Raw genomic sequence first — 50718 nt, 5'->3', positions numbered from 1 at the left:
GCATCAGCACCCGCCGGGGTGGCGCCGCCCCGCGCCTTCGGCGCGGGGATTGCCCCCACCCACACACCACCCGTTACGGGTTGCCCTGCCTGACGCCGGCGCCTGGGCCCACGCGGGGCGGGCCCCGGCCGCGAGCGGAATCCGGTCGTCCCGCACGCCACGGTGCCTGCAGCAGCCCGAGGCTTCCCCCGGCCCCGGTCGTCCCGCACGCCACGGTGCGTGCGGCAGCCCGGGCGCCCGGGTGTCGCCTGCTGGGTGCGCGGGCAGCAGGTCCTGGGGCGCCGTCCCCGGACCCCCGTGGGAGCTGCGTCGTCGGGTGCGGATCGGACCGGGCTTCGCCGGGGCGGCCAGGTCTCCCGCCGTCACACGCGGCAGGCTTCTCCGCTCGCCGCTCGCCGCTCGCCGCCCGCCCGGGCCGGGTAGAGGGCCGAGGCGCCACACCCGTGCCCCGCCCCGGCCGCAGGCCGCCCCGCGGCGCCCGAGGCCGGCCGCAGGCCGCACCGCGGCGCCGGGGGGAGCGCCCCCGGACCCCGTACGCCGCCGCGCGCAGCGGACCGCATGACCACGCGCGAGGCCCCGCCCCTCGCGGGCGAGGCGGGCGGTCACACCGTCGGGGGCTTGCCCTCGATCGGGCGGCCCGGGAGGCCGGGGCGCTGCTGCCAGGGGTGGGGGCCGGAGGTCGGGCGGTACTCGACGCCTAGGGCGTCGAGGCGGGCGTAGTGCGCCGTCATCCGGTGCTCGAAGTCCGCGTAGTCGCGCTGGTCGGGGGCCGGCAGCGTGGACCAGGCGACCTCGGCGAACGCCGCGAGGCGGGGGAACGTCTGGTAGTCGACGCGGCGGCGGTCCTCCATCACCTCGGTCCAGACGTTCGCCTGGGTGCCGAGCACATGCCGCGACTCCGCCTCGCTGAGCTGCGGCGGCACGGGCTCGAAGCGGTAGACGTCCTCCAGCGTGCGCACCCACCCGATCGGCGAGGGCTCGTCCGCACCCGCCGCCTGCCGGTGGTCGAGGTACACCTGCTGCTCGGGGCACATCACCACGTCGTGCCCGGACTGCGCGGCCGCGATCCCGCCGGCGTAACCCCGCCACGAGGACACCGCGGCACCCTCCGCCAGTCCGCCCTCGAGGATCTCGTCCCAGCCGATCAGCCGCCGCCCGCGCCCCGCGAGCCAGCGGTCGAAGTGCCGGATGAACCACGACTGCAGCTCGTCCTCGTCCTTCAGCCCCAGCTGCCGGATCCGCGCCTGCGCGGCGGGCGAGCGCTTCCACTGGTCCTTCACGCACTCGTCGCCGCCGACGTGCACGAACTCCGAGGGGAAGATCTCCAGCAGCTCCTCGAAGACGCCCTCGTAGAAGCGCAGCACCTCCTCGGTCGGCGCGAGGATGTTCTCCGAGACGCCCCAGTCGGTCCACACGCCGAGCGAGTCCGTCTCGACCACGTCCGTGTTCCCCAGCCAGGGGTACGCCGTGATGGCCGCCTGCGAGTGCCCGGGGATGTCGACCTCCGGGACGACGGTGATGTGCCGCTCGGCGGCGTACGCGACGATCTCGCGCAGGTCGTCCTGCGTGTAGTAGCCGCCGTGGCGGCGCTCGTCCCAGTGCGGGGACGCCCGGTGCCCCATCCGGCTGCGCGGGCGCCAGGCGCCGTCCTCGGTGAGCTTCGGGTAGCGCTTGATCTCGACCCGCCAGCCCTGGTCGTCGGTCAGGTGCAGGTGCAGCACATTGAGCTTGTGCGCGGCGAGGAGGTCCAGATAGCGCAGCACGCCGTCCTTGGGCATGAAGTGCCGCGAGACGTCGAGCATCAGCCCGCGCCAGCCGAAGCGGGGGGCGTCCTCGATCTGTACGGCGGGAATCCGCCAGGTGCGCCCGGGCAGCGGGGCGCGGCGGTAGATCTCAGGGCCGAAGAGCTGGCGCAGCGTCTGCGCGGCCCAGAAGAGACCGGCGGGGCCGCCGCCGGTCAGCTGTACGCCGCCCGGGGTGACGTCGACCCGGTAGCCCTCCTCACCCAGCTCACGGCCGAGCGAGGTGTCCAGGGCGAGCCGGATGACGCCCTCGCCGCGGGGTGTCCCCTGCTCGGAGCGGAGCGACGAGCCCGGGGAAGCGTCACCGGCCGGCGGCAGCGGCAGCCCGGTCGCGGCGCCGAACTCCGCGCGCAGCCAGCGCTCGGTGCTCTCCGTTCCCGGGCCGGCGGCGATCGCGGTGCCGCGCCCCAGCGTGAAGTGGGCGGTGTCGCTGAACTCGGCGAGCTGCCGCGGGGCGGGGATGAGGGGTGACGCAGTCATGCACCACAGCCTCAGGGATGACCCCCGCCTCGCGCAATAGGTCTGTACCAATCCGCATGACGGAGGACGAACCCCGAGGTCGGCGGGGGTGCGACCCCGCCACCTCCCGACACCGGACACCGAACACGGCCCGGCAGGCGGCCCTCCGGAGGCGCGTCAGCCGACGCAAGGCGACTCAGCCCGTCCGGCGTTTGAGGACTGAGGCGCGAAGCGCCGAATCGCGTCAGCCGACGCCACGGGACCACCCGGACACGCCCCGGCGCAGGCCCGACGCGACCGCCGCCCCGGCCCGGGACGACTACTTCTTGCCGCCCTTGTCCTTGTCCTTGCCGCCACCGCCGGGACCCATGGACTCGTAGATCTCCTTGCACATGGGGCACACGGGGTACTTCTTCGGATCGCGGCTGGGGACCCAGACCTTGCCGCAGAGCGCCACGACGGGCGTACCGTCCAGCGCGCTGCCCATGATCTTGTCCTTCTGGACATAGTGGGCAAAGCGCTCGTGGTCGCCGTCACCGTGGGAGATCTGCGGCGTCGGCTCGACCAGCGTGCCGGTGCTGCTGCCGCGCTCGGGCTCGGAGAGAGGGGTGCTCATGTGGGCCAGGGTACCGCCGGGCGCCCCCCGGGCGTCGGGCCGCGGGCAGACCTCCGGGATCCCGACCGAGTCCGGCTCGTCCGGATACGTCAGTTCAGGGTCGGATCATCCGGGTACGTCGCGAACATCGCCAGCTTGCTGCGCTGCCGCCGCAGCACCGCCCGCCACAGCCCCTCCGGCGCCGGCGACGACACGTCCCCGGGCTCGGACTCCACGACGTACCACGCACCGTCCGCCAGCTCGTCCTCGAGCTGGCCCGCGGCCCAGCCGGCGTACCCGGCGAAGATCCGCAGCGTGCCCAGCTCGGCCGCCAGCAGCTCCGGCGGCGCGTCCAGGTCGACCAGCCCGATCGCCCCGTGGATCCGCCGCCAGCCCATCGGCCCGTCCGCGGCGTCCCCGCAGCCCGCGCCGCCCGGCACCACGGCCAGCCCCAGCGCCGCGTCCAGCGACACCGGGCCGCCCTGGAAGACGACGTCGGGGCTGCCGGTCAGCTCGGCCCACGCCTCCAGCACGTCGGCGACGCCCACCGGGGTGGGCCGGTTCAGCACGACGCCGAGCGCCCCGTCCCCGTCGTGCTCCAGCAGCAGCACCACCGCGCGCTCGAAGTTCGGGTCGACCAGTGAGGGAGTGGCCACCAGCAGCCGGCCTGTGAGCGATGACACCTCCGTCATGCCGACATGATCCCGCAGATCGGTTTCGCGCGGGAGTCAACGACCGTACGGATACGGCAAAGGACATATCCCGTACGGCGAAGTCCCTGCGGACGGCCGCTTTGCCGCCGGTTCACGGAAGGCGACGCGTTCCCCGTGGGCCGCAGAAGCGCCCTCACGCACCGCGACCGGCCGTCCACCCAGTGTTCTGTAGCGAATTCATGACGCTCTCGGGGACCCCTTGGGCCTACGGAGGGGGGTACCGGACGGATTAGCATTTCTCACTGTCCCCCGCCAGTCCACAGTGATCGCGAGCCTCATGACTTCAGTCCCCGACGACGTACTGATTGTCCACGGCGGCACCCCGCTGGAGGGCGAGATCCACGTCCGCGGCGCGAAGAACCTCGTGCCCAAGGCGATGGTCGCCGCGCTCCTCGGCAGCGAGCCGAGCCGACTGCGCAATGTGCCGGACATCCGCGATGTCCGGGTCGTACGCGGTCTGCTGCAGCTGCACGGCGTGACCGTGCGCCCCGGTGACGAGTCCGGCGAGCTGGTGCTCGACCCCTCGCACGTGGAGAGCGCCAACGTCGCCGACATCGACGCGCACGCGGGCTCCTCGCGGATCCCGATCCTCTTCTGCGGCCCGCTGCTGCACCGGCTCGGCCACGCGTTCATCCCGGGCCTGGGCGGCTGCGACATCGGCGGCCGGCCGATCGACTTCCACTTCGACGTGCTGCGGCAGTTCGGCGCGAAGATCGAGAAGCGGGCCGACGGCCAGTATCTGGAGGCCCCGCAGCGGCTGCGCGGCACGAAGATCGCGCTGCCGTACCCGTCGGTCGGCGCCACCGAGCAGGTGCTGCTGACGGCCGTCCTGGCCGAGGGCGTCACGGAGCTGTCCAACGCCGCGGTCGAGCCGGAGATCGAGGACCTCATCTGCGTACTGCAGAAGATGGGCGCGATCATCGCCATGGACACCGACCGGACCATCCGGATCACCGGTGTCGACAAGCTCGGCGGCTACAACCACCGCGCGCTCCCGGACCGCCTGGAGTCGGCGTCCTGGGCGTCGGCGGCGCTGGCGACCGAGGGCAACATCTACGTGCGCGGCGCCCAGCAGCGCTCGATGATGACCTTCCTCAACACCTACCGCAAGGTCGGCGGCGCCTTCGAGATCGACGACGAGGGCATCCGCTTCTGGCACCCCGGCGGCCCGCTCAACGCCATCGCGCTGGAGACGGACGTGCACCCCGGCTTCCAGACGGACTGGCAGCAGCCGCTGGTCGTCGCGCTCACCCAGGCCTCGGGCCTGTCGATCGTCCACGAGACGGTCTACGAGTCGCGCCTCGGCTTCACCTCCGCGCTGAACCAGATGGGCGCGCACATCCAGCTCTACCGCGAGTGCCTCGGCGGTACGCCGTGCCGCTTCGGCCAGCGCAACTTCCTGCACTCGGCGGTCGTCTCCGGCCCGACGAAGCTGCAGGGCGCGGATCTGGTCATCCCGGACCTGCGCGGCGGTTTCTCGTACCTGATCGCGGCGCTGGCGGCGCAGGGCACGTCCCGCGTGCACGGCATCGACCTGATCAACCGCGGCTACGAGAACTTCATGTCGAAGCTGGCGGACCTGGGCGCCCAGGTGTCGCTGCCGTCGGCGGACTAGCCCGCCCTCGTCGCCAGGCCCGAGCGGCCCCCTGAACGCCCGAGGGCGCCCCTCCCGGACTTCCGGGGAGGGGCGCCCTCGTTGCCGTACTCAGGGACCCTCACAGGTCCAGGAGCACGGCACGGCTCAGGCTCGGATGCCTTACTTGCCCTTCGCGGCTTCCTTGAGCTTGGAGCCCGCGGAGACCTTCACGCTGTAACCGGCCGGAATGTCGATCGGCTCACCGGTCTGCGGGTTGCGCGCCGTACGAGCGGCACGGTGGGTGCGCTCGAAGGTCAGGAAGCCAGGGATGGTGATCTTCTCGTCGCCCTTGGCGACGACCTCCCCGGCAACCTCGGCGAGGGCGGCCAGAACGGCGTCGGCGTCCTTGCGGGTCACCTCGGCGCGCTCGGACAGAGCGGCCACCAGCTCACTGCGGTTCATATCTAACTCCCGTGTTCTTCTTGCCAATGAGGCGTGCCATACGGCGATGCCGCATGTCCGGCACGGCGAAGCCGATGCTGCCAGGGCCCTCTGACACTTCCCGGACCGGGTCGGACGTTCCTTGACCCACGCTCCCGAGACGCATCCTGCACCCACCTGCGGTAGGAAAGCCAATCCGGTACCCCACGTTTGTACGCCGGACACCTTATGGGGCCTTCCGGGACGGTTGGCCAGGCGACGCGCCGGTGCGGCCCCGGACGGGGCCCGCCTAGCCCCCGCACAGGCCACGCGGGGCCTGCGGCGGGGTCCCAGGACGCCCGTACGGGCCCTGCGGGGCGTCAGGCGGGGATCGTGGGCGTCTCGGTGACGCCGGCCGCCTTCGCGGCCTCGCGGACCGCGCCGGCGACCGCGGGGGCGACCTTGTCGTTGAAGACGCTCGGGATGATGTAGTTCGCGTTCAGCTCGTCGTCGACCACGACATTCGCGATCGCGTGCGCGGCGGCGATCATCATCTCCGAGTTGACGGTCCGCGAGTGCGCGTCCAGCAGACCGCGGAACACGCCCGGGAAGACCAGCACGTTGTTGATCTGGTTGGGGAAGTCGCTGCGCCCGGTGGCCACGACCGCGGCCGTCTGGCGGGCCACCCCGGGGTCGACCTCCGGGTCGGGGTTGGCGAGCGCGAACACGATCGCGCCGTCCGCCATCGCGGCGACGTCGTCCCCGTCGAGGACGTTCGGGGCGGAGACGCCGATGAAGACGTCCGCGTCGCGCACGGCCTCCTTCAGGGTGCCCGTCATGCCCTCGGGGTTGGTGTTGTCGGCGATCCAGCGCAGCGCGGAGGACTCGTCGGCGTTCACCAGGTCCTCGCGCGCGGCGTGCACCACGCCGTGGATGTCGGCCACGACGGCGTGCTTGACACCGGCCTCGATCAGCAGTTTCAGGATCGCGGTGCCCGCGGCGCCGGCCCCGGACATCACCACCCGGACCGCCCCGATGTCCTTGCCGACGACACGCAGCGCGTTGGTCAGCGCGGCGAGTACGACGATGGCCGTGCCGTGCTGGTCGTCGTGGAAGACGGGGATGTCCAGCGCCTCGCGCAGCCGCGCCTCGATCTCGAAGCAGCGCGGGGCGGAGATGTCCTCGAGGTTGATCCCGGCGAAGCCCGGGGCGATCGCCTTCACGATGGCAACGATCTCGTCGGTGTCCTGGGTGTCCAGGCACAGCGGCCAGGCGTCGATGCCGGCGAAGCGCTTGAACAGGGCGGCCTTGCCCTCCATCACCGGCAGCGCGGCCTTCGGGCCGATGTTGCCCAGGCCCAGCACGGCGGAGCCGTCGGTCACCACGGCGACGCTGTTGCGCTTGATGGTCAGCCGGCGGGCGTCCTCGGGGTTCTCGGCGATCTGCATGCACACCCGGGCGACGCCCGGGGTGTAGATCATCGAGAGGTCGTCGCGGTTGCGGATGGGGTGCTTGCTCTGCATCTCGATCTTGCCGCCGAGGTGCATCAGGAAGGTCCGGTCGGAGACCTTGCCGATCTGGACGCCCTCGACGCCGCGCAGCTTCTCCACGATCTGCTGGGCGTGGTCGGTGCTGGTGGCGGCGATCGTGACGTCGATACGGAGCTTCTCGTGGCCGGAGGCCGTGACGTCGAGGCCGGTGACCGACCCGCCGGAGGACTCGACGGCCGAGGTGAGCTGGCTCACCGCGCTCCCGCCGGCCGGGACCTCCAGTCGGACCGTGATCGAGTACGAGACGCTCGGCGCCGTTGCCATGACCGTTTTACCTTCTTCGCTTCTGCGTGTGGGTCGTGCTCACCGATGGTCGCACCTACCGGTGGGTATCCGGTAACGAGAGCATGGGAGCGGAATGAATTTTCCACATCGCGGTATCGAAAGCAATGTCCGGCCCGGGCGGGGCGCATGTTCTTCCACGGGACGGGAATGGTCTAACGGGTCGGCTTTGTTAGGCTGATTACGGCACCGGCTCGATCCATGCCCCCGGGCCCAACCTTTGCCGCTACGAGCGGCCTTTTGCCGCGAGGCGAGCTGGCGGGTCGGTGCCGTGAACGTCCGAAGGGCGCCCCATGTCGTACGACATGGGGCGCCCTTCGCCGTCCGGCGGCGCGTTCCCGCGCGCGGTCAGGGCCGCAGCAGGTCGGGTACGCCCGTCTCGTCGGGCAGGTCGCGGGTGCCCGCGAGCACCGTCAGCCGCTGGGTCGCGCGGGTCAGCGCGACGTACAACACCCGCAGCCCCGCCGGGGATTCGTCCGCGATCTCGGCGGGCGAGACGACGACCGTCGCGTCGTACTCCAGGCCCTTCGCCTCCAGCGAGCCGAGCGCCACCACCCGGTCGCCCAGGTCCGCGAGCCAGCGGGCCGCCTCCTCGCGGCGGTTCATCGCCACCACGACGCCGATCGTGCCGTCGACCTCCCCGAGCAGCCGCTGCGCCTCCGCGCGCACCGAGGCGCCGAGGTCGTCCCCGGCCACGGTGAAGCGCGGCGACAGGCCCGTCGACCGCACCGCCTTCGGCGGCTTCTGCCCGGGCATGGCGAGTGCCAGCACGCGCGAGGCGATCTCGGCGACCTCCGCCGGGTTGCGGTAGTTGACGGTCAGCTCGAAGCGGCGGCGCGGGCGCGTGCCCAGGGCCTCCGCGCGGGCCTCGGCGGCCTCCTCCGGGTCCGACCACGACGACTGCGCCGCGTCGCCGACGACGGTCCACGTCGCGTGGCGGCCGCGGCGGCCGACCATCCGCCACTGCATCGGCGTGAGGTCCTGGGCCTCGTCCACGATCACGTGCGCGTACTCCCGGCGCTCCTCCGCCAGCCGCTCCGCGCGCTCCCGGCGCGTCTCGGCGGCCATGCCGGGCATCAGCTCCTCCAGGCCCGTGAGCTGCTCCAGCGGGTCCAGCTCGCGCGGCTGCTTGGGCCGGGCGGGCGCGCCGAGGACCGCCTGCAGCTCGTCCAGCATCGCCACGTCGTGCACCGAGTACGCCGGCGTGCGCCCCGCCGCGGCCGCGGCCGCGTGCCGGCCCAGCGAGCGCCGCAGCCGCCTGACCTCGTCGGGGCGCAGGATGCGCCGGGCCCACCGGTGCAGGGACCGGTCGTCGGCCATCGCGGTGAGCACGGCCTGCGGGGTGAGCTCGGGCCACCAGGCCGCCAGGAAGTCGGTGAAGGAGTCCTCGCCCGCCACGTCCTCGTCGAACGCCTGCCGCGCCTCCGCCGCCAGCTCCGGGTCGAGGTGCCGGCGCGGTCCGCCGGACTTCGACCAGAGGGCGTCCAGCAGCAGCCGACGGGCGCGCGGGCGCAGCAGGTTGACGGGGGCGGTGCCGCCGAGGGCGGCCTGTTTGACGCGGTCCAGCTCCTCCGGTTCGAGTTCGAGCCGGGTGCCGAAGGCCACCACGCGCAGGCCCCGGCCGCGCCCCGGGCGGGCGCCCTCGATCGCACCGCGCGCGGCACGCCGCAGCAGCCGCGCCATCCGGGCAGAGCCCTTGATCCGGGCCACCGGCGGCTCGTCGTACACGGTCGCCTCCGCACCGTCGACGAGGGAGCCGATCGCCCGGATCGCCACCTGCCCCTCCTCGCCCAGCGAGGGCAGCACGCCCTCCGTGTAGGCGACGAGCAGCGGCGTGGGGCTGACGATGAGGATGCCGCCGGCGTAGCGCCGCCGGTCCTGGTAGAGCAGGTACGCGGCGCGGTGCAGGGCGACGGCCGTCTTGCCGGTGCCGGGCCCGCCCTCGACCTCCGTGACGGACGCGGCGGGGGCGCGGATGACCATGTCCTGCTCGGCCTGGATGGACGAGACGATGTCCCGCATGGTGTGCGTACGGGCCTGCCCGAGGGCCGCCATCAGCGCGCCGTCGCCGATGACGGGCAGCTCGCGCCCGTCCAGGGTGACGGTCAGCTCGGGGCGCAGCAGATCGTCCTCGACGCCCAGCACCCGGCGGCCCTTGGAGCGGATCACCCGGCGGCGTACGACCCGGCCCGGGGCGACCGGCGTGGCGCGGTAGAAGGGCGCCGCGGCCGGCGCGCGCCAGTCGATGACCAGCGGCGAGAACTCGGCGTCCAATACGCCGAGACGGCCGATGTGCAGCGTCTCCTCGATCTGCGCGCCGCCGTCGGCGACGGCGTCGTCCGCCGGCTCGACGGAGGTCATGGCGCCGTCGGGGCCGCGTACGCCGTCCTTGCCGCGCAGCAGGTCGATCCGGCCGAAGAGGAAGTCCTCGAACTCGTTGTTGAGCCGGCTGAGGTGCAGGCCGGCCCGGAAGACCTGGGCGTCGCGCTCGGCGAGCGCGCCGGGCGTGCCGACATGACCGCGCCGGCTCGCGTCGTCCATCAGGAACTCCGCCTCGTGGATCTTCTCCTCGAGGCGGACGTAGACGCGGTCCAGGTGGTCTTGTTCGGCGACGATCTCGCGATCGCGGACGGAATCGGCAGCGGACGATTCGAACGTGGCACGGTGCGCGGCCAACGCGTCCCCCTTCGTGCAGGTAAGGCAGCCGTCCACCGTACGCGAAGAGGCACCCGGGGGCCAACGTTTCGGGGCGTCGTACGCGAACCGGACGCCGCTTCGTTACCGGTCGCCCGTCGCCACGGACACCAGCTGCTCGCCGTCCCACGTCCGTACGACGAACCGGGCGATCTGCTCGGGCGTCATCGCCGCGCCGCCGTCGATGTACAGGGCGGGGGTCGCGGTCTTCGGCCCGCCCCCGCCGGCTCCGCCGTCGCCGTAGCCGTCGCTGGGCACGGACCAGGTGGAGAGCGTCTCCTCGGAGCCGTCCTTGCCGACGGCTACCAGGCTGCACTTGCGCGGACCGGTGACGTTCTTCAGCTCCAGCACCGCGTGCGTGCCCCACGCCTTGGCCTCGGTGGCCACCGTGGCCGTGACGCGGGTGTCGGGGTCGGTGGCGCCGACCTTCCGCAGATCGCCCTTCTCGAAGAACTCCTGCGTGGAGCTGCCGGTGGCCGCCACCGGCGGCGGGTCGTCGCGGTCGGAGAGGACCGCGGCGGTCGCCACCGGGCCGCCGATGATCAGCGCGGCGGCCGCGCCCACGACGTACAGCCGGCGGCGCCGTACGGTACGGCGGCGGGCGGCCACCTCGGCCAGGGCGCGCTCCAGCAGGCCCGGTGGCGGCGGCTCGGCCTCCGGGGCGCCGGGGCCCAGGTCGGAGAGCACCTCCGCCACGCCGAGCAGCGACTCCAGCTCGTCCGCGCAGCGGTCGCAGCCGGCCAGGTGCTCCTCGAAGCGGGTCGCCTCGGCTTCGGTGAGGAGGCCGAGGGCGTACGCACCGACATCCGTGTGCTGTACGTCGGTCATGCCGTGACACCCCTCTCCTCCAGAGAGAGCTTCAGTGAACGCAGGGCGTAGAAGACCCGCGACCGGACGGTACCGGGGGGCACGCGCAGGACCTCCGCCGCCTCCTGCACGGTACGTCCTTTGAAGTACGTCTCGACGAGCGCCTGCCGGTGCGCCTCGCTGAGGTCGCCGAGCGCGTCGGCGATCGTCATCCGGTGCAGGGCCCGGTCGATCTCGTCGGCGGCGGGCAGGGAGTCCAGCGGGGCGGGGTCCACCTCCTGCGGGCGCGAACTCCGGCTGCGGTGGCCGTCGATCACTATCCGGCGGGCGACGGTGACCAGCCACGGCCGTACGGAGCCGGTGGCCCGGCGCAGCTGGTCGGCGTTCTTCCACGCCCGCAGCAGGGTCTCCTGGACGACGTCCTCCGCGCGGTGGCGGTCGCCGGCGACGAGCCGCAGGACGAACGCGAAGAGCGGGCCGGCGTGCTCGGCGTACAGCCCGCGCATCAGCTCCTCGTCCGGCAGCTCGCCGGACGCACTCTGCGCGGCCCGTGAGGTCTGTCCGTACGGCCGCTCGTCCACCACGACGGCATCCTGTACCACGGCTCACCTCCCGGTCGAGACCCCACCGCTGACCGATACGCACCCGAGGCCGATCCGGCTCAATCCCGGTCCCCCGCACGGGCCTCCCGGCGCGGAATCGCCCCCCGCCCGCGTCGCGGCCGGCGCCGCCCGCGCCTCCGGCGCGGGATTGCCCCCGCCCACACGCCACCCGTTACGGGCTCGCTTGCCTGACGTCGGCGCCTCCGGCGGAGTGCCGCAGGGACTCACCCCCGGACCCCAGGCGCCGGGCGGTACCGCGTGGACCGGCGCTCGGGTGGTCTGCGGGTGGGTGTCGACCCCCGCGCCGAAGGCGCGGCGAGCCCGGCGCCGGCACCGGTCGCGACGCGGCGCGCATACCGGCTACGCCTGTGCGTACTTCGTCTCCGACGAAGGGTCGTGGGCCAGGCGGTAGCCCCGTTTCACCACCGTCTGGATCAGCCGCGGGCGCCCGAGCGCCGTCCGCAGCCGCGTCATCGCCGTCTCCACCGCGTGCTCGTCCCGCCCCGCGCCGGGGAGCGCGCGCAGCAGGTCCGCGCGGGAGACGACCCAGCCGGGGCGGCGCGACAGGGAGCGCAGCAGGGCCATCCCCGCGGGCGGTACGGGCCGGAGTTCGCCGTCCACGACGGCCGCGTGGCCGCGGACCTCCAGACGGTGACCGGCGACGTGAAGCGGGCGCACCCGGCCGGGGAGTTCGACGGCGAGCAGCTGGACGAGCGGGCCGAGGCGGAAGCGCTCCGGCTGCACCGTGGGCACCTCGTGCCGCTCCAGCGGCAGCGCCGTCACCGGCCCGACACACGCCGCGAGGACGTCGGTGCGCAGGGCGTCGAGGACCTCCCCCGTGAGCCCGCGATCGGACGCCCGCGTCAGCAGGCTCGCCGCGGCGGGCGCGGAGGTGAAGGTGACCGCGTCGAGGGAGCGCGCGACGACCGCGTCGAGCAGCCGGTCGACGGGCGCGATGTCCTCCGGCGGCATCCACCGGTACACCGGCACGCCCACCACCTGCGCCCCGGCCGCCCGCAGCGCCTCCGTGAAGCCGGGCAGCGGCTCCCCGTGCAGCTGCAGGGCGAGCCGGCAGCCGTCGACGCCCTCCTCCAGGAGCCGGTCGAGCACCTCGGCCATCGACTCGGAGGCCGGCGACCACTCCTCCGTCAGCCCCGCCGCGCGGATCGCCCCGCGCACCTTGGGCCCGCGGGCCAGCAGCCGCACCCCCGACAGCCGCCGCAGCAGCGCGTCCCCGAGGCCCCAGCCGTCGGCGGCCTCCACCCAGCCGCGGAAGCCGATGGCGGTCGTGGCGACGACGATCTGCGGCGGCTGGTCGATGAGCTGCTTGGTCATCGCCAGCAGCTCCGTGTCGTCGGGCAGCGGGACGATCCGGATGGCGGGCGCGTGCTGCACGACCGCCCCGCGCCGCTGCAGCAGCGTGCCGAGCTCCTCGGCCCGCCGGGCGGCGGTCACTCCTACGGTGAACCCGGCGAGCGGTTTCACGCCGCCGGTGTCGTGCTCTGTGTGCATGGCTGTCGTCCCCGGCTCCGTGGTGCCCTTGAGCGCCGCATCCTCCCGGGGACGGGTGACGTCCGCGGATCACGGGCATTTCCTGGCTGTTACGACGGTGGCGCGGGGCGTGACCCGCGCCACCGTCCGTCACACGTGCGCGTAGGCGGGCTGCTGGGCCGCGGGGTCCGCGGCGGGCGCCGGCACCAGCGGCCGGCGCAGGTATACGGCCCAGGTGACGCCGAAGCACACGGCGTAGAAGGCGAGGAAGCTCACGCAGGCCATGGTGCCGTTGCCGTACGACAGGAAGGACTGCCGGAAGGCGAGGTTGATGCCGAGCCCGCCGAGCGCCCCGACCGCGCCGATCAGCCCCATCGAGGCGCCGGACAGCCGCCGTCCGTACGCGGCCGCCTCCTCGCCCGTGAGCCCCTTCGCGACGGCCTTCGCCTGGTAGATGCCGGGGATCATCTTGTACGTCGAGCCGTTGCCGAGCCCCGTCAGCAGGAACAGCGGGATGAAGCCGGCCAGGTACAGGGGCAGCGACTTCTGAACGGACGCGGTGACGACCAGGCCCGTGAAGGCCGCCATGCCGAGGAAGTTCCACAGCGTGATGCGGGCGCCGCCGTACAGGTCGGCGAGCCGGCCGCCCACCGGGCGGACCAGGGAGCCGAGCAGCGGCCCGACGAAGGTGAGCGAGGCCGCCTCCAGGGGCGTACGGCCGAACTGGTTCTGCAGGACCAGGCCGAAGGCGAAGCTGTAGCCGATGAAGGAGCCGAACGTGCCGATGTACAGGAAGGACATGATCCACGTGTGCGGATCCCGGGCGGCCTCGACGGCGGCGCCGGTGTCGTTCCGTACCGGGGCGAGGTTGTCCATCCGCAGTGCGGCGAGGGTCGCGGCGATCACGATGAGCGGGAGGTAGACCGCGAGCAGCACCCGCGGCTGCCCGTCGCCGGCGGTGCCGATGACCAGCAGGCCGACCAGCTGGACGACGGGTACGCCGATGTTGCCGCCGCCGGCGTTGAGGCCGAGGGCCCAGCCCTTCCTGCGCAGCGGGAAGAAGGAGTTGATGTTCGTCATCGACGAGGCGAAGTTGCCGCCGCCGAGCCCGACCAGCGCCGCGACGGCCAGGAACGTGCCGTAGGAGGTGCCCGGTTCCATCACCACCAGCAGCGTGCCGGCGGGGATCAGCAGCAGCGAGGCGCTGATGACCGTCCAGTTGCGTCCCCCGAAGCGCGCCACGGCGAAGGTGTACGGGACGCGCACGACGGCGCCGACGAGGGTGGCCATGGCCACGAGGAAGAACTTGTCGGCGGGGGTGAGCCCGTACTCCGGGCCCATGAACAGGGCCAGCACCGAGAACATCGTCCACACGGAGAAGCCGATGTGCTCGGCGAGGACCGAGTACAGGAGGTTGCGGCGGGCGGTCCGCTCGCCCTGCTCCGCCCAGAAGACCTCGTCCTCGGGGTCCCAGTGCTCGATCCACCGCTTGCCGCCGCGCCTGGGGGGCGCCGTGCTGGTCGCCGTCATAGCCCGTCCTCCGTGCCCTGGATGCGTCTGATGGGCCCGAAGGTAGGGACGGCGGATTTCCTCGCTGTGGCAGCACGTGACGCGCGGGCAACCTTGCGCTCACTTTCGGTGGTCTGAAGGGGTGAGGCGGCGAATGCGGCCGGAGGCCGGCAGGGAGGGAGCGATTCCGGCATACCCTTCGATTACCGGGAGACCTGGGGGGAAACGTGATCAAACAGCGGTTGGGCGCCGTCCTCTTCTCGCTGGCCGTGCTCGCCGGGGCGACGGCCTCACTCGCCCCGCCGGCGGCCGCCGCCGTGGTGACGTACGCCCCGGTGGCCGACGCGTACATCGACAGCGCGGCGCCCGCGGTGAACTTCGGCACGGCGCCGGGGCTGCAGGCGGACGCGAGCCCCGTGCAGCGGCTGTATCTGAAGTTCACCGTGGCCGGGCTGACCGCGCAGGTCACGGGGGCGAAGCTGCGGCTGCACGTGAACGGCGCCGCGGACGCGGGCAGTGGCTTCGGCGGCACGTTCAAGTCGCTGACGAACACGGCGTGGACGGAGAGCGGGCTCGTCTGGAACAACCGCCCCGGCATCGACGGCCCGGTGCTCGGCACCCTCAACACCGTCTCCCCCGGCGGCTGGTACGAGTTCGACGTGTCGTCCCTGGTGAAGGGCAACGGCACGTACGCGATGGCCGCCACCTCCACCAGCGCCGACGGCGTGCGCTACGACTCCCGCGAGACCGGCGCCGCGACGGCGCCGCAGCTGGTGCTCACCACGGCCGGTGAACCGCCCGGCGACGAGGCGGTGCTGGTCGGCGCGGGTGACATCGCCTCCTGCACGTCCTCCGGCGACGAGGCGACGGCGGCGCTGCTCGACGGCATACCGGGCACGGCCTTCACCGCGGGCGACAACGCGTACCCGTACGCCACGGCGGAGGACTTCGCCGGCTGCTACGGGCCGTCGTGGGGCCGCCACCGCGACCGTACGGCCCCGACGGCGGGCAACCACGAGTACCACAACGCCGGGGCGCCCGGCTATTACGGCTACTTCGGCGCCGCTGCCGGCTCCCCGGGCCAGGGCTGGTACTCGTACGACCTGGGCCCCTGGCATGTGGTGGCGCTGAACTCCAACTGCGCGGCGGTCGGCGGCTGCGGCGCGGGCTCCCCGCAGGAGCAGTGGCTGCGCGCCGACCTGGCGGCCTCCGCCGAGCAGTGCACGGTGGCGGTCTGGCACCACGCGACGTTCACCTCGGGCGCCGGGCACGGACCGGCGACGGAGACGCTCCCCCTCTTCCAGGCCCTGTACGACGCGGACGCGGACCTGCTGGTCACGGCCCACAACCACAACTACGAGCGCTTCGCCCCGCAGAACCCGGCGGGCGCCGCGGACCCGGCGCGCGGCATCCGCGCGTTCGTCGTCGGCACGGGCGGCGCGTCCCACTACGGCTTCGGGACGGTGCGGCCGAACAGCGAGGCGCGCAACGGCGACACGTACGGCGTGCTGAAGCTGACGCTGCGGGACGGTTCGTACGACTGGCGGTTCATACCGGAGGCGGGCAGCACGTACGCGGACTCGGGCAGCGGTCAGTGCCATTGAGCGCACGCGCGGGCCGGAGCTGCCACGATGGCCCGCGTGCGTCCGATCCTCTTCCTCGACGTCGACGGCCCGCTGATCCCCTTCGGGGCGGACGGCGGCTATCCGGTGTATCCGCCCGAGCCGGCGGGCAACCCGCTGCTCGCCCGCCTCGACCCGGCGCTGGGGCCGCGGCTGCTGGCCCTCGGCTGCTCCCTGGTGTGGGCCACGACCTGGCAGCACGACGCCAACGTCTGGATCTCCCCGCGCCTGGGGCTGCCGTCGCTGCCGGTGGTGGACTGGCCGGACCTGGCCGAGCCGCCGCACGGGCTGCACTGGAAGACGCCCGCGCTGGTGGACTGGGCGGCGGGCCGCCCCTTCGCCTGGGTGGACGACGAGATCGGCGCCCGTGACCGCTCGTGGGTGGCGGCCGTCCATCCCGGGCGGGCGCTGCTGCGGCACGTCGATCATCGGCGGGGGCTGACGGACGGGGACTTCGCGGCGGTGGAGGAGTGGGTACGCGGGTAGCGCCCGGTCAGTACGCGGATAGCGCCCTGTCAGAGCGCCCCGTCCGCCGGCGACAGCCACGCCCCCGCCGGACGCCGCAGCCACGCGCCCCGCGAGGCGAGGTCCGCCGCCGCCGACTGCAGGGCCGCGAGGCCCGCGTGCCGCAGGCCGCGCCGCCACACCAGGGACACCGGGGCGAGGGGGCGCGGATCGCACAGCGGGCGCAGGACCATGCCGGGCATCCCGATGAACTGCCGCGTCGCCAGCACCGACCACCCCTGCTTGCGCACGACGCGCACGAACTCCTCCTCCCCCGCTATCTCCGGGAAGGGCGCCGCCATCCGGATGCCGTGCGCGGCGAACAGCTCGGCCGCCAGCTCGGTCCACTCCACGGTGGCCGCGTTGCCCGCCGCCGCGTACAGCGTCTCGCCGCGCAGGGACGGCAGCGGCACCTCGGACAGCCCCGCCAGCCGGTGCGTGTCCGGCAACAGCACCGCCATCTCCTCGTACCGCACCAGCCGGTGCTCCAGCCGCGACCGCACGTCGGCCGGCAGCCCCGCCACCCGCCCGAACGACACGTCCAGCCGCCCGGCGAGGATCTCCGCCGCCGCCCCGGTCAGCCCGCTGTGGAAGCGCGCCGCGAACTCCGTACCGGGCGCCGCCTGCCGCGCCGCCCGCAGCACCTCGTACCCCGTGGACACCCGCGCGCTCACGTCCACCAGCAGCGGCCGGTCCTGCGCGGTCCACGCCGCGGCCAGCTCGTCGTACGCGCCGAGCACCCGGCGGGCGTGCGGCAGCAGCCGCTCGCCGTCCGGGGTGAGCGCGACCTGCCGGGTCGTACGGACGAACAGCTCCGTGCCCAGCTCCCGTTCCAGCCGCCGGATGTCACGGCTGAGCGCCTGCTGCGCGACGTAGAGCCGGGCGGCGGCGCGGGTGAAGTGCAGTTCCTCGGCGACGGCGGCGAAGGAGCGCAGCAGCCGGGGGTCAGGATCGTGGCCGGGCATCCGGCCATTATTCACAACACGTGCGCGTGAATGCACGCTGAACAGGTGTTGGACCCGCGGTCGCCGCGCCCGCGAGGCTTGATCACATGCCGACAGCCCGCGCCTACGCCCAGATCTTCGCCGTCCCCGGCACCCGCGCCTTCACCCGGTGGAACCTCCTCGCCCGCCTCCCCATTGGCATGTTCGGTGTCAGCACGGTGATGATGATCGCCTCGGGCTACGACTCGTACGCCCTCGCCGGCGCCGTCGCCGCCACCGGCCTGGTCGGTGGGGCCGTCGCCGGCCCGCTCATCGGCCGGGCCGTCGACCGGCGCGGCCAGGCCCGTACCGCCGTCCCGGTCACGGCGACGGCAACGGCCGGCGCGCTGCTGCAGGCGCTGTGCGTACATCTGCACGCCCCGGTGTGGACCCTGTTCGCCGCGCAGGCGCTGATGGCCGCGGTCCCCAACGCCGGCGGCATGTCCCGTGCCCGCTGGGCGCACCTCTTCCGCGACGACCCGGCGAAGCTGCACACCGCCAACTCCTTCGAGCAGGCGGCCGACGAGGTCTGCTACATGCTCGGCCCTGTGCTGGCAGCACTGCTGTGCACGTCGCTGTTCCCCGAGGCGGGCATGCTGACCGCCGCGGCGCTGATGTTCACCGGCATCGTGCTCTTCACCGCGCAGCGCTCCACCGAGCCGCCCGTCGCCGCCGCCGCGACCCGCGGCCGGGCGCCGCTGACCGCGCCCGGCATGCCGGCGCTGCTGGCCGTCTTCGCCGGTACGGGCGTCATCTTCGGGTCCCTGGAGGTCGTCACGATCGCCTACGCGGACGCCGAGGGCCACACCTCCGTCGCGGGCGCCGTCCTCGCGCTCCAGGCCGCCGGATCCTGCGCCGCGGGGCTGCTGTACGGACTGCTGCCGCCCGCCGTCTCCCCCGCCGCCCGCTTCCGGCTCTGCCTGGCGGCGATGACCGCCCTGATGGCGGCCCCGCTGCTGGCGACGTCCGCCGGCGGGTTCGCCGCGCTCGCCCCGGCACTGCTGGTCGCGGGGATGGCGACGGCCCCGACGATGGTCACCGGGATGAGCCTCGTACAGCGCCTCACCCCGCCGGACCGCCTCAACGAGGGCATGACGCTCGCCGTCACCGCGATCCTCGGCGGAATCGCCGCCGGATCGGCCGCCGGAGGCTGGACCGTGGAGCACACGGCGGACCCTGCCAGTGGCTACTGGCTGCCTCTCACCGCGGCTCTCCTCGCCTTTACCACAGCTGCCCTGCAGAGCTTGCACAACGCGACGCCCCGGTTGCAGAGTTGACCCTCCGGCCCCGCTCCTGTCCTTGGGCCGCCCCCGGCTCACGCATCACGGGGGGAGACGTGCCAACGGGGAAGGGACAGCCGAGCGATGCAGAGCCTGGAGGCGGGGGATCCACACACGATCGGCGAGTACCGGTTGATAGGCCGGCTCGGCTCGGGCGGCATGGGCCGGGTCTATCTGGCCCGCTCGGACCGGGGCCGTACGGTCGCGGTCAAGCTCATCCACGAACGCCTCGCCCAGGAGCCCGCGTTCCGGGCCCGCTTCCGCCAGGAGGTGACGGCGGCGCGCCGGGTCGGCGGCGAGTGGACCGCGCCCGTGCTGGACGCCGACACGGAGGCCGCGGTGCCGTGGGTCGCCACCGGCTATATCGCGGGGCCCGCACTGCAGGACATCGTCGAGCACGACCACGGCCCGCTGCCGGAGACGTCGTTACGGGTCCTGGCCGACGGGCTCGGCCGCGCCCTGCAGGCCGTCCACGCGGCCGGCCTCATCCACCGCGACCTCAAACCGTCCAACGTCCTGCTCACCCTGGACGGCCCGCGCGTCATCGACTTCGGCATCGCCCGCGCACTGCACGGCACCGGCGAGGAGTCCGTGACCCGGACGGGGGTGGCGGTGGGCTCGCCCGCGTTCATGTCGCCGGAGCAGGTGCGCGGGGCGCATCTGACGGCGGCGAGCGACGTGTTCAGCCTCGGCTCGGTCCTGGTGTACGCCGCGTCGGGGCGGATGCCGTTCGGTACGCCGGACGGCGGGGTGCTGGGGCTGATGTTCCGCATCGCCCAGGAGGAGCCCGACCTGGCGGGCGTACCGCAGGGGCTGCTGCCGCTGATCGGCCGGTGTCTGGAGAAGGACCCGGCGCTGCGCCCGGACCCGGCGGAGGTCGTCGCCCTCGCGCGGGCCCCGCGGGTCGGGTCGGGCGGGGAGCCATGGCTGCCGGGCGGGGTGCTGGCGCGGCTGGGGCGGCACGCGGTGCGGCTGCTGGAGGTGGAGGATCCGGAGGCGGGGGGCGCGGCCGGGGAGGACATGGAGGCCGCGGCGGTCGGCGAGGCCGTCTCCGGGGAGGCCGGGCCCGATCCCGCCGAGCCGGTCGTGCACGGCGGCCGCCGCGGCCGGCGCGCGAAGCCCTCGCGTGCCCGCCGCTCGTCGCGCGTCCTGGCCGTCGTCGCGGCCGTCGTGGCCACCGCGCTCGCCGGCGGCGGCGCCCTCCTCCTCAGCGGCGGGGAGGGCGGGGCCGACACCCGCAGCGGCGCGAACGCCGCCTCCCCGGACCAGGCCCTCTCCGGCAACACCGGCGCCCCCAGCTCCCTCCCGCCCGGCTCCACCGGCTCGGCGCGGCCGGGCGCCACGCCCCGCGCCGGCACGGCCTCCCCCAGGGGCAGCGCCTCCGCCGGCCCGGGCACCAAGCCGTCCCGCTCGGCCGGCGCGACCGCCCCCGGTGCCACGCCCGGCGGGGAACCCGGGGACGAGGGCGACGTTCCCGAGGCGTTCCTCGGCTCGTGGACCGCCGAGTACTCGGCGACGCTCGCGACGCACAAGCGCGAACTCACCATCGTCCAGGGCAGCATCGGCACCCCGGTGATCACGGTGACGGGCACCGGGAAGAGCGCCCTGGGCGCCACGTACACCTGCGTCTGGACGGCGTCCCTCACCGACACGGGCGAGCCCGGCGCCCCGCTGCGCGTCGGCTCCGCGGCGCTGACCGAGGCGGACCCCGCCAGTGCGTGCTCGGTGGACCCGGCGAGCACGCTCACCCTCACCGACGGAACGCACCTGCGCCGGGACTGGCCGGACGGTTCGAGGGACGCGCTGACGTTCACGAAGGTGTAGGCGCCCGGGCACCGACGGCCCGCACCACCGCCACGATCACCGCGACGCCCACCGTCGCCGCGCCCGACCCGGCCAGCACGGCGCGCGGTCCGAGCGCCGCCACCAGGGGGCCGCCCAGCGCCACCCCGACGGGCGTGGACGTGAGCAGCATGGCGCTGCGCGCGGCGAGGACGGTGGTCAGCAGGGGTTCGGGGGTGCGGTTCTGGAAGAGGGTGAAGGAGAGCGCGGAGTACGGCCCGTAGATCGCCCCGCCGAGCGCGAAGCAGACGATCGTCACGGGCGCCCCCGCACCCGTACCGAAGGGCAGCAGTACGAGCCCCCAGCCGGCCACGATGCCCAGGGTGACCGGCCACAGCGGAAGCCGGCGCAGCGCCCCCGCGGTGAGCCCGCCGGCCACGGCTCCGACGCCGAACAGCGTCCAGTACAGGCCGAGCAGCGCCGAGTCGGCGTGCAGGTCCTCGGTGATGTGCAGCGGGAGGGCGACCTCGACGGGCCCGTACAGGAAGAAGAACAGCCACGTCAGCGCGAGGATGCCGAGCAGCTCCGGCTGCCCGCGCAGCAGCCGCAGCCCGGCGGCGGACCGCCCGGCGTCGACGGGCGCCGCGGCCGGGGCGTCCGCACGCGGTGCGGTGCGCGCGGCCTGCACGCCGAGGACGGCGAAGGACAGGGCGTCCACGCCGATGATCCAGGCGGGGCTGACGACGGTGGCGAGGAAGCCCGCGGCCGCCGGCCCGACGATGATGCTGGCCGACCCCATGGAGCTGAGCAGCGCGTTGCCGGCCAGCCGCCGCTCCGCGGGCAGCAGCTGGGCGAGCAGGGCGAACTTCCCGGCCCCGCCCCACGCCATGAGCAGCGACGAAGCGCCGAGCAGCCCGACGTACAGGAGGGGGTGCAGCCACCCCGCCGCCCAGGCGAGGGGGATCGCGCCGAGCATGACGGCCCGCAGCGAACTGTTGAGCACGAGCAGCCGCCGCGGCGGCATCCCGCGCAGCCACCGCCCGAGCACCAGCGCCCCGACGGCCCCCGGCAGCGCGTACGCCGCCACCGCCGCCCCCAGCAACAGCTCCCGCTGCCCTTCGGGCGCCACCACCACAGCCAGCCACGCCACGGCGACGGCACTCATCCCGTCCCCGAGATCGGAGGCGGCGAACGCGGGCATCATCCGCCGGAAGGGCCGGTGGGCGAGCACAGGACGATACGCGGCAGGAACCGCACGTATGACAGGCACCGGCGCACTGTGCCACCTGAACCGCTGTTGAGGTCAAGATCCCGGCCCCGGGGTCACCCCGTGATACCGACGGGGGTGCGGGTGGCGGAGCCCCCGCGACGCGCGGCGAAGCCGCGCAGAAACGACGAAGGCGAGGCGGTCTGCGCAGTTCGCAGACACACCTCGCCGTTCGCCTTCGTGGAGATGGCGGGAATCGAACCCGCGTCCAACGGTGCGGAATCAGGGCTTCTCCGTGTGCAGTCCGCTGCGATTTTCTCAGCCCCGGAGATCACGCGGACAAGTCTCCGACGGGCTCAGTCACTGTGAAATGTCCCGTTACACCCCGTGACCGGGTCTAACGGTTCAGTCCCCTAGCTGATGCCAGGATCCGGGTCGGGAACAGCCCCGGGCTGACACTTCGCAAGTCGCTACTTAGGCAGCGAGGGCGAAGGAATCGCGCTGAGTATTGGCGATTATTGGTTTCGGCCTGTGGTTTACGAGATCATGGCCGCTTCCTCGACACGCTTCCCCTGCTTCGACAGCCGCTGTCGAAACCGATCATCCCCATGTTGATTTATCAAGGTGTGCGCCGCTGTGGGCGCACCGCCATCCTACGGGAACAGCGCGGCCGGATGCCACTACATTCCCCGCAGGTCAGGCGGAGCGGTCCCGCCTCACGCCCGCTGCTTGCGGCGGGCCGAAGAGATCGCCTTGTCCGCCTCGCGGCGGTCCTGCTTCTCGCGCAGCGTCTGCCGCTTGTCGTACTCCTTCTTACCCTTGGCGAGCGCGATCTCGATCTTCGCCCGGCCCTTCTTGAAGTACAGCGCCAGCGGCACGATCGTGTGCGCCGTCTCCTGCGACTTCGCCTCGAGCTTGTCGATCTCCGAGCGGTGCAGCAGCAGCTTGCGCCGGCGCCGGGCGGCGTGGTTCGTCCACGTGCCCTGCGCGTACTCGGGGATGTGCACGTTGTGCAGCCACGCCTCGCCGCCGTCGATCTGCACGAAGCCGTCGGCGAGCGACGCACGGCCCTGGCGCAGCGACTTCACCTCGGTGCCCGTGAGCACGATGCCGCACTCGTAGGTGTCGAGGATGAGGTAGTCGTAGCGCGCGCGCTTGTTCTGCGCGATGAGCTTGCGGTCCGGATCCTTTTGCTTAGCCATAGCCCGGTCATTCTCGCACTACACACCCGCCCCGAGGCCACCCAATACTCTGCGCGCTTCCGCCTCCGCGTCCTTCGCCCCCGGGACCTGGAGGTCCGGGTCCACCCCGTGGCCCTCCAGGCTCTTGCCGGAGGGGGTCCGGTACTGGCCCACGGTGAGCTCGGCGACCGAGCCGTCGGGCATCGAGCGCGGCAGCTGCACGGTGCCCTTGCCGAAGGTGCGGCTGCCGACCACGACCGCCCGGCCGCGGTCCTGCAGCGCGCCGGTGAGCAGCTCCGCGGCGCTCATCGTGCCGCCGTCCACCAGGACGACCAGCGGGGTCGCGGTATCGCCGCCCGGGTCGGCGTAGAGCGCGTGCTGCGCGCCCTTCAGGTCGTACGTCGCGACCACCCCGTCGTCGAGGAAGGCGGACGCGGCGCCCACCGCCTCGGTGACCAGGCCCCCGGGGTTGCCGCGCAGATCCAGCACGATGCCCGCGCCGGCGGCCTCGCGGGCGGCGGCACGGACGCGCTCGCCGCTGCCACGGGTGAAGGCGTCGACCTTGATCACGGCAGGTCCCCGGCCGGACGTCAGCGTGACCGGCTGGAGGGTGAGCCGCTCGCGGTGCAGGGTCTGCAGCCAGCGCCCCCTGCCCGGCCTCTGCAGACCCAGCCGCACGGCGCTGCCGACGGCCGCGGTGCCGGTGCGGTCGGCGCGCAGCCGGGTCACGACCTCGGTCACCGGCACCCCGGTGACCGGGAAGCCGTCGATCGTACGCAGCCTGTCACCGGCCCGGACACCGGCCCGGTCGGCCGGCCCGGAGCGCTGCACGCGGGCCACCTCTATCCGCCCGCCCCTGGCCCGTACGATCCACAGCCCGACGCCGACGTACTCGCCGTCCAGGCCCTGCCGTACGCCCTCGTACTCGCCGGCGCTGTACGCCGAGGACCAGCGGTCGCCGCTGCGGCTGACCAGCTCCTGCGCCTCCAGCTCGCCGCCGTCCTGCCGTGGGGCGGGCTCGTCGGCGTCCCGCAGGGCGGCCGTCTCGTCGCCGGCGAGCAGCCGCATGGCACGGCGCCCGTCCTCGGCCCACGATCCGGTGGCCGCTCCGGCGGCGAGGACGCTCGCGAACACCAGGGTCAGGGCTGCCCCGCGCCTGATACCGCGCGGTGCACGAGCCCTTCGACGACTGACGTCCGGTTGCGCGCTCCGCACACGGGCAGACGGTCCCGACATGCCGCCGAGTCTAGGACAGATGCGGTCGGTACAAGGCGAGTTGCCCACAGCCGCACCCGCACGGGCTGCCGCTTATCTCACACCTTCAGGTACTTGCGCAGGGCGACGAAAGCGGCAACGGCGGGCATCAGCAGACCGACCGCGAGCACCAGCGGCAGGACTCTTATCACCTGGTCCCAGCCGATGAAGTTGATGAGCGGCAGCTTCTCCGCCAGCGACATCCCGTGGTCGATCATGAAGTAGCGGCCCGCGACGAGCATCACACAGGCGAGGGACGCGCCGAGCAGACCGGCGACGGCCGCCTCCATGATGAACGGCATCTGGATGTAGAAGCTCGAGGCACCCACCAGGCGCATGATCCCGGTCTCGCGCCGTCGGCTGAACGCCGAGACGCGCACCGTGTTCACGATCAGCATCAGCGCCACGACCAGCATCAGCGCCATGATGAAGACCGCCGCCGCGTTCATGTTCCGCAGCAGTTCGAAGAGGTTCTTCAGCAGGTTGCGCTGGTCCTGGACCTCCTGGACGCCGGGGCGGTCGGCGAAGGCGCTGGAGACCACCTCGTACTTGGTGGGGTCCTTCAGCTTGATGCGGTACGACTCCTGCATCTGGTCCGGCGTGATCGAACCGGCCATCAGCGAGTCGCCGAACTGCTCCTTGTAGTGGCGGTACGCCTCCTGCGAGGACTCGAACTGCACGTTCTCGACGACGTCCAGCTTGTCGAGGTCGGCCTTGATCGCGTCCTTCTGCTCCTTGGTGACGGCGCCCTTGGAGCAGTTCGGGGAGGTCTCCTGGTCCGCCTTGTTGCAGAAGAAGATCGAGACGTTGACCTTGTCGTACCAGTACCCCTTCATCGTGTCGACCTGCTTGTTCAGCAGCAGGGCCGATCCGAACAGGGCCAGCGACAGGGCCACGGAGACGACGACCGCGAAGGTCATCGTGAGATTGCGCCGGAGGCCGACGCCGATCTCCGAGAAGATGAACTGGGCGCGCATGCCCGTCCTTTCAGCTAGAGGGGACCGCTCGTGGGGGCGAGGTCCGCGGGCTCAGTGCTGGTATCCGTAGACACCGCGCGACTGGTCGCGGACGAGGCGGCCCTTCTCGAGTTCGATCACGCGCCGGCGCATCTGGTCGACGATCTGCTGGTCGTGGGTGGCCATGATCACGGTGGTGCCGGTCCGGTTGATCCGGTCCAGCAGCTTCATGATCCCGACCGAGGTCTGGGGGTCGAGGTTTCCGGTGGGCTCGTCGGCGATCAGCAGCATGGGGCGGTTGACGAAGGCGCGGGCCACGGCCACGCGCTGCTGCTCACCACCGGAGAGCTCGCCCGGCATGCGGTCCTGCTTGCCTGCCAGGCCGACCAGGTCCAGCACCTCGGGGACGGTCTTGCGGATCTGTCCGCGCGGCTTGCCGATCACCTCGAGGGCGAAGGCGACGTTCTCGCCCACGGTCTTGTTCGGCAGCAGCCGGAAGTCCTGGAAGACGGTGCCCAGCTGGCGCCGCATGTGCGGGACCTTCCAGTTGGACAGCCGGTTCAGATCCTTGCCGAGGACGTGCACCTGGCCGTGCGTGGTGCGCTCCTCGCGGAGGATCAGCCGGAGGAAGGTGGACTTGCCGGAGCCGGAGGACCCCACCAGGAACACGAACTCGCCTCTCTCGATGTCGAGAGAGACATCCCGCAGAGCGGGTCGGTTCTGCTTGGGGTAGATCTTCGTGACGTTGTCGAATCGGATCACGGCGCTGGCTCCCTGTCGGTCGGTGGCGACCTTACGCGAAGCCGGGGCGGGTGCGCAGTCGCCGAGCGTGGTTGGTGCGTTTCGTCACGCTTGCGCAAGGGACAATCCGGGCATTGCGCTGGGCTTTCCCGGCTGGTCGGGGGCACGCGGGAGGGTACGGGGACACGGAGCCGCGCGCTGAATCCGCGCGGAGCTGGCACAGTAGAGAGGGAGAGCTCGGTCCACGGGGTGGGGAGGAGGAGAGCGCATGACACGCGACTGGCTGGTGTGCGCCAACTGCGCGGGGCCAGTGAGTGAGGGGCGCTGCCCCGTCTGCAGGGCGAGCAGGGAGCGCCTCCAGCGGGAGTCGGGGTTCGCCGTCACGCCCGCGATGATGCTCTGGTTGCTGGCGCTGCTGGCGGCTGTGGCCGCGGTGCTGTTCCTGGAACACCAGACGGCTTAGCGCTCCTCTTGTTGTGCGGGTTTCGCCTGGGGCCGGCGCCGCCCCGCGCCTCCGGCGCGGGGATTGCCCCCACCCACACACCACCCGTCACCGTCTCCCCAGGTCACCCCCGGCGCCTACGAACGGGGGCCCACCCCCGGCGCCCACGAACAGGGCCCGCCCCGAGACCCAGGCACCCTCCCACCGCGACCGCACCACCCCCTCAGCCCGTCCGGCGCTTGAGGACGAGGCGCGCAGCGCCGATCCGCGTCAGCCGATGCAAGGCGACCTCCAGCCCGTCCGGCGTCTGAGGACGAGGCGCGCAGCGCCGATCTGCGTCAGCCGGCGCGAGGCGAGAATCAGCCCGTCCGGCGTCTGAGGACGAGCGCCGTCAGGCGCGACGCGGGCGCAGCCCGCAAGGGGGGTCGGGGGCGGAGCCCCCGCAGCGGAAGGCGAGGGGGCGGCGGGGGCTAGGCGACCTTCTCCTGCTGCTTGCGCCAGCGGATACCCGCCTCGAGGAACCCGTCCAGCTCCCCGTCAAGGACGGCCTGCGGATTACCGACCTCGTGCTCCGTCCGCAGATCCTTGACCATCTGGTACGGCTGCAGCACATACGACCGCATCTGGTTGCCCCAGGACCCCGCCGTATCACCCTTCAGCGCGTTCATCCGCGCCTGCTCCTCCTCCTTGCGACGGGCAAGGAGACGCGCCTGCAGCACCCGCATCGCAGCCGCACGGTTCTGGATCTGGGACTTCTCGTTCTGGCAGGACACCACGATGCCGGTCGGCAGGTGCGTGATACGCACCGCGGAGTCCGTCGTGTTCACGGACTGACCACCGGGACCGGACGACCGGAAGACGTCGATCCGCATCTCGTTCTCGGGGATCTCGATGTGGTCCGTCTGCTCCACCACCGGCAGCACCTCGACGCCCGCGAAGGACGTCTGGCGGCGGCCCTGGTTGTCGAAGGGCGAGATACGGACCATGCGGTGCGTGCCCTGCTCGACGGAGAGCGTGCCGTAGGCGTAGGGCACCTTCACGGCGAAGGTCGTCGACTTGATGCCGGCCTCTTCGGCGTACGACGTGTCGAGGACCTCCGTCGGATAGCCCTTGCGCTCGGCCCACCGCAGGTACATGCGCTGCAGCTGCTCCGCGAAGTCGGAGGCGTCGACGCCGCCGGCCTCGGCGCGGATGGTCACCATCGCCTCACGGGCGTCGTACTCGCCGGAGAGCAGCGTGCGGACCTCGAGCTCGTCGATGTCCTTGCGGGCGGTCTCCAGCTCGCTCTCGGCCTCCTGCAGGGAGTCCGCGTCCCCCTCCGCCTCGGCCAGCTCGTGCAGCACCTCGACGTCGTCGAGCCGGCTGCTCAGCTCCTCCACCTTGCGGATCTGGTTCTGCACGGCGGAGAGCTGGCTGGTGACCTTCTGGGCGTTCTCGGGGTCGTCCCAGAGCCCGGGATCGGCGGCCCGCTCCTCGAGCGCGGCGGCCTCACCTCGCAGCTTGTCGAGGTCGAGGACGGCCACGATCGACTCCATGGTCGTCCGGAGGTCTTTGAGCGCTTCAGCGAAGTCGAGTACTGCCACGGTGACAGCCTAACGGCTGTCACCGGCAGACGTGAGCGCGCGTTCGGCTCCGATCGGTGGGACCGCAGGTCAGGGGGCCGCGGGTGCCGAGTGCCCGGTCTCCCGCGCGGGCCGCTCCGCCCCGTCCGCGTCCGCGGCCAGCCAGCCGACGAGGCCGCCCGTGACCACGACGACGCCGGCGACAGCGACCACCAGACGGATCTTGCGGGTACGGGCCGCGGCGCGGTGCCTGGCCGAGCCGGGACGCGGGGTGCCGGGGACGCGCGGGACGCGGGCCGTGCCCAGGGCGCCGCCGGCGAGCTCCTCGGCGGAGGGGACGCGCATGCTGGTGTGGGTGTCCCGGTTGGAGTCGGGGGCGTGCCCGTGGACCAGGGGGACCGCGCCGCGCAGCGGCCGCTCGTCGGACGGCGGGGCGGGCTCGTACGCCGGATCCGGGTCGTACGCGGACGTGGGCTCGTGCGGCTCGTCCACGTCGAGCCGGGGCATGCCCTTGAGGTCCGGGAGGACCGCGCGCAGGGCGGTGGCCATCTCGGCGGCGCGCAGCCGGGAGGCGGGGGCCTTGGCCAGGCACTGCACGATCAGCTGCCACAGCTCGTCGGGGATGCCGGGGAGCGGGGCCACCGTCTCCGTGACATGGCGGCGCAGCACCGCGCCGGGGTGGCCGCCGCCGAAGGGCGTGAAGCCGGCGAGCAGCTCGTACAGGACGGTGGCCAGGGCGTAGATGTCGACCGCGGCGCGCGCCGGGAGGCCCTCGACGATCTCCGGGGCGAGGTAGTCGGGGGTGCCGATCACGCGGCGCTGGGAGGGGATCCGGACCCCCGCGGGCTGCGGGGCGCGGCTGGGGGCGTCGATCAGCTTGGCGATGCCGAAGTCGGTGAGCAGCGCGGGCGGCGCGCCACCGGGGCCGGCCGGGGCGGCGGAGTCCAGCAGGACGTTCTCGGGCTTGACGTCGCGGTGCACGACCCCGGCCGCGTGCGCGGCGGCCAGCGCGTCGGCGACGTCCGCGGCGACGGCGACGGCGGCCTCGGGGGCGAGCCGGCGCTCGTGGTCGAGGCGGGTGCGCAGATCGGTGCCGCGGACGAGTTCCATCACCAGCGCGAGGTCGTTCCCGTCGACGACGAGGTCCTGTACGCCGACGACGTGCGGGTGGTCCAGGCCGAGCAGGGCGCTGCGCTCCTGGACGAAGCGGCCGACGAGTTCGCGGTCCTCCGCGAGGTCCTCGCGGAGGAGCTTGATGGCCACCGGCCCCTGGGGTCCGTCGCCGAGCCACACCGTGCCCGCGCTGCCTCTGCCGAGCACCTGGTTCGCGGTGTACCGGCTGCCGATTCTCCGTGCCATGGCGATAAAACTACGCGGGTGAGGGTGGGTTGGGTGCGCCGGTCCCCGGTAAAACACCCTTTGGGTGTCGACAAATCTCCAAGGTCAGCGCACCCGCGGGTGCTCGGGCGGCCTCCGACCGCATGCCACGGCGGCGGCCCGGTGTGCGGCGGCTGCGGTCAGCGCAGCCCGTTCCCCGCGTCCTCCACGCCCTCCTTGACGCCGTCCACGCCGTCCTTGACGTCGTTCGCGTCGTCCATCAGGCCGGTGATATCGCCTATCCAGTCCTTGACCTCGGTGTACGTGTCGGAGATCTGGTCCCAGTAGCTCCTGCCCTCGGCCACCGCGTCCTTGAGCGGTGTCAGCTCCCAGACCGCCCAGCCGCCCAGGAAGAGCAGCACCAGCACGAACAGGCATCCCTTGAGGCAGCCCAGACCGGGGATCCGCATCCGGTTGGGGTTGCGGCCGCGGTCGCGGCGCGGTTCGGGCGCGGGGGCCGGCGGCCGCTGCTGCGGCGGGGAGGGCGGGGCGTACCGCTGCTGCGGCTGGGGCTCGCGGCGGCGCTGGGGTGCCTGCGGGGGCGGCGGGCCCTGGTCGTAACCCTGGTGTCCGTAACCGCCCTGGTCGCGCTGCACCTGGCGGTGCGGGCGGCGGCGCAGCGGGTCCTCGTCCGGGGCGATGTAACCGACCTGCTGGGTCTGCTCGTTGCGGTCCCGCAGCCGGCTCATCTGCGTCTGCCAGGGATGCGGGCCCTCCGGCTCCTGCTGGGCCGGGGGCATCATCTGCGTACGGTCCTCGCCCCGGTCGCCGCCGGCGCCGGGCATCATGCTTGTCGCGGCGTTCGGGTCGTACATCGGAGGCGCGCCGTGCGACGGCAGCATCTGCGTACGGTCCTCGCTGCCCGCCGGGCCGCCGCGCGACGGCAGCACCTGGGTCGGGTCCGCGGCGCCCGGGATCCCGCTGCCGGGTACGGCGGTGGGCGCCGCGTCCGGGACGAGCAGGGCGGCCACGCCGACGGCCGCGGTGATCTGCTCGGGGCTCGCGTGCGCGCTGATGCCGGCGGCGACGGCGCGCAGACCGCGCGCGAGGCTCTCGGCGCTGGGGCGCTCGTCCGGGTTCTTGCGCAGACAGGCCCGGATGACCGTCCACAGCGGGTCGGGGATGTTGCCGGGGCGCTGCGGCTCCTCCTGCAGATGCCGGTGGAGCACCTCCAGGGCGGAGCTGCCGGTGAACGGCGGACGGCCGGTGACCAGCTCGTACAGCAGGATGCCGGCGCCGTAGATGTCGACCGCGGAGGTCTGCGGGCGGCCCTCGGCGGACTCCGGCGCGACGTACGCCGGGGTGCCGACGAACTCGTGGGTGCGCGTCAGCCCGGGCGAGTCCGCGAGCCGGGCGATGCCGAAGTCGGTCAGCATCGGGTGCATGCGCCCGCCGGCGCTGTCGTTGCCGGCGAGCAGCACGTTGGCGGGCTTCAGGTCCCGGTGCACGATGCCGTCGGCGTGGCTGGCCGCCAGCGCGTCCGCGATGCCCGCGGTGAGCAGGGAGGCGGCGATCGGAGTGAAGGGGCCGTTCTCGCGGAGGTAGCGGTGCAGGTCCGGGCCGTCGACCAGGTCCATGACCAGGGCGAGGAGGTCGCCCTCGACGACGAGGTCGCGGGTCCGGACGATGTTGGGGTGGGTCAGGCGGAGCAGGACGGAGCGCTCGCGCAGGAAGCGCATCACCACGTCCGGGTCGTTCGCCAGCTCCTCCTTGAGGACCTTGATCGCGACCGTCTCACCGGGCTGGCCCGCCACGGCGGCTTCCGCGCCCGCCGTCTCACGCTGGCGGGCACGCCAGACGGTGCCCGTGGCGCCGCGCCCGAGCGGCTCCTCGAGCAGGTACTTGCTGCCTACCGGCCGCACGTCATGTGCTCCCTGTCGGTGCGTGTCACCTGGCCGGTGACGCTGTCTCGCTGTCTGGTCCCCGTCATACGGTCACTCTTCTTGCTTGAGCGCCCACTCTAGCTGGGCGGGTTCCCTCTTCGGACTGTTGTACGGCGGCTCGCGGCGCAGCGCCGGGGCGGCGAGGTGTTGGGTTGGACGCGGCGGGGTGGGCGGATGGTTGCGTCGCGGGTCCGTACGGGGTGCGGCGCGGTTCGCCGTGGTCGGGGTGCGGGGCGCCCCGACCCCCGGACCCCCCGTCCCCAGCCTCCTCCACCTACCGGACATTCACGAACCCAACCAGCCATTTACCGACCTCTCACGGCCAATCAAGATCCGCCAACTGTGGCCCCGGCGCGGGGTGTCGGTGGGAGATGCGAAGATGCGGGGCACGCACTTATGCCAGAAGGGGCCGGTGAGCGACGATGCAGATCCGGATGACCGTCCTGGGACCACGGGGCCCCCAGGGCGCGCGGGGTTCGAGCGTGGACGTGCTCGTCACCGCGCCTTCCGGTACGCCGCTGTCCGCCGTGGCGGTGGGGCTCGCGGACGCCGCCGCGGCAGCCGGCGGAGGCACCGCGCCGCAGGCCGGTGGCGGGGCCGCGACCCTGTTCGCCGGCGAGCGGCTGCTGGACCCGGACCGGAGCACCCTGGGAGAGCCCCCGCTCGTGGACGGCGCGGTGCTGAGCCTGGGCGGCCCCGGTGTGCCCGGCGAGCACGCCGAGGCTCCCGTGCGCCTCCTGGTGGCGGCGGGCCCGGACGCCGGCGGCGTCCATCTGCTGCACGGGGGCCAGGTGCGGATCGGCCGCTCCGCCGACGCCGAGGTGCCCATCGACGACCCGGACGTCTCCCGCCTGCACTGCGTGGTGACCGTGGCCGAGGACGGCCGCGCCCACGTCGCGGACCTGGGCTCGACGAACGGCACGACCGTCGACGGCGTATCCGTGGGACCGCAGCCGGTGCCCCTGCGCCCGGGCGCCCTCCTCCGCATCGGCGAGTCCGTGCTGCGACTGAGCGGCGACGGCGGCAGCCGAGGCGGCGCGACGCGCCCCGCCGCCAGCCCCGAGCACGCCCAGGTCCCGGACTCCGCCCCCGTGTGGGCACCCGACCCCGGCGGCACCCACACCGGCGACAGCACACACCTGACCGGCGGCACCCACGGCAACGGCCTGATCGTCCCCGGCCCCGGCGCCACCCCCCTCCGCGGCACGCCCGCCCCGCCCCTCGACGCCCAGGGCACGGACCCCCAGGGCGCCCGCCGCGGGGGCCTGAAGGGCTGGGCCCGCCGCTTCTCGGGCGGCGCGGCGTCCGACCCCTCCGCCCGCCCCGTACCGGAGGCGGAGGCGGAGACCGCCGAGCCCCGCCGGCTGCCCGAGCAGCCGCACCGCGAACGCTGGCCCGACCCCGCCGAGGTACTACTGACGGCGCTGGGCGGCGGCGCCCCCCGAAGCGGCACCCGAAGCGCCCCCCGCAGCAGCACGCGGCTGGGCGAACGCGACGCGGAGCACCCGGACGCGCTGACCGTCCGCCTCGGCACGGCCGACGGCCCCGGCCGTCCCGACCCCCTCGTCGTATCCCTGCGGGAGGCGGGGTCGCTGGGCCTGGCGGGTCCGCGTCCCCGGCTGACGGGGCTGGCCCGTTCCGTGCTGGCCCAGCTGGCCACGCTGCACGCCACGGACGAGCTGGAGCTCGTCCTGCTGGCCTCCGACCGGTCGCGGCCGCTCGCCCAGCGGCTGCAGGACTGGTCGTGGCTCGGCTGGCTGCCGCAGCTGCGTCCGCTGCGCGGACAGGACTGCCGGCTGCTCACGGCGTACGACAGGGAGCAGGCCGCCGCCCGGCTCGGCGAGCTGCTGCGCCGGCTGGAGGTGGACCCGGGCGGTCCCGCGCACACGGTCGTCGTCGTCGACGGCGATCCGGGTCCGGCGGACGTACGGGACGCGGTCACGCGGCTGGCCGTGCGCGGTCCGGCCGCGGGCATCCATCTGCTCTGCCTCGCCGAGACCCCCTCCGCCTCCCCGGCGTCCCCGCTCACCGCGGGCTACGAGGCGGCCGGCGCGTACACCCCCGGCTTCGCCGAGTGCGGGGCCGTCGCCATGCTCAGCGGCGACGTGGCCACGGGGCTGCGGCTGCTGCGGCGCCCCGCGACGGCCGCCCAGCCGCCGCGGGGCGAGACGGGCACGGCGTACGGCACGGGGCAGGCGTGGCTGTACGGACCGGGGCCCGACCCGCACGCGTCGTCGGGCGGCGGCTGGTTCGCCGCGGCGGTCGCCGACGGACACGGCGAGGGGCTCTCCGGCGAGCCCGGCACGGTCGACGCGGTCTCCGCCGCCTGGGCGGAGCGCCTCGCCCGCGCCCTGGCGCCGCTGCGCGACCTCGGGCCGCGCGACGGCGGCGAGCGGCCGGCGGGCGAACTGCCCGAATCGGTACGGCTGCTGGACGAGCTGGGCCTGGCCCGCGCCACGCCCACGGCGCTCACCGCGCGGTGGGCCGAGCGGACCCGCGCGCTGGCGGTCTTCGGCGCCGGACCGCGGGGGCCGCTGGAGGCGGACCTCGCGGCGGACGGGATGCACCATGTGTTCGTCGAGGGGCTGCCGGGGTCGGGCAAGACGGAGCTGCTGCGCTCCCTCGCGGCCTCGCTGGCGGCGTCGGAGCGGCCCGACCGGCTGCAGCTCGTGCTGATCGACGGAGGCGGGGCGGAGCGCGGCGAGGGCCTGCGGGTCTGTACGGACCTGCCGCACGTCTCGACGTACCTCCCCGCCAACGATCCGGTCCGGATGCGGGAGTTCGCCCAGTCCCTGGCCGGTGAGCTGAAGCGGCGGGCGGAGGTGCTCGCGGCGTCCTTCGGCTCGCACCCCCTGCCGGGGCAGCGTCCCGCGCCCGCCGACGGCGATCTGGATCCGCCGCCCAGCGCCACGCTCTCGCTGCGCGCACAGGAGCCGCACGGGCGGGCGGCCGAGGCGGAGGTCTCCCCCGAGGCGCGGCGGCGGGCCGCGCAGCGGGCGCTGGAGTCGCAGCCCCGGCTGGTCGTGGTCGTCGACGACTACGACGCGCTGGTCGCCCCCTCACTGGGCAGCCCGGCGCGGCCGGCGGCGGGCTCCGTCGTACGGGCGCTGGACGCGGTGGCGCGGGAGGGGGCCCGGCTGGGGCTGGACCTGATCGCCGCGACGGGGCGACCGGAGCGGACGGCGGGTACGACGGCGCGGGCCGAGGCGACCCTGCTGGTCCGCCTCGGAACGGGGCCCGATGTGCCGCCCGGCCGGGGCGAGTTGCATCGCTCCGGCTCGATGCCCGTCCCGTTCCAGGCGGGCCGGGTGACGGGCCGTATCCCGCGCACGGCGACGGCGCGGCCCACGGTCGTCCCCGTGGAGTGGGCCCGGATGGGCGCGCCGCCCACGTCGCGCCCGCTGCGGGAGCTGGGCAACGGGCCGACGGATCTCGCGCTCCTGGCAAGCGCGTTGCAGCGCGCCGCGCAGTCCGCGGGGGCGGAGGCGGCGCGGGTTCGGGCGTAGCCTCCCGCCGCCTCTGCGGGTTGCGCCGGCGCGCTTCGGCGCTCCGCCCGGGACGTATACACCCCGCCCCGGGGTACGCGACCCCCCGGAGAACCCCTGAGAACCCCACAAGAACCCCATACCCCACGCCCACCCGACGGGCGCAGGAACCGTACCCGTCACAGCAAGGTCACGATGCCCCGCTTGACGCGGAAGGCGGTATTGCCACCCGGCACATGCGGGCGTAGACCAGACGCACGGGACAGGCTCCAGGGGAGGCTGGTATGAGCAGATCACACCGGACGACACGCCCGCGGCGAACCGCGCGCACCGCATTAGCACTGTTCAGCGCGGGCCTGCTGGCCCTGGGCGCAGCCTCGTGCGGCGACGACGACAGCGGCGGAAGCGGCGGCACCGATGACAAGGCCACAGAAGGAGGCGGGAGCGGCGTACAGCTCCCCAAGCTCGACGGCACGACGCTGACCGTCGGCGCGGTGTGGACGGGCACCGAGCAGGACAACTTCAAGAAGGTCCTGGACGAGTTCAGCAAACGCACCGGCGCCACCGTCAACTTCGTCCCCACCGGGGACAACGTGGCCGGTTTCGTCGCCACCCAGGTCGCCGGGGGCAAGGCCCCCGACATCGTGATGGTGCCCCAGGTGGGCGTGCTGGCCGAGTTCGTACAGAAGGGCTGGGCCAAACCGATGGCCGCCGAGACCCAGGCCCAGATGACGAAGAACTACGCCCAGGCCTGGCAGGACCTCGGAGCCGTGGACGGCAAGCAGTACGGCGTCTACTGGAAGGCCGCCAGCAAGTCCCTGATCTGGTACAACTCCGCCGCGTTCGAGGGCGCCGGCGTCGAGGAGCCCAAGACCTGGGACGAGTTCGTCAGCACCGCGCAGACCATCGCCGACTCCGGCGTACCGCCGGTGTCCGTGGGCGGCGCGAACGGCTGGACCCTGACCGACTGGTTCGAGAACGTCTATCTCTCCCAGGCCGGCCCGGAGATGTACGACAAGCTCGCCAAGCACGAGATCAAGTGGACCGACCCCTCTGTGAAGAGCGCGCTGGACTCGCTCGCCCAGCTGTGGGGCAACGACGATCTGCTGGCCGGCGGGAAGGCCGGGGCGCTGAAGACGGAGTTCCCGGACTCGATGAAGATGCCCTTCACCGATCTGGAGAACCCGAAGGCCGCCATGGCGTACGAAGGCGACTTCTCGGCGGCGTCGATCAGCGAGACGAAGGCGGAGATCGGCACGGACGCGAAGGTGTTCCCGTTCCCGGCGGTGGGCGACGAGTCCCCGGTGGTGACGGCCGGTGACGCCGCCGTCGTACTGAACGACAACAAGGGCGCCCACGCGCTGCAGACCTGGTTCGCCTCCACCGAGGCGGCCACGCTGATGGCGCAGCAGGGCGGTTACACCTCGCCGAACAAGACCGTGAAGTCGGACGCGTACCCGAACGACGTGCAGCGCACGATCGCCGAGGCCGTCATCGCCGCGGGCGACGACTTCCGCTTCGACATGTCCGACCAGGCGCCGGCCGCGTTCGGCGGCACCGACGGCGCGGGCGAGTGGAAGGCGCTGCAGGACTTCCTGGCGAAGCCCGACGACGTGGCGGGCGCGCAGCAGGTGCTGGAGACCGAGGCCGCCAAGGCGTTCGGGAACTGACGGGGACCGGAGCGTTCACCCATGGCCACCGCCGCCCCAGGCGGGGCGGGTGCCGTGGGTGGTGCCGGCGGTGTGTCCGAGACCGCCGCCGGCACCACCACGCCGCCGCGCCCCCGGAAATCGGTCACCGGCACGCGGGGCTGGATCGCGGGTACCTTCCTGCTTCCGGCCCTGGTGCTGCTCGGCGCGCTCGTCGCGTATCCCATCGTCTACTCGGTCTACCGGAGCCTGTTCGACCAGGACGGCTCGAGCTTCATCGGACTGGACAACTACACCGAACTCTTCACCGACGACACCCTCTTCACCGCGATCAAGAACAATCTGATCTGGGTGGCCGTGGCCCCGGTGGTCTGTACGGCGCTGGGCCTCGTCTTCGCCGTGCTCACCGAACGGGTGCGCTGGGGCACGGCGTTCAAGCTGGTCGTCTTCATGCCGATGGCGATCTCCATGCTCGCCGCCGGCATCATCTTCCGGCTGGTGTACGAGGCGGAGCCGGAGCGCGGCCTGGCCAACGCCATGTGGACCACCGTGCACGACTCGTTCGCCGAGTCCTCCCCCTGGCCCGGGGCGAACGGGCGTACCAACGGCGGCTCCCCGCTGGAGAAGTCGGCGGGCGGCGGCTTCACCACCCGTGATCCGGTGGCCGCCGGGGCCACCGCCGTGCTGCCGGTGGTGGGCCTGAAGCCCGCCGAGGTCTCCGGCGCCGAGCCCGCCGCCCAGCCGCAAGCGGCGGGCGACGGGGTGAGCGGCACGGTCTGGCTGGACTTCCGGCCGCCGAAGGAGGGCCGCAACGAGCTCAGCCGGATCGACGAGGGTGAGAAGGCCCTGAAGGGCATCACCGTGCAGGCGGTCAAGGACGGCGAGGTGGTGGCGAGCGCGAAGACCGCGGCCGACGGCACCTTCACCCTCCCCGCCGCGGCGGACGGCGCCCGACTGCGGCTGCCGTCCTCGAACTTCGCGGAGGCGTACAAGGGCGTCGACTGGCTCGGCCCCGACGTGGTCACGTGGGGGGTGATCAGCGCGTACGTCTGGATGTGGGCGGGCTTCGCCATGGTGCTGATCGCCGCCGGGCTGGCCGGTGTGCCGCGCGAGCTGCTGGAGGCGGCCCGGGTGGACGGGGCCAACGAGTGGCAGGTGTTCCGGCGGATCACGGTGCCGGTGCTGGCGCCGGTGCTGATCGTGGTGCTGGTGACGCTGATGATCAACGTACTCAAGATCTTCGACCTGGTGTACGTCATCGCGCCCAGCACCTCGCAGGACGAGGCCGCCGTACTGGCGACCATGCTCTACCGGGTCGGCATCGGCACCCCCCAGCCCGATCACGGCGTCGCCAGCGCCATCTCGGTGATCCTGCTGCTGCTCGTGATCCCCGTGATGATCATCAACATCCGGCGGCTGCAGAGGGAGAAGCGCCGATGACCACCGAGACGGCTTCCCTTTCCCCCGCCGCCCGGCCCTCGAAGGCCGAGGACCAGACCGTACGGGCCAGGCGCTCGCTGGGGGCGCGGCTCGCGGCCCGGACGAGCGGCGGCCTCGTGCAGCTGTTCCTGATCGCGGTCGCGCTGTTCTGGCTGCTGCCCACGATCGGCCTGCTGATCTCGTCGGCGCGTACGACGGCCGACTACTCGGCGTCCGGCTGGTGGAAGGTCTTCACCGCCCCCAGCCAGCTGACGTTCGAGAACTACGACGCGCTGCTGAGCAACGACACCGTCATGAAGTCGCTGCTCACCACCGTGCTGATCACCGTGCCGTCCACGCTGCTGGTGGTGCTGATCGGCTCGCTGGCCGGCTACGCCTTCGCGTGGATGGAATTCCGGGGCCGCGACTGGCTGTTCCTGACCGTGGTGGGCCTGCTGGTGGTGCCCGTACAGGTGGCGCTGATCCCGCTGGCGCGTCTCTTCGGGGACCTCGGCATCTTCCACACGATCACCGGTGTGGTGCTGTTCCACACGGCGTTCGGGCTGCCGTTCGCGATCTTCCTGCTGCGCAACTTCTTCGCGGAGATCCCCCGCGAACTGCTGGAGGCGGCGCGGCTGGACGGGGCGAGCGAGTTCCGGCTGTTCTTCCGGGTCGTGATGCCCCTGGCCGGCGCGGCGATCGCGGCGCTGGGCATCTTCCAGTTCCTGTGGGTGTGGAACGACCTGCTCATCGCCCTGATCTTCGCGGACCCGTCGAACGCGCCGATCACCGTGACGCTGCAGCAGGAGGTGCGGCAGTACGGCGCCAACTTCGACGTGATCGCGCCGGGCGGCTTCATCTCGATGGTCATCCCGCTGATCGTGTTCTTCGCGTTCCAGCGGCAGTTCGTGTCCGGCGTGATGGCGGGCGCGGTGAAGTAGCCGCCCCGGCCGTACGGGCGGTGGGCTCCGGCCCGCCGCCCGGACGGCCGGCCCGTCTCACCGCCCGCGCGACGTCAGCACCACCAGCCGCCCCAGCGGATCGATGGCGCCCTCGGCCCGGAGCCGCCGCAGCCCGCGCCGGAACACCTGCCGGGGCAGCACCAGCCCGGCCGGCACCGACGCCTCACGGATCACCCCGAGGGCGCACACCCGCAGCCCCACGGGCCACATCGCGGGCAGCCCCCACGGCCGGATGCGTACGACGATCTCCGTGCCGCCCGCCGACGGCGCGAGGCTGATGAGCTCCGCCACCGCCCCGTTGTTCACCCGCACGGGCGTCTCGCCCATCGACCGCAGATCCGGCAGCGAACTGTGCGCGACGAGCATGAGCCCGAGCGGCCGCCCGCCCGCAGCGCGCTCCCACACGGCGGCGGACAGCTCCAGCCGCTGCGCGGCGATCCGCCGTGCGGTGATCTCGGTGACGTCGAAGAGCTCGTGCCCGTCGCGCCGCCCGGGATCGGAGAACTCGGGCGATCCGACGTAGGCGCGCTCTCCCCGTACGAAGACGGCGGGTTCACCGCCGACGCTGGTGAGGGTCATGAGGGCCTCCCGGAGATACGGATCCGACGCCCGGGCCAACGCGGCGCGCCGCAAACCCGTCACGTTTCCCCGAACAGGTGCACCCGGTCAGCCCAATACGCACCTGATGCCCCGATATGACGGTACGGTCAGCACCCCGCAGTCGCGGCGGCCCTATGCCTCGTACGGCCCCTTGACCGGAAAATAGGCCTCCAGGAACGCCCGCAGGACCTCCGCCTGCTCCCCCTCCGGTACGTCCCCCGCCGGCCCCTCGCCCAGGCAGAATGCGTCCCTCCCCCGCCCCGCGAGCAGCGCGCTCAGCCGGGCGTGCTGCTCGCGCCGGCCCACGTCCACGTAGGCGTAGCGCAGGGCGCCCGGTTCCGCCGTGCCGGTGAGGTAGCCGTAGTGGTGGGCCAGGGAGGACAGGGCGGACACGTCGCGCCAGTCGCGGAGGGGGGAGTGCACCGTACGGGTCAGGGCCTCCGGGAACTCCTCGTGCAGGCGGTGCAGGACGCTGCGGCGCAGCGGGTGCGGGGTGTGCAGGAAGCAGTGCGTGGGGATCGCCCCGAAGCGGGCGCGCAGCAGGGCGCGGTTGTTCTTGGCCGCCGCGAACACCGGCTCGTCGTCCTCCGTCGCCGGGCCGGGCGGGATCGCCGTCGGGGACCAGCAGAAGCGGGTGTCGCCGTTGGAGCGGAAGAACTGGGTCGGCGTGACGGTGCGGCCCAGGAAGACGTCGTCGTTGAAGTACAGGAAGTGCTCCGCCAGGCCCTCGATCCGGTGCAGCTGCGCCTCGATCGCGTGCGAGTTGAACACCGGGAGCGCGGACGCGTCGGCGAAGATCGCGCGATGCGGTACGACCGTCAGGCCCGGGTGCTCCGCCGCCAGCCACGCCGGGGTCTGGTCGTCCGTGACCAGGAAGATCCGGCGGATCCACGGGGCGTGCATGGCCAGCGAGCGCAGGCTGTAGCGCAGTTCGTCGCGGTTGCGGAAGCGGACCGGGGCGTCGCCGGCGGTGCCGCTCGCGGTGACCCCGGCGGGCTCCAGGCCCAGCTCCGCGCGGCGGGCGTCCAGCCGGGCGCGCCAGGCCGGGTCGGAGTCGTCGACCCAGGTGTAGACGGCGTCCACCGGGAAGTCGATGTCGGTGATCAGACGGTCGGCGAAGAGGTCCAGCGTGCTGTACGCCCGGCCGCCGACCACGGTCTCGGCGTCGGGGCGGGCGGTCGGCAGCACGGCGCCGAGCGCGTGGGGGCGGGTGGGCGTCTCGTACGTCTGCTCCTCGCCCCGCGCCCAGAACTCGATGTCGCAGCCGAACAGCGGGCCGTAGCGCAGCGTGCGCCCGCCGGTGACGTACGGCCGGTACAGCCGCAGTCCGCCGACCTGGCCCAGCTCCGGCAGCCGCTCGGCGAGCACCGCGCCGGGCGCGTCCGTCACGGGTTTCATCAGCTCGGCGTAGACCGCCTGCCCGGCGTAGGCGGCGGCCAGCGCCCGGTACACGGCGCCGCGCAGGTCCGCGTCCACCGCCAGGCGGCGGTGCGGGTGGTCGAGGGTGCCGCGCAGCAGGACGTACGGGACGCGGGCCTGTTCCAGGGCGTCGGCGGCCAGCCGCAGGTTGGTCTCGTACGCGTCGGCGGCGAGCAGGTCGTCGCGGACCTCGGCGAGCTGGCCGGCCGAGCGGACCAGAGCCGGGCGGGCGGCGGCCAGTTCTTCCTCGCGTTCGCGCTGCTCCCCCGCCGACGGCGACACCCGCGAGGCGGTGGCGCGCGGCTGGAAGCCGCCCCCGGCCGTGAGCGCCCTGCGCCGCGCCGTCCGGTCGGCGCGGCGCGCCAGGCGCGCGGGGCTCGTACGCCCGGCGTACAGCTCCGAAAGGAGCGCCTCCCAGCGGGCGTTGACCACAGGAGCGGCGAAGCGCTCCGCCCCGAGCAGGGCGTTGCCGCCGAGCCCGTGCAGCAGCTCCTCGTCGCCCATCAGCCGGCCCATGGCGGCGGCCAGCGCCTCGCTGTCGTCGGCCGGCACCAGCAGCCCGTCCACCCCGTGCCGGATGATCTCCGCCGGCCCGGTCGGCACGTCGTACGCCACCGCGGGCACGCCGGCGGCCTGGGCCTCGGCCAGCACCAGGCCGAAGCCCTCGGCCTGCGAGGTCAGCACGGTGAGCGACGCCTTCGCCCACTCGTCGGCCATATGGCGGGTGGCGCCGAGGAGTTCGACGCTGTTATGCAGCCCCAGCTCGCCGACGAGCCGGCGCAGCCGGCCCGCCAGCGGACCGTCGCCGAAGATCCGCAGCCGCCAGCCCGGATGCTCCACCAGCGCCTTGCCGAAGGCGATGACGGCGTGGTCGACCTGCTTGCCGGCCGCGAGGCGGGACGCGACGACGACCGTCCTGCCCGCGCGCAGGGAGCGCGGGCGGAAGCCCTCGGGGATCGCGTTCGGGATCGTCTCCAGCCGGGGCGCGGCGGCGCCCAGCGACTCCTCGAACCAGCCCTTCGTCCAGTCCGTCAGCACGACCAGCGCGTCCAGCTCCGGCGCCCGCGCCAGCAGCGGCCCGCCGGTGTCGCCGCGCAGCTGCGAGGCGCGGTGCTCCTGGTGGACGGTGACGACCGCGGCGGGGACGAGGTCGGCGACCGCCGACATCAGCGCCGGGGAGGACGTGACGACGACGTCCGTCCGCAGGGTGCGCAGGGCGAGGTCCAGTTCGACGTCCGACAGCTGGTCGAAGGTCGGCTCCCAGCGCGGGTCGACGAGCGCGCTGCCGCGCCCGGCGAGCGCGCGGCACTCGTCGTCGCTGAGGGTGTGCGGCCGTACGGGCCGGGGGCACGGGCCGGTGCGGTCGACGAGGTAGCGCACGGCCACGCCGTCCCCGGCCGCGAAGAACGACTCGGCCCGGGTACGGAAGGCGCTGAGCACCTCGACCTCGTGCCCGGCCGCGGCGAGGTGCCGCGCCTGGGTGAGGACGGCCTGTTCCGTGCCGCCCATCTCGTCGAGCCAGGTGATCAGGAAGGTGATCCTCAACAGACGTGCTCCGCGGTCAGGGCCAGCCGGCCGGTCGGGGTGTAGTACGGGGCGACGCGCACGCGGTCGCCGGCGGGCGTGAACAGCAGCCGGTCCGGGAGCCGGTAGACCTGCTTGGGGGCGGTGACGTCGGTCCGCAGCCGGCCCATGCGCAGCGGCCGGCCGTGCCCCGGGACGCGCAGACACAGGTCGTACGTCTGCTCGCGCGGTGTCCCGGCCAGCTCGGCGGCCCCGAGGTACGCCGTGAACCGGTCGCCGTCCCACTCGGTGGGCAGCGCCACCGCCGCCTCGGCACCCCGCGGCGCCAGCTCGGCCACCGCGCCGAGCGGGCGCAGCCCGGTCAGCCGCCCGCGTACCGCCAGGCGCGTCCACCCCACGTCGACGTGCTCCACCTCCGCCCCGGGTACCGCCTCCGCCCGCCGCAGCGCGGCGCCGCCCGGGTCTGCGCACAGGCCCACCGGATGCCCCGGCTCGGCCCGCGTCGGTCCGTCCCCGGCGCGCGCGCCCGGCGCCCGTACGGCGTACACCCGCCGCCGGCCGCGCGTCGTCGTCACCTCGACCCGCAGCGGCACGGTGCCCTCGACGCGCCCCGCGGGGAACGTCCCCGCGCCCAGCGTCAGCTCGCCGAAGCCGGCGAGCACGGCGCGGCGGGTGTCCTCGGGGAGCCGGACGCAGAGGTTGAGGGTGCGGCCGTCGAGCAGCGACAGGTGCGAGGCGGGCAGTACGGGCGGCCGGCGCGGGCGCCGCAGCCCTCTCAGGAGTCGCGGCAGCCGCATCATCCCTCCCCGCCCAGCTCGTACGGGCTCGGTACCGGGAAGTACGCCTGCAGGAACGGCCGCAGCAGCGCCGTGTTCCCAGCGACGTCCTCCTCCAGCGACAGCGTGTCGTTGATGCAGAAGACCGTCCGGGTGCGCTCCGCCAGCAGCCGGTCCAGGCGTACGGCGGCGCCCGGATGGGAGAGGTCCAGATAGGCGTACCGGATCCGGGCGCTGGTCGCGCGGCCCGTGTGGAAGGCGTAGTAGTGGTGCAGCGAGGAGGGGATGGCCAGGTCGGCGCGGCTGCGGAAGCGGTGCGAGGCGGTCGCGGCGTGCTCCTGCGCGAACTCCTTCTCGATCTCGTCCAGCACACCGCGCCGCAGCGCGTGCGGGGTGTGCTTCATCTTCTGGACCGGCGTGGTGCCGAAACGGCGTTCGATCAGCTGGCGGTTGTTCTTGGCGGCGACGGAGACGGGCACGTCGTCGTCGCCGGGTGAGCCGAGCGGCACCAGCGCGGGCGAAGGGAAGTACTTCGTCAGCCCGTTGGCCAGGAAGAAGTCCTGGGGGAGGGCCTCCGCGCCGAGGAAGACGTCGTCGTTGAAGTACAGGAAGTGCTCACTGAGCCCTTCGATGTGGTGCAGCTGGCTCTCGATCGCGTGCGAGTTGAACGTCGGCAGCACCGACGGGTCGCGGAAGATCTCGCGGTGGCTGACCACGCGCAGCCGCGGGTGCGCGGTGTCCAGCCAGTCCGGGACCTGGTCGTCGGTGACGAGGTAGACGTTGCGGATCCAGGGGGCGTACGTGGCCAGCGAGCGCAGCGAGTAGCGCAGCTCGTCGTGGTCGGCGTAGCGGGCGGCGTTGGCGGCCTCCAGGTGGTACGCGGTGCCGCTGTAGCGGGCGCGGCGGCGCAGCCAGGCCGGGTCGGAGCCGTCGACCCAGGTGTACACGGCGTCCACGGGGAAGCGGATGTCGTCGGGCAGCGGATGCGTGAACTCCCTGCGGGTCCGCACCTTCAGCCGGCCGCAGCCCCACGGGGTCACGTCCGGCAGCACCACCGTCCCGTCGTTCGCGGGCACGGACTCGGTGACCAGCTCCGGCCGCGGGGCGTACAGCCGGTCGCCCTCGTGCACCCAGAACTCCACCTCGCACGCGTACTCCTCGCCCAGCACCGGCGCCCCGAACTTCGTGGTCCGGTACCAGGTCAGCGCGACGACCGGGGCGTTCGTGAGCCGCCGCCAGGTCGCCGCCTCGAACCCCGGCGCGGGCGGCTTCCCCGGCGCCCCGGCGTACGCGGGCTGCGCCTTCGCCAGCCGGGCCAGCGCGGCGACCGCCCGGCGCCGCTGCGACTCCGGTACGGCGACGATGCTCGGGCCGCGCGGCCTGCCCCGGACGGCGAAGTACTCGACGCCGGCCGTCTTCAGCGCCCTGGTGACGGCGGCCAGTCCGGCGCGGCGCGCGTGCACGGGCGACAAGTCCCGCTGCACATGGGCGATCCGCGGCTGCCCGCCGGCCACCACGACGATCCGCCCCGGCGGCTGCGCCAGTTCGCGCCAGCGCCGCGCGTGCGCCGCGGCCTTCAGCCGCCCCAGCTGCCGAGCGGGCGCGACATGCGCGATCCGGGCCTTGACCTGGCGGCGCATCTGCACGGGGTAGCGGTCGGCGATCGCCCGCCGTACGGACACGGGCAGCGCCTTTCGATACGCGGCGACGACGCCGGACCTCTCGGGATTCACTCGGGGTTCCACGGTCACCATTTGACCTGAATACCCGATTTAGCCCACCACGATCAAGCAGAAACGCGGCGACCCCGCTTCCCGTAAGAGGAAGCGGGGCCGCGATCAAGCCCGTCCGGCGCTTGAGGACGAGGCGCGAAGCGCCAACTCAAGCCCGTCCGGCGTTTGAGGACGAGGCGCGAAGCGCCGACTCAAGCCCGTCCGGCGTTTGAGGACGAGGCGCGAAGCGCCGACTCAAGCCCGTCCGGCGTTTGAGGACGAGGCGCGAAGCGCCGATACGCGCCGCAGGCGCGAGGCAGGGGGCCCGGGGGGGCGCAGCCCCCCGGACGACGTGCCCGCGCCGACGGCGCGGTCCCTCACCGGTTACTGCGCAGCAGCGTCCTCATCGTCCGCATAGCGACCGACAGGTTCGCGAGGTCGAACGTGTCGGAGTTCTGGATCTCCTCCAGCGTCGCCCGCGCACGGCCGAGGATCGCCGCGTTCCGCTGCTCCCACGCCTTGAAGCGCTCCTCCGGCGTGGGGTGCCCGTCGACCTCCGCGGCGAGCACGTCCGCCGTGAGCAGCTGGTGCGCGGCGTACAGGTCCTCACGGATCGAGGCCCGCGCCATCGACTGCCAGCGGTCGGAGCGCGGCAGGTCGATGACCCGGTCCATCAGCTGGCTGATCTGCACCCGGTCGCCGAGGTCGTAGTAGACGTCCGCGACCTCCATGGGCGAGATGCCCATCCGGTCGGCGACGGCCACCACGTCGAGGATCGGGAAGGCCGAGGAGAACCCGGCCACCCGCAGCGCCAGCTCGGCCGGCACGCCGCTGGCGATCAGCTCGTCGTGCACCGCCTGGTACCACTCCACGTCCGCCCCGCGCAGCGGCGCCGGCAGCGCCGACCACACCTGGGCCACCCGCTCCGAGAAGAACTCGATCGTCTCGGTGAGCTGCAGCGGCTGCGGCCGGTTGTTGAGCAGCCACCGCGTACCGCGCTCCACCAGCCGCCGCGAGTGCAGCCGGATCCGGGTCAGCACCTCGGCGGGCACCTTGTTGTCCAGTGCCTCGACCGCGTCCCAGAACTCGCCGAGCCGGAAGATCGCCCGCGCGGCGGTGTGCGCCCGCACGATCTCCTCGGTGGACGCCCCGCTCTCCTCCCGCAGCCGGTGCAGGAAGGTCGTGCCGCCCGTGTTCAGCGTGTCGTTGACCAGCACCGTGGTGATGATCTCGCGCCGCAGCGGATGGGCCTTGATCTGCTCGGCGAAGCGGTCGCGCACGTCCTCGGGGAAGTACGCGAAGAGCAGCCGCTCCAGATACGGGTCGTCCGGCAGCTCCGTGCCGATCAGCTCCTCGGCGGTGGTGATCTTCATATACGCCAGCAGCACCGCCAGCTCGGGCTGGGTGAGGCCCAGGCCGGACGCCTGCCGGTCCCGGATCTGCTTGTCGGACGGCAGGAACTCCAGCGCCCGGTCCAGCTGGCCGTCGCGCACCAGCTTGCGCATCAGGCGCTGCATGGCGTGCAGCAGGCTGGGCGCCTGGGCGACGGCGTTGCCCAGCGCGGTGTTCTGCGCGTAGTTGGTGCGCAGCACCAGGTCGGCGACCTCGTCGGTCATCTCCGCGAGCAGCTTGTTGCGCTGCTTGACGGTCATGTCGCCGTCGGCGACGACCGAGTTCAGCAGGATCTTGATGTTCACCTCGTGGTCGGAGGTGTCCACGCCGGCGCTGTTGTCGATGGCGTCGGTGTTCATCCGCCCGCCGGTGCCGTCGGGGCCGCCCTCGCGGGAGAACTCGATCCGGCCCAGCTGGGTGGCGCCGAGGTTGCCGCCCTCGCCGATGACCTTCGCCCGTACGTCGGCGCCGTTGACGCGGATCGAGTCGTTGGCCTTGTCCCCGACGTCCGCGTGGGTCTCGGCGGTGGACTTGACGTACGTGCCGATGCCGCCGTTCCACAGCAGGTCGACGGGCGCCTGCAGGATGGCCTTCATCAGGTCGGCCGGGGTCATCTTGGCGGCGGACTGCTCGATGCCCAGCGCCTCGCGCACCTTCGCGCTGACCGGGATCGCCTTCGCCGTACGCGGGAAGACACCGCCGCCGGCGGAGATCAGGTCCTCGTTGTAGTCCGCCCACGACGAGCGGGGCAGGTCGAACAGCCGGCGGCGCTCGGCGTACGACGTGGCGGCGTCCGGGTCCGGGTCGATGAAGATGTGCCGGTGGTCGAACGCGGCGACCAGCCGGATGTGCTCGCTGAGCAGCATGCCGTTGCCGAACACGTCACCGGACATGTCGCCGATGCCGACGGCGGTGAAGTCCTCCGTCTGCGAGTCGACGCCCAGCTCCCGGAAGTGCCGCTTGACGGACTCCCAGGCGCCGCGGGCGGTGATGCCCATGCCCTTGTGGTCGTAACCGGCGGAGCCGCCGGACGCGAAGGCGTCACCCAGCCAGAAGCCGTAGCTGACGGCCACCTCGTTGGCGATGTCGGAGAAGGTCGCCGTGCCCTTGTCCGCCGCGACCACGAGGTACGTGTCGTCCTCGTCGTGCCGCACCACGGCCTCCGGGTGCACGACCTGGCCGCCGACGAGGTTGTCGGTGATGTCGAGCATGCCGGAGATGAAGGTCTTGTAGCAGGCGATGCCCTCAGCCAGCCACGCCTCGCGGTCCACGGACGGGTCCGGCAGGTGCTTGCCGACGAACCCGCCCTTGGCGCCCACGGGCACGATGACGGTGTTCTTGACCTCCTGCGCCTTCACCAGGCCGAGGATCTCGGTACGGAAGTCCTCGCGCCGGTCCGACCAGCGCAGACCACCGCGCGCGACCTTGCCGAAGCGCAGGTGCACGCCCTCGACGCGCGGCGAGTACACCCAGATCTCGTACGCCGGACGCGGCGCCGGCAGGTCCGGGATGGCCTGCGGGTCGAGCTTGAAGGAGACGTAGGAGTGCGGGTTGCCGGCGTTGTCCTGCTGGAAGTAGTTGGTGCGCAGGGTCGCCTTGATCACGGTGAGGAAGGAGCGCAGGATGCGGTCCTCGTCCAGCGAGGCCACCTGGTCCAGCGCACCGTCCAGCTCCTCCAGCAGCCCGTCCGTGAGCTCGGTGCCGGCCCGCTGGTGGTCGGGCGACATCCGCGCCTGGAAGAGGCTGACCAGCAGCCGCGTGGTGTGGACGTTGTTGCGGAGGGTGTCCTCCATGTACGACTGGCTGAACGTCGAGCCCGCCTGGCGCAGGTACTTGGCGTACGCGCGCAGCACCGTCACCTGACGCCAGTCCAGCCCGGCCCGCAGCACCAGGGAGTTGAACGCGTCGTTCTCCGCCTGACCGTTCCAGACGGCCGCGAAGGTGTCCTGGAAACGCTCGCGGGCGTCGTCGCCGAGCTCGTGCCCGCCGCCGTTCGCGGGCGGTGGGAGCTTGAGGGCGAAGTCGGAGACCCAGGCGCTGGTGCCGTCGGTGCAGCGCAGCTCGTACGGGTGCTCCTCGACGACCTCGACGCCCAGGTTCTGCAGCACCGGCAGGACCTTGGTCAGCGAGAAGGGCGCGCCCGCGCCGTAGACCTTCAGCCGCCGCTCGTCGTGGCCGGCGCCCACCGGCTCGTACAGGCTGAGCGTGAAGCGCTTCTTGCCGCCGACCGAGGCGAGCTGCTCGAAGTGCTGCAGGTCGGCCACGGCGGTACGGGGGGAGAAGTCGGCCTTGTAGCCCTCGGGGAAGGCGTTGCCGTAGCGGCGGGCCAGCTCCGCGCCGCGCTCCTCGCCGCACTCGGCGAGCAGCGCCTCGTGGAAGCCGTCCTCCCAGGAGCGGGAGGCGTCGGCCAGGCGGGCCTCGATGCGCTGGACGTCGGAGTCGGTGAGCTCGCGCAGCGGGGTGCCGGGCTCGACTCGGATGACGAAGTGCAGGCGGGACAGGACCGACTCGGTGTTCCAGGCGGTGAAGTCGACGGAGGTGCCGCCGAGCTCCTCCTTCAGGATGTCGATCAGGCGCAGCCGGACGCCCGTGGTGTAGCGGTCGCGCGGCAGGTAGACCAGGGCGCTGTAGTAGCGCCCGTACTCCTCCTGGCGCAGGAACAGCCGCAGCCGGCGGCGCTCCTGCAGATACAGCACGCTGGTGGCGATGGACTGCAGCTCGGGGGCCGGGGTCTGGAACAGCTCGTCGCGCGGGTACGTCTCCAGGATCTGCAGCAGGTCCCGGCCGTCGTGGCTGTTCGGGGTGAAGCCGGCCCGGTTCAGCACCTCGGCGACCTTGCGGCGGATCACGGGGACGCGGCGCACCGACTCGGTGTACGCGGCGGAGGAGAACAGCCCCAGGAAGCGGCGCTCGCCGACGACGTTGCCGGCGGCGTCGAACTTCTTCACGCCGATGTAGTCGAGGTACGCCGGGCGGTGCACGGTGGCGCGGCTGTTGGCCTTCGTGAGGACCAGCAGCTTGTGCTCGCGGGCCTTGGCGCGGGCCTCGGCGGGCAGCCGGTGGAAGGACTCGCTGGTGCCGGGGGCGTAGGTGTGACTGGGGTCGGAGCGCAGGATGCCCAGGCCCGTGCCCGGGATGGCGGTCAGCTCGCCGTCGGGCTCCTCGCCGTCCTTCTCCGGGGAGAGCTGGTACTCGCGGTAGCCGAGGAAGGTGAAGTGGTCGGCGGCCAGCCAGCGCATCAGCTCGCGGGCCTCCTCCACCTCCCGCTCGCCGATGTCCTGGGGCAGCGGCTCGTTCGCCAGGTCGTCGGAGATCCGCAGGGCGGCGTCGCGCATCTTCTGCCAGTCCTCGACGGACTCGCGGACGTCGGACAGCACGCGCTGCAGCTCGGTGGTGATCTGCTTCAGATCGCCGCGGTCGGTCTCGCGGTCGATCTCGACATGGATCCAGGACTCGGTGAGGGCGTCGTGCGGGAGCTGGCCGCCGGGCTTGGGCAGCACCTCCAGCAGCTTGCCGGTCACGTCGCGGCGGACGGTCACCTGGGGGTGGATCACCAGATGGATGCCGCGGCCCAGCCGGGTCAGCTCGTTGGTGACGGAGTCCACCAGGAAGGGCATGTCGTCGGTGACGACCTCGACCACGGAGTGGCTGGACGTCCAGCCGTTCTCCTCGACGGTCGGGGTGTGGACCTTGATGTTGGCCGTGCCCTGCGGTCGGGTCTGGGCCAGCCGGTAGTGCGCGAGCGCTGCCCCGAGGGCGTCGACCGGGTCGCGGTCTGCCATGTCCTCGGGAGCGGTGTGCAGGTAGTAGCGCTGGAGGTACGCGGAGAGCGCGTCGGGGGCCAGTCCCCCCTCACCCTTCTCGGCGACCTTGGCGGCTCGGCTGAGCAGCTCGGCCTTGGCTTCGTCCAGCTTGGTCTGCATGTCCTCTGGCTCCTGTCGCGCGCCGTTGCGTGACGTTAGTGGGAACGGGTGGCACATCACGCCGCGGCCCGGGGTGTCCGGTCAGCATCGACGGTATGCCGGAATAGGGAAGGACCGGGCCCATATCAGCCGTATGTGACTGAAGGCACCGGTCCAGAGCATCAGCGGCCCCCGGCGTCCGGTCGGACGCCGGGCAGGGGGCTGGAGCGACGGTGCTCCAGCCGGATATCGCGCTGATCACGCCCATAAGGCTAGCGCCCTTGGCGGGGGGCGCGTCATGGGCCGTATGTGTACAAATACGGGACGGGTTTTTTGCCGGTACGGACAGTGCGCGACTGCGCCGACTTGATGTGCGGGTGACGCCGCGGCGTGGTCGCCGTAGGCGGGGCGGGGATCCGTGCCATCCCCGCGGGCCCACGGCCCGCGGCACGCGGGGCGGGGATCCGTCCCACCCCCGCCGGCCCACGGTCCGCGCACGCCGGACGGGAATCCGTCCCACCCCCGCCGGCCCACGGTCCGCGCACGCCGGACGGGAATCCGTCCCACCCCCGCCGGCCCACGGTCCGCGCACGCCGGACGGGAA

Annotated in this window: 34 protein-coding genes and 1 other RNA gene; 10 read left to right on the top strand and 25 right to left on the bottom strand. The window is 73.1% G+C overall.

Annotated elements, in window-relative coordinates; all coding sequences use genetic code 11:
* Positions 1 to 602: 602 nt before the first annotated feature.
* The 3 genes from AB0M28_RS22745 to AB0M28_RS22735 all read right to left on the bottom strand — a co-directional run bounded on the left by AB0M28_RS22745 (position 603) and on the right by AB0M28_RS22735 (position 3548).
* Positions 603 to 2282: a beta-N-acetylhexosaminidase gene (locus AB0M28_RS22745; protein ID WP_365407778.1), complete on the bottom strand. Its 1680-nt coding sequence runs from the start codon at positions 2280 to 2282 to the stop codon at positions 603 to 605.
* 298 nt (positions 2283 to 2580) lie between these two features.
* Positions 2581 to 2877 carry a DUF3039 domain-containing protein gene (locus AB0M28_RS22740; protein WP_365407775.1) on the bottom strand — a complete coding sequence of 99 codons (297 nt, stop codon included), beginning with the start codon at positions 2875 to 2877 and terminating at the stop codon, positions 2581 to 2583.
* Between the two features lie 89 nt (positions 2878 to 2966).
* Positions 2967 to 3548, bottom strand: a complete 582-nt coding sequence (locus AB0M28_RS22735; protein ID WP_365407772.1) for a YqgE/AlgH family protein — start codon at positions 3546 to 3548, stop codon at positions 2967 to 2969.
* 298 nt (positions 3549 to 3846) lie between these two features.
* Here AB0M28_RS22735 and murA point away from each other — a divergent pair, with 298 nt between their 5' ends.
* Positions 3847 to 5184: a UDP-N-acetylglucosamine 1-carboxyvinyltransferase gene (gene murA / locus AB0M28_RS22730; protein WP_365407769.1), complete on the top strand. Its 1338-nt coding sequence runs from the start codon at positions 3847 to 3849 to the stop codon at positions 5182 to 5184.
* Between the two features lie 141 nt (positions 5185 to 5325).
* Here the strand turns inward: murA and AB0M28_RS22725 are convergent, their stop codons facing one another.
* From AB0M28_RS22725 to AB0M28_RS22695, 7 genes are all read right to left on the bottom strand, one after another.
* Positions 5326 to 5607 carry an HU family DNA-binding protein gene (locus AB0M28_RS22725; protein WP_365407766.1) on the bottom strand — a complete coding sequence of 94 codons (282 nt, stop codon included), beginning with the start codon at positions 5605 to 5607 and terminating at the stop codon, positions 5326 to 5328.
* Between the two features lie 338 nt (positions 5608 to 5945).
* The gene (locus tag AB0M28_RS22720) at positions 5946 to 7379 is read right to left on the bottom strand and encodes an NAD-dependent malic enzyme (protein WP_365407763.1); all 1434 of its coding nucleotides are present in this window, start codon (positions 7377 to 7379) and stop codon (positions 5946 to 5948) included.
* Positions 7380 to 7745: 366 nt separating this feature from the next.
* Positions 7746 to 10073, bottom strand: a complete 2328-nt coding sequence (locus AB0M28_RS22715; protein WP_365407760.1) for a UvrD-helicase domain-containing protein — start codon at positions 10071 to 10073, stop codon at positions 7746 to 7748.
* A 102-nt stretch (positions 10074 to 10175) separates the two neighbouring features.
* Entirely contained in the window at positions 10176 to 10919 is a 744-nt protein-coding gene (locus tag AB0M28_RS22710) for a zf-HC2 domain-containing protein (RefSeq protein WP_365407757.1), read from the bottom strand.
* Positions 10916 to 11479 (bottom strand): sigma-70 family RNA polymerase sigma factor, encoded by a 564-nt coding sequence (locus AB0M28_RS22705; RefSeq protein ID WP_365407784.1) that lies wholly within the window; start codon positions 11477 to 11479, stop codon positions 10916 to 10918. Before AB0M28_RS22705 ends, AB0M28_RS22710 begins: the two co-directional genes overlap by 4 nt.
* A gap of 381 nt (positions 11480 to 11860) precedes the next feature.
* Entirely contained in the window at positions 11861 to 13012 is a 1152-nt protein-coding gene (locus tag AB0M28_RS22700) for a uroporphyrinogen-III synthase (RefSeq protein WP_365407754.1), read from the bottom strand.
* A 129-nt stretch (positions 13013 to 13141) separates the two neighbouring features.
* Positions 13142 to 14521, bottom strand: coding sequence for a nitrate/nitrite transporter (locus AB0M28_RS22695; RefSeq protein WP_365407751.1), 1380 nt, complete (start codon positions 14519 to 14521; stop codon positions 13142 to 13144).
* A gap of 206 nt (positions 14522 to 14727) precedes the next feature.
* Between AB0M28_RS22695 and AB0M28_RS22690 the strand changes: the two genes are divergently transcribed.
* The gene (locus AB0M28_RS22690) at positions 14728 to 16104 is read left to right on the top strand and encodes a DNRLRE domain-containing protein (RefSeq protein ID WP_365407748.1); all 1377 of its coding nucleotides are present in this window, start codon (positions 14728 to 14730) and stop codon (positions 16102 to 16104) included.
* Positions 16105 to 16140: 36 nt separating this feature from the next.
* Positions 16141 to 16608, top strand: coding sequence for a hypothetical protein (locus tag AB0M28_RS22685; protein ID WP_365407745.1), 468 nt, complete (start codon positions 16141 to 16143; stop codon positions 16606 to 16608).
* 29 nt (positions 16609 to 16637) lie between these two features.
* On the opposite strand, the gene AB0M28_RS22680 is transcribed toward AB0M28_RS22685, so the two are convergent.
* A complete protein-coding gene (locus AB0M28_RS22680) occupies positions 16638 to 17591 on the bottom strand; it encodes a LysR family transcriptional regulator (RefSeq protein WP_365407742.1) in 954 nt (317 codons plus the stop codon).
* Between the two features lie 86 nt (positions 17592 to 17677).
* Between AB0M28_RS22680 and AB0M28_RS22675 the strand changes: the two genes are divergently transcribed.
* The gene (locus AB0M28_RS22675) at positions 17678 to 18886 is read left to right on the top strand and encodes an MFS transporter (RefSeq protein ID WP_365407739.1); all 1209 of its coding nucleotides are present in this window, start codon (positions 17678 to 17680) and stop codon (positions 18884 to 18886) included.
* An 87-nt stretch (positions 18887 to 18973) separates the two neighbouring features.
* Positions 18974 to 20713 carry a protein kinase gene (locus AB0M28_RS22670; RefSeq protein WP_365407736.1) on the top strand — a complete coding sequence of 580 codons (1740 nt, stop codon included), beginning with the start codon at positions 18974 to 18976 and terminating at the stop codon, positions 20711 to 20713.
* On the opposite strand, the gene AB0M28_RS22665 is transcribed toward AB0M28_RS22670, so the two are convergent.
* From AB0M28_RS22665 to ftsE, 6 genes are all read right to left on the bottom strand, one after another.
* A complete protein-coding gene (locus AB0M28_RS22665) occupies positions 20700 to 21941 on the bottom strand; it encodes an MFS transporter (RefSeq protein WP_365407733.1) in 1242 nt (413 codons plus the stop codon). The genes AB0M28_RS22670 and AB0M28_RS22665 overlap by 14 nt on opposite strands.
* 175 nt (positions 21942 to 22116) lie before the next feature.
* Positions 22117 to 22486, bottom strand: a transfer-messenger RNA (tmRNA) gene (gene ssrA, locus AB0M28_RS22660).
* 108 nt (positions 22487 to 22594) lie between these two features.
* A complete protein-coding gene (smpB, locus tag AB0M28_RS22655; protein ID WP_365407730.1) occupies positions 22595 to 23080 on the bottom strand; it encodes an SsrA-binding protein SmpB in 486 nt (161 codons plus the stop codon).
* A gap of 18 nt (positions 23081 to 23098) precedes the next feature.
* Positions 23099 to 24196, bottom strand: a complete 1098-nt coding sequence (locus AB0M28_RS22650) for a S41 family peptidase (RefSeq protein ID WP_365407781.1) — start codon at positions 24194 to 24196, stop codon at positions 23099 to 23101.
* Between the two features lie 176 nt (positions 24197 to 24372).
* Positions 24373 to 25290, bottom strand: a complete 918-nt coding sequence (gene ftsX / locus AB0M28_RS22645; protein ID WP_365407727.1) for a permease-like cell division protein FtsX — start codon at positions 25288 to 25290, stop codon at positions 24373 to 24375.
* Between the two features lie 51 nt (positions 25291 to 25341).
* Positions 25342 to 26031 carry a cell division ATP-binding protein FtsE gene (gene ftsE / locus AB0M28_RS22640; RefSeq protein ID WP_365407725.1) on the bottom strand — a complete coding sequence of 230 codons (690 nt, stop codon included), beginning with the start codon at positions 26029 to 26031 and terminating at the stop codon, positions 25342 to 25344.
* A gap of 247 nt (positions 26032 to 26278) precedes the next feature.
* Here ftsE and AB0M28_RS22635 point away from each other — a divergent pair, with 247 nt between their 5' ends.
* Complete coding sequence (locus AB0M28_RS22635) at positions 26279 to 26473, top strand: hypothetical protein (RefSeq protein WP_365407722.1); 195 nt, start codon at positions 26279 to 26281, stop codon at positions 26471 to 26473.
* 449 nt (positions 26474 to 26922) lie between these two features.
* Here the strand turns inward: AB0M28_RS22635 and prfB are convergent, their stop codons facing one another.
* From prfB to AB0M28_RS22620, 3 genes are all read right to left on the bottom strand, one after another.
* Positions 26923 to 28035 carry a peptide chain release factor 2 gene (gene prfB / locus AB0M28_RS22630; protein ID WP_365407719.1) on the bottom strand — a complete coding sequence of 371 codons (1113 nt, stop codon included), beginning with the start codon at positions 28033 to 28035 and terminating at the stop codon, positions 26923 to 26925.
* A gap of 69 nt (positions 28036 to 28104) precedes the next feature.
* Positions 28105 to 29373 (bottom strand): serine/threonine-protein kinase, encoded by a 1269-nt coding sequence (locus AB0M28_RS22625; protein WP_365407716.1) that lies wholly within the window; start codon positions 29371 to 29373, stop codon positions 28105 to 28107.
* A gap of 158 nt (positions 29374 to 29531) precedes the next feature.
* Positions 29532 to 31253 carry a protein kinase gene (locus AB0M28_RS22620; RefSeq protein ID WP_365407713.1) on the bottom strand — a complete coding sequence of 574 codons (1722 nt, stop codon included), beginning with the start codon at positions 31251 to 31253 and terminating at the stop codon, positions 29532 to 29534.
* 443 nt (positions 31254 to 31696) lie between these two features.
* Between AB0M28_RS22620 and AB0M28_RS22615 the strand changes: the two genes are divergently transcribed.
* The 4 genes from AB0M28_RS22615 to AB0M28_RS22600 all read left to right on the top strand — a co-directional run bounded on the left by AB0M28_RS22615 (position 31697) and on the right by AB0M28_RS22600 (position 38768).
* On the top strand, positions 31697 to 34780 hold the full coding sequence (locus tag AB0M28_RS22615; protein ID WP_365407710.1) for an FtsK/SpoIIIE domain-containing protein: 3084 nt from the start codon (positions 31697 to 31699) through the stop codon (positions 34778 to 34780).
* A gap of 263 nt (positions 34781 to 35043) precedes the next feature.
* On the top strand, positions 35044 to 36429 hold the full coding sequence (locus tag AB0M28_RS22610; protein ID WP_365407707.1) for an ABC transporter substrate-binding protein: 1386 nt from the start codon (positions 35044 to 35046) through the stop codon (positions 36427 to 36429).
* 21 nt (positions 36430 to 36450) lie between these two features.
* A complete protein-coding gene (locus AB0M28_RS22605) occupies positions 36451 to 37848 on the top strand; it encodes a sugar ABC transporter permease (protein ID WP_365407704.1) in 1398 nt (465 codons plus the stop codon).
* A complete protein-coding gene (locus AB0M28_RS22600) occupies positions 37845 to 38768 on the top strand; it encodes a carbohydrate ABC transporter permease (RefSeq protein ID WP_365407702.1) in 924 nt (307 codons plus the stop codon). The genes AB0M28_RS22605 and AB0M28_RS22600 overlap by 4 nt, the downstream gene beginning before the upstream one ends.
* A gap of 57 nt (positions 38769 to 38825) precedes the next feature.
* On the opposite strand, the gene AB0M28_RS22595 is transcribed toward AB0M28_RS22600, so the two are convergent.
* The 5 genes from AB0M28_RS22595 to AB0M28_RS22575 all read right to left on the bottom strand — a co-directional run bounded on the left by AB0M28_RS22595 (position 38826) and on the right by AB0M28_RS22575 (position 50135).
* Complete coding sequence (locus AB0M28_RS22595; RefSeq protein WP_365407699.1) at positions 38826 to 39368, bottom strand: hypothetical protein; 543 nt, start codon at positions 39366 to 39368, stop codon at positions 38826 to 38828.
* A gap of 153 nt (positions 39369 to 39521) precedes the next feature.
* Complete coding sequence (locus tag AB0M28_RS22590; RefSeq protein ID WP_365407696.1) at positions 39522 to 42353, bottom strand: stealth conserved region 3 domain-containing protein; 2832 nt, start codon at positions 42351 to 42353, stop codon at positions 39522 to 39524.
* Positions 42350 to 43129 carry a hypothetical protein gene (locus AB0M28_RS22585; protein ID WP_365407694.1) on the bottom strand — a complete coding sequence of 260 codons (780 nt, stop codon included), beginning with the start codon at positions 43127 to 43129 and terminating at the stop codon, positions 42350 to 42352. The genes AB0M28_RS22590 and AB0M28_RS22585 overlap by 4 nt, the downstream gene beginning before the upstream one ends.
* Entirely contained in the window at positions 43129 to 44862 is a 1734-nt protein-coding gene (locus AB0M28_RS22580; RefSeq protein ID WP_365407691.1) for a stealth family protein, read from the bottom strand. The genes AB0M28_RS22585 and AB0M28_RS22580 overlap by 1 nt, the downstream gene beginning before the upstream one ends.
* Positions 44863 to 45197: 335 nt before the next feature.
* On the bottom strand, positions 45198 to 50135 hold the full coding sequence (locus AB0M28_RS22575) for an NAD-glutamate dehydrogenase (RefSeq protein ID WP_365407688.1): 4938 nt from the start codon (positions 50133 to 50135) through the stop codon (positions 45198 to 45200).
* Between the last annotated feature and the right edge of the window lie 583 nt (positions 50136 to 50718).

The organism is Streptomyces sp. NPDC051940 (assembly GCF_040680895.1).
Taxonomy (GTDB): Bacteria; Actinomycetota; Actinomycetes; order Streptomycetales; family Streptomycetaceae; genus Streptomyces.
This window is presented reverse-complemented; position numbering and strand designations above follow the sequence as displayed.

Coding starts and splice junctions, on each gene's coding strand:
- AB0M28_RS22745 (WP_365407778.1), bottom strand. CDS start 2,282: ATGACTGCGTCACCCCTCATCCCCGCCCCGCGGCAGCTCGCCGAGTTC.
- AB0M28_RS22740 (WP_365407775.1), bottom strand. CDS start 2,877: ATGAGCACCCCTCTCTCCGAGCCCGAGCGCGGCAGCAGCACCGGCACG.
- AB0M28_RS22735 (WP_365407772.1), bottom strand. CDS start 3,548: ATGACGGAGGTGTCATCGCTCACAGGCCGGCTGCTGGTGGCCACTCCC.
- murA (WP_365407769.1), top strand. CDS start 3,847: ATGACTTCAGTCCCCGACGACGTACTGATTGTCCACGGCGGCACCCCG.
- AB0M28_RS22725 (WP_365407766.1), bottom strand. CDS start 5,607: ATGAACCGCAGTGAGCTGGTGGCCGCTCTGTCCGAGCGCGCCGAGGTG.
- AB0M28_RS22720 (WP_365407763.1), bottom strand. CDS start 7,379: ATGGCAACGGCGCCGAGCGTCTCGTACTCGATCACGGTCCGACTGGAG.
- AB0M28_RS22710 (WP_365407757.1), bottom strand. CDS start 10,919: ATGACCGACGTACAGCACACGGATGTCGGTGCGTACGCCCTCGGCCTC.
- AB0M28_RS22700 (WP_365407754.1), bottom strand. CDS start 13,012: ATGCACACAGAGCACGACACCGGCGGCGTGAAACCGCTCGCCGGGTTC.
- AB0M28_RS22695 (WP_365407751.1), bottom strand. CDS start 14,521: ATGACGGCGACCAGCACGGCGCCCCCCAGGCGCGGCGGCAAGCGGTGG.
- AB0M28_RS22680 (WP_365407742.1), bottom strand. CDS start 17,591: ATGCCCGGCCACGATCCTGACCCCCGGCTGCTGCGCTCCTTCGCCGCC.
- AB0M28_RS22675 (WP_365407739.1), top strand. CDS start 17,678: ATGCCGACAGCCCGCGCCTACGCCCAGATCTTCGCCGTCCCCGGCACC.
- AB0M28_RS22670 (WP_365407736.1), top strand. CDS start 18,974: ATGCAGAGCCTGGAGGCGGGGGATCCACACACGATCGGCGAGTACCGG.
- smpB (WP_365407730.1), bottom strand. CDS start 23,080: ATGGCTAAGCAAAAGGATCCGGACCGCAAGCTCATCGCGCAGAACAAG.
- ftsX (WP_365407727.1), bottom strand. CDS start 25,290: ATGCGCGCCCAGTTCATCTTCTCGGAGATCGGCGTCGGCCTCCGGCGC.
- AB0M28_RS22635 (WP_365407722.1), top strand. CDS start 26,279: ATGACACGCGACTGGCTGGTGTGCGCCAACTGCGCGGGGCCAGTGAGT.
- AB0M28_RS22625 (WP_365407716.1), bottom strand. CDS start 29,373: ATGGCACGGAGAATCGGCAGCCGGTACACCGCGAACCAGGTGCTCGGC.
- AB0M28_RS22615 (WP_365407710.1), top strand. CDS start 31,697: ATGCAGATCCGGATGACCGTCCTGGGACCACGGGGCCCCCAGGGCGCG.
- AB0M28_RS22610 (WP_365407707.1), top strand. CDS start 35,044: ATGAGCAGATCACACCGGACGACACGCCCGCGGCGAACCGCGCGCACC.
- AB0M28_RS22605 (WP_365407704.1), top strand. CDS start 36,451: ATGGCCACCGCCGCCCCAGGCGGGGCGGGTGCCGTGGGTGGTGCCGGC.
- AB0M28_RS22600 (WP_365407702.1), top strand. CDS start 37,845: ATGACCACCGAGACGGCTTCCCTTTCCCCCGCCGCCCGGCCCTCGAAG.
- AB0M28_RS22595 (WP_365407699.1), bottom strand. CDS start 39,368: ATGACCCTCACCAGCGTCGGCGGTGAACCCGCCGTCTTCGTACGGGGA.
- AB0M28_RS22585 (WP_365407694.1), bottom strand. CDS start 43,129: ATGCGGCTGCCGCGACTCCTGAGAGGGCTGCGGCGCCCGCGCCGGCCG.
- AB0M28_RS22580 (WP_365407691.1), bottom strand. CDS start 44,862: ATGGTGACCGTGGAACCCCGAGTGAATCCCGAGAGGTCCGGCGTCGTC.
- AB0M28_RS22575 (WP_365407688.1), bottom strand. CDS start 50,135: ATGCAGACCAAGCTGGACGAAGCCAAGGCCGAGCTGCTCAGCCGAGCC.